Annotated in this window: 51 protein-coding genes (1 of these 51 running past the window's edge); 4 read left to right on the plus strand and 47 right to left on the minus strand. The window is 49.2% G+C overall.

Translation table 11 applies throughout. From position 1 onward, the window contains the following. Positions 1-122: 122 nt before the first annotated feature. From ACFVS2_RS31520 to ACFVS2_RS31535, 4 genes are all read right to left on the minus strand, one after another. Positions 123-737 (minus strand): PH domain-containing protein, encoded by a 615-nt coding sequence (locus ACFVS2_RS31520; RefSeq protein ID WP_390240443.1) that lies wholly within the window; start codon positions 735-737, stop codon positions 123-125. Positions 738-815: 78 nt separating this feature from the next. Continuing rightward, positions 816-1163, minus strand: a complete 348-nt coding sequence (locus ACFVS2_RS31525; RefSeq protein WP_390240445.1) for a DUF1801 domain-containing protein — start codon at positions 1161-1163, stop codon at positions 816-818. A 97-nt stretch (positions 1164-1260) separates the two neighbouring features. Continuing rightward, on the minus strand, positions 1261-1818 hold the full coding sequence (locus tag ACFVS2_RS31530; RefSeq protein WP_390240447.1) for a nitroreductase family protein: 558 nt from the start codon (positions 1816-1818) through the stop codon (positions 1261-1263). 81 nt (positions 1819-1899) lie between these two features. After that, a complete protein-coding gene (locus ACFVS2_RS31535; protein WP_390240449.1) occupies positions 1900-2157 on the minus strand; it encodes a hypothetical protein in 258 nt (85 codons plus the stop codon). A 70-nt stretch (positions 2158-2227) separates the two neighbouring features. Between ACFVS2_RS31535 and ACFVS2_RS31540 the strand changes: the two genes are divergently transcribed. Continuing rightward, entirely contained in the window at positions 2228-2608 is a 381-nt protein-coding gene (locus ACFVS2_RS31540; RefSeq protein ID WP_390240451.1) for a RidA family protein, read from the plus strand. Positions 2609-2669: 61 nt separating this feature from the next. Here the strand turns inward: ACFVS2_RS31540 and ACFVS2_RS31545 are convergent, their stop codons facing one another. The 12 genes from ACFVS2_RS31545 to ACFVS2_RS31600 all read right to left on the minus strand — a co-directional run bounded on the left by ACFVS2_RS31545 (position 2670) and on the right by ACFVS2_RS31600 (position 20794). Further along, on the minus strand, positions 2670-5195 hold the full coding sequence (locus tag ACFVS2_RS31545; protein ID WP_390240453.1) for an SEL1-like repeat protein: 2526 nt from the start codon (positions 5193-5195) through the stop codon (positions 2670-2672). 142 nt (positions 5196-5337) lie between these two features. Continuing rightward, positions 5338-6075 (minus strand): PIG-L deacetylase family protein, encoded by a 738-nt coding sequence (locus ACFVS2_RS31550; RefSeq protein WP_390240455.1) that lies wholly within the window; start codon positions 6073-6075, stop codon positions 5338-5340. 10 nt (positions 6076-6085) lie between these two features. Next, positions 6086-7102: an N-acetylglucosamine kinase gene (locus ACFVS2_RS31555; RefSeq protein WP_390240457.1), complete on the minus strand. Its 1017-nt coding sequence runs from the start codon at positions 7100-7102 to the stop codon at positions 6086-6088. Then, a complete protein-coding gene (gene argH, locus ACFVS2_RS31560) occupies positions 7102-8610 on the minus strand; it encodes an argininosuccinate lyase (protein WP_390240459.1) in 1509 nt (502 codons plus the stop codon). The genes ACFVS2_RS31555 and argH overlap by 1 nt, the downstream gene beginning before the upstream one ends. 110 nt (positions 8611-8720) lie before the next feature. Next, a complete protein-coding gene (locus ACFVS2_RS31565) occupies positions 8721-11252 on the minus strand; it encodes an NEW3 domain-containing protein (RefSeq protein ID WP_390240461.1) in 2532 nt (843 codons plus the stop codon). Between the two features lie 120 nt (positions 11253-11372). Further along, on the minus strand, positions 11373-13892 hold the full coding sequence (locus ACFVS2_RS31570) for an NEW3 domain-containing protein (protein ID WP_390240547.1): 2520 nt from the start codon (positions 13890-13892) through the stop codon (positions 11373-11375). A gap of 53 nt (positions 13893-13945) precedes the next feature. Beyond that, entirely contained in the window at positions 13946-15673 is a 1728-nt protein-coding gene (locus ACFVS2_RS31575) for an ABC transporter permease (protein WP_173618794.1), read from the minus strand. 14 nt (positions 15674-15687) lie between these two features. Beyond that, positions 15688-16764: an ABC transporter ATP-binding protein gene (locus tag ACFVS2_RS31580; protein WP_390240463.1), complete on the minus strand. Its 1077-nt coding sequence runs from the start codon at positions 16762-16764 to the stop codon at positions 15688-15690. A gap of 123 nt (positions 16765-16887) precedes the next feature. Continuing rightward, positions 16888-18012, minus strand: a complete 1125-nt coding sequence (locus tag ACFVS2_RS31585; RefSeq protein ID WP_173618795.1) for an extracellular solute-binding protein — start codon at positions 18010-18012, stop codon at positions 16888-16890. A 24-nt stretch (positions 18013-18036) separates the two neighbouring features. Beyond that, positions 18037-19215, minus strand: a complete 1179-nt coding sequence (locus ACFVS2_RS31590) for an ROK family protein (RefSeq protein WP_390240465.1) — start codon at positions 19213-19215, stop codon at positions 18037-18039. A 735-nt stretch (positions 19216-19950) separates the two neighbouring features. Then, on the minus strand, positions 19951-20229 hold the full coding sequence (locus ACFVS2_RS31595) for a hypothetical protein (protein WP_007726550.1): 279 nt from the start codon (positions 20227-20229) through the stop codon (positions 19951-19953). 355 nt (positions 20230-20584) lie between these two features. Continuing rightward, on the minus strand, positions 20585-20794 hold the full coding sequence (locus ACFVS2_RS31600) for a hypothetical protein (RefSeq protein ID WP_390240467.1): 210 nt from the start codon (positions 20792-20794) through the stop codon (positions 20585-20587). A 556-nt stretch (positions 20795-21350) separates the two neighbouring features. On the opposite strand from ACFVS2_RS31600, the gene ACFVS2_RS31605 reads away from it, so the two are divergent. After that, positions 21351-22421, plus strand: coding sequence for an SDR family oxidoreductase (locus ACFVS2_RS31605; protein WP_390240469.1), 1071 nt, complete (start codon positions 21351-21353; stop codon positions 22419-22421). 66 nt (positions 22422-22487) lie between these two features. Here ACFVS2_RS31605 and ACFVS2_RS31610 read toward each other — a convergent pair whose 3' ends face one another. The 11 genes from ACFVS2_RS31610 to ACFVS2_RS31660 form a co-directional block, all read right to left on the minus strand. Beyond that, on the minus strand, positions 22488-22859 hold the full coding sequence (locus ACFVS2_RS31610) for a winged helix-turn-helix transcriptional regulator (RefSeq protein ID WP_173618799.1): 372 nt from the start codon (positions 22857-22859) through the stop codon (positions 22488-22490). Between the two features lie 176 nt (positions 22860-23035). Further along, positions 23036-23917 (minus strand): LysR family transcriptional regulator, encoded by an 882-nt coding sequence (locus tag ACFVS2_RS31615; RefSeq protein ID WP_390240472.1) that lies wholly within the window; start codon positions 23915-23917, stop codon positions 23036-23038. Positions 23918-24047: 130 nt separating this feature from the next. Next, the gene (locus ACFVS2_RS31620; RefSeq protein ID WP_390240474.1) at positions 24048-25016 is read right to left on the minus strand and encodes a threonine ammonia-lyase; all 969 of its coding nucleotides are present in this window, start codon (positions 25014-25016) and stop codon (positions 24048-24050) included. Between the two features lie 16 nt (positions 25017-25032). Then, a complete protein-coding gene (locus tag ACFVS2_RS31625) occupies positions 25033-26178 on the minus strand; it encodes a M20 metallopeptidase family protein (protein ID WP_390240476.1) in 1146 nt (381 codons plus the stop codon). A 16-nt stretch (positions 26179-26194) separates the two neighbouring features. After that, complete coding sequence (locus ACFVS2_RS31630; RefSeq protein ID WP_390240478.1) at positions 26195-27610, minus strand: YfcC family protein; 1416 nt, start codon at positions 27608-27610, stop codon at positions 26195-26197. A 111-nt stretch (positions 27611-27721) separates the two neighbouring features. Further along, positions 27722-28843, minus strand: coding sequence for an aminotransferase (locus tag ACFVS2_RS31635; protein ID WP_390240480.1), 1122 nt, complete (start codon positions 28841-28843; stop codon positions 27722-27724). A 35-nt stretch (positions 28844-28878) separates the two neighbouring features. After that, positions 28879-29928: an ornithine cyclodeaminase family protein gene (locus ACFVS2_RS31640; RefSeq protein WP_390240482.1), complete on the minus strand. Its 1050-nt coding sequence runs from the start codon at positions 29926-29928 to the stop codon at positions 28879-28881. A gap of 130 nt (positions 29929-30058) precedes the next feature. Then, a complete protein-coding gene (locus ACFVS2_RS31645; protein ID WP_390240484.1) occupies positions 30059-30790 on the minus strand; it encodes an IclR family transcriptional regulator in 732 nt (243 codons plus the stop codon). A gap of 27 nt (positions 30791-30817) precedes the next feature. After that, positions 30818-31507 (minus strand): amino acid ABC transporter permease, encoded by a 690-nt coding sequence (locus tag ACFVS2_RS31650; RefSeq protein ID WP_173618807.1) that lies wholly within the window; start codon positions 31505-31507, stop codon positions 30818-30820. A gap of 64 nt (positions 31508-31571) precedes the next feature. Then, positions 31572-32384: an ABC transporter substrate-binding protein gene (locus ACFVS2_RS31655; RefSeq protein WP_390240486.1), complete on the minus strand. Its 813-nt coding sequence runs from the start codon at positions 32382-32384 to the stop codon at positions 31572-31574. A gap of 41 nt (positions 32385-32425) precedes the next feature. Beyond that, a complete protein-coding gene (locus tag ACFVS2_RS31660; protein ID WP_390240488.1) occupies positions 32426-33148 on the minus strand; it encodes an amino acid ABC transporter ATP-binding protein in 723 nt (240 codons plus the stop codon). Positions 33149-33361: 213 nt separating this feature from the next. Here ACFVS2_RS31660 and ACFVS2_RS31665 point away from each other — a divergent pair, with 213 nt between their 5' ends. Next, positions 33362-33961, plus strand: a complete 600-nt coding sequence (locus ACFVS2_RS31665; RefSeq protein ID WP_173618810.1) for a hypothetical protein — start codon at positions 33362-33364, stop codon at positions 33959-33961. Positions 33962-34100: 139 nt separating this feature from the next. Here ACFVS2_RS31665 and ACFVS2_RS31670 read toward each other — a convergent pair whose 3' ends face one another. From ACFVS2_RS31670 to ACFVS2_RS31695, 6 genes are all read right to left on the minus strand, one after another. Then, positions 34101-34652 carry a riboflavin biosynthesis intermediates N-glycosidase gene (locus ACFVS2_RS31670; protein WP_390240490.1) on the minus strand — a complete coding sequence of 184 codons (552 nt, stop codon included), beginning with the start codon at positions 34650-34652 and terminating at the stop codon, positions 34101-34103. Positions 34653-34673: 21 nt separating this feature from the next. Next, on the minus strand, positions 34674-35417 hold the full coding sequence (locus ACFVS2_RS31675) for a YwqG family protein (RefSeq protein ID WP_390240492.1): 744 nt from the start codon (positions 35415-35417) through the stop codon (positions 34674-34676). Positions 35418-35502: 85 nt separating this feature from the next. Then, a complete protein-coding gene (locus tag ACFVS2_RS31680) occupies positions 35503-35853 on the minus strand; it encodes a DUF6463 family protein (protein WP_390240494.1) in 351 nt (116 codons plus the stop codon). A gap of 25 nt (positions 35854-35878) precedes the next feature. After that, positions 35879-36073: a hypothetical protein gene (locus tag ACFVS2_RS31685; protein WP_390240496.1), complete on the minus strand. Its 195-nt coding sequence runs from the start codon at positions 36071-36073 to the stop codon at positions 35879-35881. Beyond that, complete coding sequence (locus ACFVS2_RS31690) at positions 36070-37254, minus strand: ArsA family ATPase (RefSeq protein WP_390240498.1); 1185 nt, start codon at positions 37252-37254, stop codon at positions 36070-36072. Before ACFVS2_RS31690 ends, ACFVS2_RS31685 begins: the two co-directional genes overlap by 4 nt. 76 nt (positions 37255-37330) lie before the next feature. Continuing rightward, positions 37331-37807 (minus strand): MarR family winged helix-turn-helix transcriptional regulator, encoded by a 477-nt coding sequence (locus tag ACFVS2_RS31695; RefSeq protein ID WP_390240500.1) that lies wholly within the window; start codon positions 37805-37807, stop codon positions 37331-37333. A gap of 145 nt (positions 37808-37952) precedes the next feature. On the opposite strand from ACFVS2_RS31695, the gene ACFVS2_RS31700 reads away from it, so the two are divergent. After that, positions 37953-38141 (plus strand): H-type small acid-soluble spore protein, encoded by a 189-nt coding sequence (locus tag ACFVS2_RS31700; RefSeq protein ID WP_017252179.1) that lies wholly within the window; start codon positions 37953-37955, stop codon positions 38139-38141. Between the two features lie 62 nt (positions 38142-38203). On the opposite strand, the gene ACFVS2_RS31705 is transcribed toward ACFVS2_RS31700, so the two are convergent. The 14 genes from ACFVS2_RS31705 to ACFVS2_RS31770 form a co-directional block, all read right to left on the minus strand. After that, positions 38204-40387, minus strand: coding sequence for a polysaccharide pyruvyl transferase family protein (locus ACFVS2_RS31705; RefSeq protein ID WP_390240502.1), 2184 nt, complete (start codon positions 40385-40387; stop codon positions 38204-38206). Positions 40388-40391: 4 nt separating this feature from the next. Next, complete coding sequence (locus ACFVS2_RS31710; RefSeq protein WP_390240504.1) at positions 40392-41099, minus strand: glycosyltransferase family 2 protein; 708 nt, start codon at positions 41097-41099, stop codon at positions 40392-40394. A 46-nt stretch (positions 41100-41145) separates the two neighbouring features. Next, positions 41146-42624: a glycosyltransferase gene (locus ACFVS2_RS31715; protein WP_390240506.1), complete on the minus strand. Its 1479-nt coding sequence runs from the start codon at positions 42622-42624 to the stop codon at positions 41146-41148. 29 nt (positions 42625-42653) lie between these two features. Further along, positions 42654-42851 (minus strand): hypothetical protein, encoded by a 198-nt coding sequence (locus ACFVS2_RS31720; protein WP_007715825.1) that lies wholly within the window; start codon positions 42849-42851, stop codon positions 42654-42656. Between the two features lie 14 nt (positions 42852-42865). Next, complete coding sequence (locus ACFVS2_RS31725; protein WP_390240508.1) at positions 42866-43240, minus strand: DUF2642 domain-containing protein; 375 nt, start codon at positions 43238-43240, stop codon at positions 42866-42868. A gap of 226 nt (positions 43241-43466) precedes the next feature. After that, entirely contained in the window at positions 43467-44456 is a 990-nt protein-coding gene (locus ACFVS2_RS31730) for an aromatic acid exporter family protein (RefSeq protein WP_390240548.1), read from the minus strand. Between the two features lie 152 nt (positions 44457-44608). Further along, on the minus strand, positions 44609-46270 hold the full coding sequence (locus ACFVS2_RS31735; protein ID WP_390240510.1) for a YcdB/YcdC domain-containing protein: 1662 nt from the start codon (positions 46268-46270) through the stop codon (positions 44609-44611). Positions 46271-46390: 120 nt separating this feature from the next. Further along, on the minus strand, positions 46391-47143 hold the full coding sequence (hemQ, locus tag ACFVS2_RS31740) for a hydrogen peroxide-dependent heme synthase (RefSeq protein WP_173618821.1): 753 nt from the start codon (positions 47141-47143) through the stop codon (positions 46391-46393). Positions 47144-47264: 121 nt separating this feature from the next. Then, positions 47265-48029, minus strand: coding sequence for a glucosamine-6-phosphate deaminase (nagB, locus tag ACFVS2_RS31745; RefSeq protein WP_390240513.1), 765 nt, complete (start codon positions 48027-48029; stop codon positions 47265-47267). Between the two features lie 38 nt (positions 48030-48067). Beyond that, on the minus strand, positions 48068-48961 hold the full coding sequence (locus ACFVS2_RS31750; RefSeq protein WP_069848228.1) for a MurR/RpiR family transcriptional regulator: 894 nt from the start codon (positions 48959-48961) through the stop codon (positions 48068-48070). A gap of 144 nt (positions 48962-49105) precedes the next feature. Next, positions 49106-55660: a carboxypeptidase regulatory-like domain-containing protein gene (locus tag ACFVS2_RS31755; protein WP_390240515.1), complete on the minus strand. Its 6555-nt coding sequence runs from the start codon at positions 55658-55660 to the stop codon at positions 49106-49108. Between the two features lie 159 nt (positions 55661-55819). Further along, on the minus strand, positions 55820-56185 hold the full coding sequence (locus tag ACFVS2_RS31760) for a YisL family protein (RefSeq protein WP_007715853.1): 366 nt from the start codon (positions 56183-56185) through the stop codon (positions 55820-55822). Positions 56186-56339: 154 nt separating this feature from the next. After that, on the minus strand, positions 56340-57344 hold the full coding sequence (locus ACFVS2_RS31765; protein ID WP_390240517.1) for a proline racemase family protein: 1005 nt from the start codon (positions 57342-57344) through the stop codon (positions 56340-56342). Between the two features lie 43 nt (positions 57345-57387). Beyond that, positions 57388-57671, minus strand: partial view of an aldehyde dehydrogenase family protein gene (locus ACFVS2_RS31770; RefSeq protein ID WP_390240519.1) — the 3' portion only. It continues 1156 nt past the right edge of the window; 284 of the gene's 1440 nt are visible here — the last part of the coding sequence; its start codon lies off the right edge, out of view — the gene reads right to left on this strand; it ends in the stop codon at positions 57388-57390.

Genomic DNA, 57671 nt, shown 5'->3' on the forward strand with positions numbered 1-57671 from the left:
CCGGAAACGCTATCTTATTTTTGTCCTTCGGACCTAACTCCACACAAGTCTAATTTTGTCTTGAAACAAAAAGTAGTGTTTATCTACAACCTGAAGAGCCTCTTTTATGAGGCTCTTATTTTTTAGTTATGAATATATTTTTCAAAGACTTTCCCAAAGTCTTTCACGACATACTTGTATCGAACGTCTTCCAGCCAATCGAAGGTGTATTGGTTGATGGACTTGAATTGTGAAGCTACGTCTGCTTGCTGGCCTGTTACGCGGCCGAGTGTGCTTTGGGCGACGTGGAGGCTTTCTTTTGCATGCTGAAGCGCAAGTTCGTTATCGTGCATAATCGATGCGATCTTCACAAGTGCTTTGTAGAGGTCTTTTAGCTCCTCCAAATGCTTTTTGTTGACATCGATCGAATAGTGCTCATTGCCCATGGTGAACTTGATTTCTACATCCAAATCGACGGTTCCGGCTGTTTCCAGATACACGTCAGAGATCGGGTGTGTATGGTAGGAATAGCGGCGCAGCATGCGTTTTTTGCTGGTGGCACTCGTTCCATCCAAATGAACCAGCCCCAGATTGGTGAAGCAGTACTCATCGGACTTTGATTTGATCAAAAAATAAATTTTCTCATGGTCCTCGTGCATGATGTAATCATCAGCGTCCACCTTATCGTAATCCGCTGGTTTTACCACGATTCCCACATTGCTCAAACCAAGTGCATCTGCCGCAAGCTTTCCAAACATAATGAAACAGCTCCCCTCGATATGTACGGTCTAACCTTACCCATTTATACGTGGATGGAGGGACTTAGTTGCAAACAACTACTGTGCTTCACCCAATTTTTTGAATAGGCCTGCAAGAACTTCAAAATCAAATTCTTTTCCGTTCCGTATTTTGATGGACTTCCGGTCAGCATGATCAGACTTCTCAAAAAAACCAGCTGGAGCATCCAAATTCGCCGCTTGAAACAGCGTCACGTTAATCCAGTCCTTTGCCGGAAAATACACACATGCCTGCTTGCCCTGAATGGAATAAAAAGCTTGTTTATACTTCACCTGCTCTTCTACATTCGGGATGTTTTCATGGATGAGCTGACGAATCCGATTGCACACTTCTACCTGAGATCCATTGGTTATGTTTTGGATATAATCCGTTACTTGCTGATTCATCAATAGTCCTCCACTTCCAAAAAGTGATGGTGCTTCTTGACTTTATGATAATGGACAGATGTAATAGGAGGCTTCTTCTGGATTGCTATTCTATCGATTACAACCAGGTCGTCTTTTCTTCCGTTGCTACCCGACTCGTCTCAGGAGCATCTGCCTCGGGATAGCCAATGAATAGTGTACCCACGACCTTTTTATTTTCAGGCGATCCGAGGAATTGCAGCAAGCGCTCGTCGCGAACCAAGCCGATTCCTCTCGTGCGCCATACCATGCCCAGTCCCAGTTCCTTCGCTGCCAGCCACATAGAGTGAATCGCGCAGCAAACCGCGTATTCGTTATCCTCTGAGGATGCTTCATCCCCTGGAATCACATCAGCAGTCGCGACAATGACGAGTGGTGTTTTTTCTAGGACAGCTAAGGAATCCTGCACAAGATTCGGCTTGGTCGGAAAACGCTCCAGCAAAAATTCCTTCGCGATTTCCTCGAACCGCAGCTTTGCTTCTCCTCTGATCACATAAAAATGCCACGGCTGACGCAAGCGGTCGTTCGGGGCTAGCACTGCGCAATCTAACAGCGCCTGGATCTTCTCTGTTTCTACTTCTTTTGGAATATAGTTACGCACGGCTCTTCTGCTTTTGAGTGCCTCTCTTACGGACATGCTGGTTCCTCCTCGGTTGTACCATTTTCTTACTAATCCCAATCATTATATAAGAGGTTGTCATGATCGTATAGGTATCCATCAACGGGAATGAATCACCAAATGTGCTTGGTGTTCATCTTCTTTTGCCACGTAGATGTCATATTGCTTATTGTCTTCTTCTTGGGGAATCATCCCCATATCTCCCCCTAAATGACGAAGCGCATGAGAGTGAATACGTGTCCGAAAACGAATACCATGAGCCTCCAGTTTATATGCCGCACGCACGTATTCTTGATGACCAATCGCAGTGTGGATCAAGCACTTGTACTTGGAAAAAAGAGTGAGAAAAAAATTCATAAACCGCTCCACTCCCCTTCTTTTTTGTAGTATATTCCAATTATTGCGGAGATGAGAGGAGCTTTCTATTATGAATCGAAAGAAAATATTCACAGGTTCACCTTGGGAGCCTGTCGTGGGCTATTGCCGTGCAATCCGAATAGGAGACCGGATTGAAGTGGCTGGCACCACTGCTATGAAGGACGGAGAAGTCGTTGGTGAAGGCGATGCCTATGAACAAACAAGGTTTATCCTTGAGACGATTGAAAAAGCATTGCGAGAATTAGATGCTGATTTGTCTCATGTGGTCAGAACGCGGATGTTTGTAACGGATATCAGCAAGTGGGAAGAGATCGGAAAAGCACATGGGGAGTTTTTCCGCGAGATTCAGCCTGTCGCTACGATGGTTGAGGTCAAGGCACTGATTGACCCGCGTCTTCTCGTTGAAATTGAAGTGGAAGCTATTGTTTAGCATGCTGGTTAGTTGGAAGCGGACCGACGACTTTTTCTGTCGATCCGCTTTTTTGCTTTTTCTACGATTGTGTAAGCTCCTCAGGGATATCAAGACCTGCCTTTTCCGCTTCTTCGATGTGCTTTTTCGCCAGGAGCTCGTCCGCAAATTGTGCTTCGTTCCTATAAATCCTTGCCAGCTCGAGATGCGCATGCGGGTAGTCTCTTTCCAAAGCAGCGTGAAAATAAGTGATGGCGGCGTCGATATTTTTGGCTGTGCCGTAGCCATTATAGTAGAAGATCCCTAAATTATAGGCACTGATATCGCCGCCTGCTACATAATCTTGGTGATAATAATGCAGCGCCTTTTCGTAGTTTCCTTTTGAATCGTGCAGGTAGCCAAGCCAATCATAAACCGGCGAGCCCAATAACTCCCCCTGTTCATAATGCCAGAGAGCCTTGTCCAAATCTTGCGGCACCAGTTCCCCGTTATAATAGATGGCACCAAGATTGTTGTGAGCCAGCGCATGACCGTGTTCTGCCGCCTTGCCCATCCAGTACATTGCCTGATCGGCATCAGGCTCCGTGCCTATCCCGTGTCGATAGCAGCAGCCCAAACCGTTCATAGCGTGGTGGTTGCCTGCCGTCGCCCCTACTTCGTACCAGTAAAAAGCTTTATCAGCATCCTCGAATCCTTCTAGACTGTAATACATATGGGCAAGGTTGTTCATGGATGGGGGATAGCCCTTTTTAGCAGCAAGCGTATCGTACAGAATGGCTTTCTCATAATCCCCTGCTTCATATGCTTCCATGCCCAGGTTGTACAACGTTTCTACTGGCATGTACTGATCTACGCTGTCAACATCGGATTGCTCCCCTTTGGCATAGGCCAGCAGTCGCTTGCGAACCTCGGCATCAAAATAATAGCTGTAATAACGATCTTCTACATCCTCCAGAACGAGCGTTTTCTCTGCCCTCGACAGCCCGTACTCGCTTACTAAATAAACGTCGTGACCCTTGAAGGCATAAGCAAAACCCCCGACAAATGCCTTTTTCACCACCAGATCGAATTCAAAATCACTCCATCGCTTTTCCGGAGATAAGGCAATGCTCCATAATCCATTTTTCTTCAAAGCATGCGCATCCTTATGCAGCCGAAAAATATTCTCATAATCGTCTAAGGGGAATAACCATGCTGGCTGATCGGCATCTCCATAAAAAACGCCTAGCTTTCCATCTTTTTTCGCCAGCACCTGATTTCCCTGCCTTGCCTCCGTATAAACCTGCAAATCAATCAGTTCATCGTATTCGTACGGCAACAGAAGGCTCTCCTGCTGTTTGCCATAAGCAGCGTACTTCTTCCCCTTGCGTAGGACGAGCAAATTCGGAAAATGGGTTTGCCGATTCAGTTTATCGAAGCCGGATGCGCCGACAGTACCATCTTTTTTGTACAAGGTGCTATGACTTGTATCCTTGTGTGGTTTGATGAGGATAAGCCCTGCGTCAATCTGTTCTACCGCCGTCAGAGGGAATTCTCCGACGTATTTCCAATATTCGTTAAAGATTTTCTGATTTTTCCTGCCTTTGACCGCCGTATGGTAAAAGCCGTCCCCACACTTGAAAGCTTCTTCATGCTCAAAATCTATCGTTACTGAACCAGCTTCCCCCAGCACGCCCCATTTTCCGTCTTTCTTTGCCGTATAAAACCCTTGGTAATCGAGCGGTTCCAATTCTTCATAGTGGGTAGGGACAATTATTTTGCCTTCCAGATTGATCAGACCATATCGACCGTTTCGTTTGACAATGGCACCAACAGAGCCGTATTCAAAATCGTAGGCATCTTCCCACTCCAACGGAATGACGATTCTCCCGGATTTATGTACATAGCCATATTTGCCATCTCTAGAGACTACGGCGAGATCTTCGGAAGCGAAATCGTAAAAGGCATCGTACTGAGGGGCGAGCAATACGTTTCCCTCTGCATCCTTGAGACCAAGCAAGCCAGCTTCCTCAAAAATCTCCACGTCGGGATGTTCTTCATAAGGCTGCCAGATGTGTCCCCAGCCGTATTGGTAGTCCTCATAATTGAGCAGCTCGGCAAATGAACGAAAGCCCGGGTTCACGTCCATCAATTCGGAGTAGTTCAGCAGCAAGATGTCATCGTTGTCCATTGCCTTGGTTATGATCTCGTTGTTATGGGCAATATTGGCGCGCAAAGTTTCCGCCTGCTCGTCATGAGGAATATCATCCATATTGAATACGTCCCAGGCATCGATGTGAAAATACGGAAGCTTTCGTTTTTCCAGATAGCTGAGAAGCTGATTTCTCGCTTCCAAAAATGCTTCTTTGTTTTGGATTAACCCTTCCTGTCTCTCTAGGAAATCGTAAAATCGCTTCACATTTTCGATGCCTGACTGCGCATCGTAATAGAGTCCGGAATTGTCCGGTTCGGTATGGTTGTTGTAATTGTTGCCGGCGATCGAACCACCTTCTATGAAAAGCGGTTGCAAGAGTAGAGGGACCTCATAGCCCCATTCCACCATCATCGTGTCATTGTCTTGTGCTTGAGAAGGTTCACTGACGTTATATACATAGACTCTGTGTGACATGTCTTCTCTCCCTTTGATTTCCAATTGCACTTGATCACATTGTAAGCAAATCTAGTAGGACAAAACAATCCGACTGATGGGCTATCCAATGAAAAAGGCTGACCAGCAAAAATATGCTGGTCAGCCCTTTCTACTTTATATCCTACAACTCAATGACAGGAATACTCCCACCCACACTAACGGGCTCGATTGCCTTGCCCGCTGACCGCACCAAAGTATAGTACTCATAGCAGCCAATGACACCAAAGTCCCCATCGATAACACCCGGATAAGCGCGATTCACGGAATACTCCTGACTTAAGTGAGCCTTCAGCGCCTCTCCTTTTTGCATCCGATAGCCCGATATATCGATCTTGCCTGTAATCGGAACCGCTGGCTTTGGACCATGATCGGGGCAATGATCGTAGTAGTGCGGGATCGAAACATAGTATAGATCAGGATATTCTGCCGGAGTCATGCTCGCTTCCGCTTGTTCGACCGCTCGCGTCGTTGCCTCGCACGTGACGATATGATCGGGATGACCCGTTACCCCGTCCGGCGGAAACGTAACGACGACATTGGGCTTCCATTCTTCTATCGCTTCCCGAATCTTACCCACTAGCTCATCCAGATCGGCATTTTGCAAGGAACCATCCGCGTACCGGAACAAGTCGAGACGACTGATTCCGAGCACTTCCGCTGCTGTTTTCAGCTCTATTTCTCGATGTTTTGCCAGCTTTTCTCGACAATCGATATCGAATGGACCGCTGCGTCCTTTGCAGCCGGAGGTAATGCACAAATAACACGTTTCATGTCCGGCGTCCTTGCACTTTGCCAACGTTCCCCCGCAGGCAAAAGACTCATCGTCCGGATGGGGAAAGACAACCATTACTTTTTTCATTACTGGCACCTCACTTGCCGCTCGATTGGCGTTCTAAATAAGCCAATCCTTTTGCTATGACACCGTAAATCGGATCGTTTTGCGCATTTTCGATGACGACTTGCGATGCGTACTCTCGGACGCGCTCTACGACAATTTCTCGCACGCGATCATCGTTTTGCAAAACGCCTCCCTGCATGATCATCTGAAACGGCTTGGCTTTCATTTGCAACGTATCTATGACAGCCCGAGCAGCATCGAAGAGCTCTTCGCCTGCGACCTGCAAAATAGCTACTGCCACTTTATCTCCGGCAAGTGCCGCCTGGCTGACCAACGGCGACAGCTCTCCTACCTTCTCTACGGAATAATGCTCACTGTACGTCCAGTTAAACAATTCATCTACGCGTCCCAGTCCAACGTGCGGGAGGAGCAGCTCCTTCAATATGGTCGGCTCGCCGCGGCCATCCGCTGCTTTTAATACAGCCATAATCGCTTGCTTGCCGATCCAGTAGCCACTGCCCTCGTCACCGACCCGATGCCCCCAGCCTCCTGCTCGCGCCGTTTCCTGTTCATCGTTTACACCAAAGGCAATCGAGCCTGTGCCTGCGATGACCAAAATGCCGGGGTTGCCTCCGGTCGCACCGAGCAATGCCGCAAACCCGTCGTTTTCCACAATCAGCTGCTGGACGCGAATACCAAGCTGGTGCAGTACCTTGCTCACCATACGCGAGATTACCTGTCGATCATACTCCGTGTCCAGGCCAGCGATCCCGAACACCGCGCACTCAATTTCCCATTCGATTGGTCCAGCCAGTGTCGAAGTGCCGCTCATAAAGGGGGCAACTGTTTGACGAGCGATCGCATCGTCCAGAGCTTGGCTGATCGCTGCAACCAACTCACGAGCTGCCGCTTCCTCCCCGATCCCTTGATAATTGCATGAACCGGAGCGTCCTGCACCGATTTCATTTCTGGAGCGGTCCACCAGTACCGCCAGACACTTGGTGCCCCCTCCGTCCACTGCCAGAAGAGGTATTCGCACCACTGCCATTACCCCACACTCCATTCAGCTGTCATCTGATCAAGCCCTTTCATCACATTCGCAATCTCCTGCTTTTTCTGTGCCAGCCATTCTGTTTCCTGCTGGAGAACAGCTTGGCGAACAGCGATCATGCGCTTCATTTCCTCTGGATTTGGTCCACCAGGAAGCTTGCGGATCATTACGAAATGAACAGGGTCAAGCGCCAGTCTGAGCTCTTCTGCTGTGAGCGACAGCTCTCTCCCGATTACTTCCATGGCTGCACGGTTTACCAGCTCCAAGCTGATTTGGTTCGCAGCGAGTTGCTCGCTCATCGCTTCTTTTACCACACGACTCACGATGTGATGAGATTTGCGGAACGAAAGCTGATCCGTGCGCACCAAAGTATCCGCCAGCTCTGTAACGGTCGCAAAGCTGCCCTTTGCCCGCTCCAAGAGGACATCCTTGTTCACTTCCATCGTACCCACAACACTCGCCATCAAGCGATACATCTGCTCGAGTACGCCCATACTCCGCCAGGCGTATGGCTGCATGTCATCCTCGGTATCCACGATATCGCCAAAAGGCGTATTGTGCATCATCGTAAGCACTGTCGTCGCATTTCCTGCTGCACTGGACAACAGAGAGCGCATATGTTCAAAGGAAACCGGATTGCGCTTTTGCGGCATGATGGAGCTAATCTGCACGTACGGACTCGCGACTTTTAACCCCGCGAACTCTTGTGTGCACCACAGCAGCATATCTTGAACCGTACGCCCCAAATTAATGGCTGCCAATTGTACAGATGTCGCTACTTCCCCCAAATAATCCGCGCCGCAGACTGCATCATAGGAATTTTCCACCAGCTCATCAAATCCGAGCAATTCGCGCATCCGCTCCCGGCTGATCGCAAAACCAGAAGTCGTCAAGGCCGCTGCCCCCATCGGTGAGCGATTGACTGTGTGATAGGCTTGGATCAGTCGCTTGATATCACGGCTGAGCATGTCAGTAGCCGCCATGATGTAATGCGCCATTGTCGTCGGCTGTGCCTGCTGGGTGTGCGTGTAGCCAATCATAATCGTATCCACATGCTCATTTGCAAAGAGGAGCAAATGCTCTTTCAGATAGAGGGCAGAAGCCAAGGTCACCAATAATTTTTCACGCAGCACCATGCGGTATATGGTAATCCCCATGTCGTTGCGGCTGCGAGCCAGATGCAGATTTCCTGCCACATCAGGAGCCAGTTCCAGCAAACGGCTCTCTACCTGAAAGAACAAATCTTCAAACTGCCCGGTGTAATGCGATTGGCGCAGCTCTTCCATTTCGATCCCACACAGTGCACCAGCAATTCTTTTGGCCTCATCGTCTGTGAGCAATTCTTGTTCACGAAGCATGATCAAATGTGCCTTGTTGATCGCCATCATTGGATGCAGCAGATGGTGCTTCGCTTCGTTAAATGCAGGCTCCAAAACCGCCTCCACGTATGTCTTGCCAGGGAAACTGGCTCCCTCCTGTTGAAAAATCCGATCTCTGTAATTCATCTTTCTTGCATCTCCTTCCCTACCCATTCGTAAACTGCTTCTATTTTTGCGTCTGATCTTCTTTTAGGAGGGAGGCGACCGCCGAACGATCGCCTTCCCTTCTATTATGATTACTGCTGTGGGCTGATCATGTTGACAAACAATCGGATCGCACCCGGTACGAGTGACGGAATTTCGCGATACCACACGAGCGAGCTGTAGGTGTACGTTCCTTTTCCATACTTGGCAGTGAGGTACGTACCCGTAAATTCCTTCTCGCCTTCGTCTCCATTGGAGATTAGCTCTGTGTATTCCTTGCCCCACTCGGATGGATTGTAAGCGGAACGATCCTGAATCCAGTTGTCCCAATCTTCCTCCGTGATTTTGTTTGGCGAATGGAATAATGCATGATCAGGCGCCAGTACTGTTACTTTGGAGTTTTCGTCTGTGACACGCCATTGAATCAGCGGAGCACCGATTTTGATCGGATAAGGAGCCAGCTCTGGCTTCCATTTATCCTCTGGCTTGTGGTATTGCACGACCAGATTTCCGCCGTTTTCTACGTATTTCAGTAAGCGGGCATTTGAAGGAATCAACTCAGGTCGGAAACCATAAGCGCGAATGCCCAGCACGATCGTATCGTATTGATCCAGATCGCCAGACTCGATGTCTTTTGCCGACAGATTGGTCACATTGACTCCCAATTGGGACAAATACTGATCGATATTGTCAAAGCCACTGGATACGTAACCGACCTTCAAGCCTTCCGGGACCTTCAGGTCAAAAGCCTGGATCGTAAGCGTTGCTGGTTGGACAAAGTAAGTCGTGCCAATATGCGGATAACGGATGACTTGGGCTCCATGTCGGCTCTCTTTACCACTGCCAGACGCTACTGCTGTCACCGTATACTTATCCGGTTGGACCGAAGCATCTGCTTTGACCGTAAAGGCAACCGACTTCGTTTCTCCCTTGGCCTCAAAGGCGAGCGCTGTTGCTTGTGGTTCTACGCTCCAGCCTTTTGGTACATCGAGAGAGATGTTGGTTTTCGCTGCACCTGGATTGTAGTTTTTCACCGTAACCTTGACCGGGATTGGCTCCTCTGGCTTCTGCGTATTCAAAACCGTCGCATTTGGACTCAGCACCATAGAAAAAGATGGAAGAACTGCAATGGCATCTGCTGGTGTCACATGGCTATTCGCCGTCGAGCCTGCAAAGTTGTAGCTGACGTCTGCCGTAATGGCTGGAGCGGCATACGGTTGGAACAGAGCGGCATCAGAAGGAACTGTGACAACAAATGTCGTTTTCACCGTCTGATTGTAGCCGAGCGATGAGAAGCTGGTGGTCGATTGCGGCTTGGCTTGCCAGCCTTTTGGTACATTCAGCGCGAGATTGATCTTCCCGACTTTTGCTTGGCCGCCGTTGTAAGCCGTAACCGTTACTTTCGTTGTTTGGCCAGCTACCAGCTCAGTTGTCTCAGGCTTTACTTTGGTTACGAGCGAGAGCGCTTCGGCACTCGCTTTGTTCAGCTGAGATTTCTTCACTCCCAAACGATGGCGCAAGTCTGTTTTCGTGTCAGCGGGCAAGGAGGATGATTCAACTGCTGCCGTCGTTTTTTCCACATCCGCCAGCATTTCATGCGCTTCCTTGGCTACTGAGGCAAAGCTTGGGTACGCAGCAATGACCTCTGCGGCATCCTTTTGCAGCTTTTTCAGTTCACTCGCGACTTTTCCCCCGCCAGACTGGCTGGCCACTTCTTTGGCTAAATCGTCAAATGAATAGGCAATTCCCCCAAAAAAGTCTGCCTCTTTGTCTTTTGTCTCTACGATGGCTTGATCGAGCTTGTAATAATTGAAGCTTGGCCCTTCGTCATAGTGACGTCCCATGCCCTGGCTCTTGTGCATGAAACGGGATTCTTCGCCGAGTTGGACGTAAGAGGCACCATAAATTTCGTCATAGTCGCCAACAGGCACCTTGACCGAGTAATCCTGTTCCTTTGCAGGCAAATACAGCTTCTTCACCTGCCAAGGAGCCAATCCTTCCTTTGCATGCTGTGGAAAAACGTTTGGATCTGCGGCATCCTTGAATGCCCGTACCGTAATGACATTAATCGCGCGATGATGACCGTGAGTCGAAGGTTCGTTCAAAAATGCGGGAATCACGACATCGGGTCTCAGTGTCCGGATACGGCGGATGAGCTTTTCATACGCGACATCCTCGCCCCATTTTTGCAGGGTTTCATCCGGGCTTTTGGAAAAGCCGAAGTCAAAAATAGGGTCATCGATTTTTTCACTGAGGTTCTCCAGATGGATGTTCGTGATTTTGGAAGCTTCCTGCAATTCGCGGGTACGAATGATCCCCAGCGCATTACCTAGCTCGCTGCCTATCTCGTTCTGTCCTCCCTCGCCTCGGTTCGCAATGACACTGGATGTGTCCACCCCTTTGCCTAGCGACAAATACGCGAGCATTGAACTGTGCTCATCGTCCGGATGTGCTCCGGTGTTCATCGCACTGGCAATCGTGGTGAGCGGCTTGATGGCCTTCCACAGGTCGACAACCCCGCGGTCAGCATGGGCCGTCTCGGGTGCTACCGGCATAATCAGACTCGTGGCCAGCACCGCTGCAGTCGTAATCGTGTACAGCTTGGCAAGTTTCCCCTTACTCAATGAACGTTCCTCCATTCCATTTTCAGATTGATGTCTATATCAATCATGGCGGTCTGTACGTCTGCATTTCATTGATGTAGCCATGGATCGACCCACGGTTGGCCCGGAGTGGATGGGGCATTACTGCTTCTGACTGATCATGTTGACGAACAAGCGAAAAGCGCCAGGGACTAGCTGTGGAATCTCGCGGAACCAGGCAAGCGAGCTGTATGTGTACGTCCCTTTTCCATAGTGCGCCGTGAGGAAAATGCCGCGGAACTCCGGTTCTCCCGGATCACTTGTCGCAATCAGCTCGGTATACTCGCTCCCCCAGCGAGAAGGATTATAAATGGAGCGCTCCTGCACCCATCCATCCCAGTCTGCTTGGGTAATCACGTTTGGCTCCTGGAACATCGGATGGTCAGGGGCCAGCATACGGACGTCTGATTGCTCATTGGTCACCCGCCAATCGATCAGCGATTCGCCGATAAAAATAGGGTAAGGTGCCAAGTGCGGCTTCCATTTGTCCTCCGGCTTGTGATATTGAACGACGAGATTTCCGCCGTTTTCTACATAATGCAAAAGACGCTGGTTGCTCTCAATTAATTCGCGGCGGAATCCGTATGCGCGAATACCGAGAACAATCGTGTCGTAGCGGGACAAATCGCCCGATTGTATTTCGTTTGCGTCCAGATTGAGGCAATTCACCCCAACCGCGCGTAAGTATTTATCCATATTGTCAAAGCCGCTGGATACGTAGCCGATCCGTTGATTTTTCGGGATGGCCAAGTCAAAGGCTTGAACAGTCAGCGTAGCGGGCCGGATGAAATACGTGCGACCGACATGCGGATATTCTATGACCTGCACATCTTGCGCGATCTCTGTCACACCGTCTGTCCCCGTTACCGTAGCGCTAATCTGATATTTGCCATTCGTCACCTGCGGCGTGGTATGAACAGTAAAAGCGATCGTTTTCGTCTCGCTGCGGAAAGAAAACGGAACATCGACAAAGGCTGGCTCCGCTGTCCAGCCTGCCGGGACAACGAGAGCGACCTTGGCTGTAGAGCTTCCCGGACGGTATTGTTTCAGTGTTACCTTAACCGGGATCGTCTCATCCGTATGCAGCGTGTTTCGCACCACATCTGACGGGGTTAGCGTCACGGCATACGGCGGAAGCACAGCTACACGGCTATCCGGCTCGACGCGAATCGTACTGGCTGTCTCGAAGGCGAAATAGAGCACCTCGACATCGAGCACGGGCGGCTTGTAAGGATGAAACAGCTCCGTCTGTGCAGGAATCGATACTTCAAATACAGTGCACACCGTCTGATTGTAAGCAAGTCGCGGAAACGCAGTTGGCGTGAGCGGTTTCGCCGTCCATCCAGCGGGAACACGCATACGCAGCTGCACATGCTCAACCTCAAGCGAGCCGCCGTTGTAAGCCGTTACGGTAACGGTTGTCGTCTGGCCTGCCACCCACTCGCCCGTCTCCGGCTTGATTTTCACCACCAAAGACAGAGCCTCCGCACTGGCACGGTTGAGCTGCGCTTCCTTGAGTCCTAGCCGATACATCAAATCAATCTTTGTTTCTTCATCGAGTGGGGCCTTGCGTACTTCTTGTTGTGCAATCGCAAGCAAAGCCTTCATGCGGTTAACCCTTTGTGCCACCTCAGCAAAACGCGGGTAGGCATTCAATACATCTGTAGCCGCATCGTGCATACGGTGAAGCCCTTCGGCGAGTTCTTGCCCGCCTTTTGCAGCGATGCTCTGCGCCAGATCAGCAAAACTGACGGGCAGTCCGGAAAAAAAGTCGCGCTCTTTTTCCGGTGCCGGAGAAACAGAAGCATCCAATCGGTAGTAATTGTAGGTCGGGCCTTCGTCGTAATGAACACCCATGCCCTGTGTCTTATGCATAAACCTCGATCGCTCACCAAGCTGAACATAGGATGAGCCGTAGATTTGGTCATATTCCCCCACGGGTACAGCAACGTGATAATCATCGTTGTCCATGATAGGCAAATACAGCTTTTTCATTTGCCACGGCAAAAGTCCAGCCTGCCTATGCTCCGGAAAGATCTGTGGATCGGCTGCTTCGTGGAAAGCTCGCTGTGTCAGTAATGTAATCGCCCGGTGATGTCCGTGTGTCGTCGGTTCATTTTCAAAGCAAGCAATGACGACATCGGGGCGCAGCTCCCTGATTTTTCGAATCAATCGCTCGTACACGACCTCTTCGCCCCATTTGCGGAAGGTTTCTTCGGCGCATTTGGAGAACCCGAAATCATGGATGGGATCATCCAGCTCTTCGCTTAAGATGCCAAGCGTCACATTGCCAAGAGATGATGCTTCTTCCAGCTCACGCGTGCGGATAATCCCAAGCGCGGTACCTTGCTCGCAGCCGATTTCGTTTTGGCCGCCTTCCCCTCTCGTCGCGATCACACTCGTGGTATACACGCCTCTCCCCAGCGCCAAGTAAGCGAGCATAGCACTGTGCTCATCGTCTGGATGGGCACCTGTGTTCATGGCACTGGCAATGGTAGCGAGCGGCTTAATCGCTTTCCATAGATCGAGCAGTCCGTGTTCCCCCTGCATGGTGCGAACAGATACAGGAATTGGCGGGCAGGGCAGTTTAGTCGGCTGTACCATCGGTGATTTCTTGTCCATCGATTCACTGACATCCACGAGAAGCTCCTCCTTTTTCAGCAAGGCATCCAGCTTTACACGGCAGTTCCCGCTTTATCTCCGGTCAGTTTTCTGGAGATGAACAACACGATGATGATGACCACGATTTGCAAGACTCCATAGGCGCAAGCGGTGCCAAATTCATTACTGTACATGCGTTGGAATACAGCGACAGACAATGGTGTTGTCTTCGGTGTGAAGATCAGAATCGAAGCTACGAACTCCCCGATACACTGAACGAATGCCAAAAGCGTACCTGCGAGAATTCCACCCCAAGCCATCGGGAACACGACACGTCTGAAGCTGTACCACCAAGAAGCACCAAGATTCCGCGCAGCCTCCTCGACAGATGGGTCCATCTGCATCAAAGTCGCATTGGTAGAGCGAAACACAAGTGGTAGATGTCGGACAAAATACGCCAACGGGATAATCCAGAATGTTCCGATCAAAACCTGACCAAAGCTGAATGCATTCGGCTCACTGAACGCTGCAATCAGGTTGATCGCCACAACTGTCCCTGGCAAGGCCCATGGCAGCATGATCAACACATCAAGAAGCGTTTTCCCGCGAAACTTGAGGCGAACCATGGCATATGCCGCAGCTACACCGAAAATGACGATCCCGATTACCGCGATAGCAGACAACTGCAAGCTGTTGAGAATCGGACGCCATGTCTTGCTATCTGTGAACAAATCCATGTAATGCGAAAGGGTATACTCCGGAGGTAATATTTGCACCGTCCAGGTACCATCCACCGAGAAGGAGATGAGTACCAATACGAGAATTGGCAGCATCAGAATGACTGTACCGATAAAAGACAGCACAATCGTGGTGTAGCGTCCTGCTTTGCTCTTGATCTCGGTACGATGCACGCTGACCCCTTTGCTCAAGTTCTGGTAATTGCGCGCACCTTGGTACCAACGCATGATCAAAAGAAAAGCCACGGAAACAATCGAAAGAATCGTAGACTGCGTCGCAGCCATGTCCAAATCTCCATTGGTGCGAGACAGATAGATTTGCATCGTCATCGTCCGGTCAATTCCGAAAATGAGTGGCGCCGTATAAGAAGCCATCGAAATCATGAAAACCAACAGAGAAGACGCGACCATGGCTGGCGTGAGCATCGGCAAAATAATGCGCCGCCAAACGGTAAAGCGATTCGCTCCAAGACTGGCTGCCGCCTCTTCCAAGGACGGGTCGAGTCCCTTGATTGCTGCTGTTGCGGTCATGAAGAAATAGGTGTACATCGTAAACGTATGAACGACGACCACACCCCAAATTCCTTTTAACGAGAAAGGAACCTGGGCAAGCCCGAACAGCTCTTTGATCGCTCGTGGAATGATTCCGCTTTCTCCGTACAAAAAGGTAAACGAGAGAACACCAATGAGTGGAGGCAACGCCATCGGAACCAAAGCCAGCACAGAAAGTATTTTTCGTCCAGGAAAATCATAGCGTTCCAATAAAAACGCCATCGCGACGCCAACAATTCCGCACGTAATAACACTCAAAACCGATATGTAGACACTGTTCCACAACGCTTCCAGGTTGGCGGTATGCTCTAGGCTGAAGAAGCGAATGTAGTTTTTCCACGTAATTTCCTCATCGATCTTGATACTCGCAACGAATGTTTCGAACAATGGATAAACGACATAAGCCAACAATATTAAAAAGAGTGGCGATACCAGCACGTAGACGAAGGCGGGTGAAGCGGTGATGGACTTTCGTCTGGCTGCTGTCGGCGCTTGCTGCAACTCTGCTCTCAAAAGCTTCTTCCCCCTTATCCGGCAAAATAAATGCTCTCTTTCGGTATATGTAGGCCGATGGCATCGCCGCGCTGTTTAATCGGTCGTCCCAGGTTGATGGACATGCTGCGCAGGCTCTCCGTTCCTACTTCCGTGACGTAATTGACACACGCCCCTGTAAATTCAGACATGACAACAGAGCCTGTCACTACATTTTGTCCCTCATTGCCTGTACTCTCCAGAACGGATTCAGGACGAATGGACATGGTTACTTTCTCCCCAATTGACAGCTGTGCACGTGGTGAGGCATTTTTCTTAAATCCGCTGAGCATTTGTCCAGAAGCCGTGCGAACCAGCACTTCATCGCCATCAAACCCTGCAACTGTCCCTTCCCACAGATTCGTCTCGCCGATAAAAGAAGCGACAAAACGGTTTACAGGACGATGGTAAATCTCATGCGGTGTGCCGATCTGCTGCACTTCACCGCTCTGCATAACCATGATCCGATCTGACATGGACATCGCTTCTGCCTGATCGTGTGTAACGTAAATCGTCGTAATCCCCAACTCCAACTGGAGTCTCTTGATCTCGAAGCGTGTCTCTTCTCGAAGCTTCGCATCCAGATTGGACAGCGGCTCATCCAACAGCAGAATCTGCGGCTCGATGACCAGCGCCCGTGCCAGTGCTACCCGTTGCTGTTGTCCCCCGGAAAGCTGATCAATGCGGCGTTCGCCATAGCCTTCCAGACGCACCAGCTTCATGATCCGTTCTACGCGCTCTTTGGCATCGGTTTTGTTCACTTTCCGAACCTGCAAGCCAAACGCGATATTTTCAAAAACAGTCATGTGCGGGAACAACGCGTAATTTTGGAATACCATCCCGGTATTGCGCTTATGGGGAGGAAGAGATGTAACCTCCTGTGATCCAAAGCGGATATGGCCATCCGTTGGATAATAAAAGCCGGCAATCATGCGCAGGGTAGTCGTTTTGCCGCAGCCACTCGGACCGAGAAAAGTAAAAAACTCTCCTGATTCGATATGAATGTGAACATCTTCGACCCCTTTTGCTTGGCCAAACCTTTTGTGAACGTGATCAAGTGTTACGCTGCTCATCGGGTTGTGTTTCCTCCTTCATCGCAAGTCATTTCAAGCTGCGTCCGTTTCCAAACAACTTCTATAAGTGACTAGACGGAAAGGACAACGCCTTCCCGCCTAGCTGCTTGGAAAAAACCTTCCTTACTTCTTGCCTTTCCCCTTGATGTTTTCATCCCAATGCTGCATCCACTCTTTTTCTTTTGCAGCCATGACAGCCCAATCGAGTTCCATTGGCTTCAGCTCGAGATTTTTCATGAAGTCTGGCAATTCGTCCTTGCTGATGTCTGTACGAGATGGGAACTGGAAGCGCTCCTTCGCCAATTGGGCAGCCATTTCAGGACTCATCAAGAATTCCATGAACTTTTTCGCTGCCTCTAGGTTTTTCGCGCCTTTTACCAGAGCTACGCCGTCTACGAGAATCGGTGCCCCGCTTTTCGGATAAATGAAGTCATACGGATGGTTGTTCTTTTTGCTTTGGATCAGAACGTCTTGGAGGTTCCACAAGGAGATGACGCCCTCTTGACGATCCAGCTTCAGATACAGATTTGTCGGGTCTTGCGTGTACTCTTTTGTATTAGCATCGAGCTTGGTCAGCCATTCAAAACCTTTTTCAGGAGTATCCGCCCCTTGACGGAAGATCATTGCGGAATAAATGGTACGCATCGTGCCGGATGGCAGTACGTTTCGGATCACGATCTTGTCTTTGAATTTCGGATCGATCAATTCGTCCCAATCTTGCGGTGCTTCTTCTGGCTTCAGCACCTGCGAGTTGTACATGATGACCTCTGGCAAAAGCATTTCGCCGTACCAGCGATCTTGCGGATCTTTGTACAAATCTGGAACCTTGTCTGCAAAAGTTGGCTTGTAAGGCTCCAGCAGATCTTCATTGGCTGCTGTCGCTAGAGCAGATTGAGTACCGCCCCACCAAAAGTCAGCCTGCGGGTTTGCCTTCTCTGCACGAACGCGCTCCAAAATTTGTTGGGCACCCATTTCGAGTGTTTCCACTTCAATGTTCGGGTACTTTTCTTTGAATTTTGGCAACACGATTTCAAAAATGTTTTTGTCCCGTCCGGTGTAAATCACCAGTCTTTGTGGGTCACCCGATGAATCAGCAGGTTGAGCAGCAGGTTGCGTGCCTGATTGGCCTCCGTTGTCGGCAGGCTTTGCTTCCTGTCCTCCACTGCCGCACGCAGCCACAGTCAGAGCCAAGGAGCTGACAAATACGCCCTTCATCCATGTTTTCAGCTTGCTAGTTGTCTTCTTCAAAACGAACTCCCCCTCTTGTTCTTCTCACTCTTTGTCAAGCAGTCGTATGAAAGGAAACGCTTCCAAAACACTATGGACAGCACCAATTAAACCAGCTCGCTCCCCCAGACTCGCTTTTTCGAGATTAGGCACCTCGGGCACCCATTCTCTCAGCCATTCGTGAATTTGCTTCACCCCTTCACCATCGACGTGGACCATCTCCCCGCTCAGGATCAATATTTCCGGGTTCAAAATACTGATGATGTTCGCCATTCCGTACGCCCAATGTCGATACACATCTGCAAGAAGCTCCTTTGCTTCTGCATTTTGTTTGGCGTGCCGGATCAGCTCTTCTATGACACTCGACCCTTCCTGAAGGTCAGAGAGAAATCCCTTAGCCTGCTCTTGGATGCCCGGAATCGAATAATGCGTCTCAAACACCCCTGACGCGCCATTCGGGCGATTATGTACCGGGCCGATCATCATGAAGCCGATCTCTCCTGCTGCCTCACGACTCCCCCGATAAAACTGTCCATCCAAAATGATCCCGGCCCCAATCCCCGTTCCTACGTACATGTAGACGACGTTGGTATGGCCGACCCCTGCTCCACGAACGTACTCACCCAGTGTCATCATATTCACGTCATTGTCGATAATGACGGGCAGTCCGAGTCGCGCTTCGATTGTCTGCTGAATCGGTGAACCCATCCACCCCGTGCTGGGTGAAAAGCTGACGGTTCCACTGCCACGCTGTGTGACGCCTTGCAAACCGACGCCCATGCCGAGCAGGCGCTCTCGCGGGATGCCGCTTTCACGCAACAAGCGATCCAGTCCGGCTGCTAAATCTTCAATGACGGTTTCGCCATTCGCTGGTTGTGCCAGCCGTTTGCGATAGCGAGCTAAGAACTCGCCTTTCATATCTGCGATGGCCATGTCCAGTGTAGATCCTTCAAAAATCGCTCCGGCAATGGCGTAGGCCTGGTAGTTGTACTCCAACAAAATCGGCTTGCGGCCGCCTTTGGAATCGCCCATTCCTACTTCTTGCAGGAGTCCTTCCTGGATCATTTCATCTACGAGGGCGGAAACACACGGACGGCTGAGCTGTGTCTGTTTGGAGATATCCGCGCGTGAAATTTGCCCGTGCTGGACGACCTGTTGCAATACTTCTTCTTTATTCAGTTTTTTCACGAGTTTGCTATTACCTGTTTTTTTGGGAGCTTGCACGCTTCATCGATCACCGCCACACAGTTAGTTAACATTACTAACAAAGATAACCAAATTATAGACACGGCGACCGCTAATAGTCAAACAATTTACATTTGTCTTTCAGATATTTTTTGGATTTTTTAGTATAAATATCTATTGTTAAAAAATACTAAAAATTTAGTCGTCACGCTGTTGTGGTGGAGAGGAAACAGGAGAAAACGCTCAGCTTCTTGTCCCACCCGCTGGGGGATTCACTGCCCGTCTCCATGCAAAAAGCGAAACCGCGTCCAAAGTGGTCCTTTCAAGATGTGTTTCAGAGGTGGACGCTTAAGATCGTGTTTCGCTTTTTGCATTCCGTCTCGGTCGGTGTACCAAAGATCTTCGCTTATTTCTCCTGTTTCCTCTACGAGCTTTTCGTGTTACTCAGGTTTTAAAAGCCTTAAAAGAACGAAGAACGTATTCAGCAACGCCAGAGAAGAATATTTCCAGACGTAGCAACTTGTGGAGTCCTACCGAGCGGAGAAGGGATGAGCGGGCAGTCAAAGCTTCCCCGAGGGACGGAGCCTGGAGCCTAGACTGGAAATATTCTTCTCCCCACCGAAGCTACCGTCTTTCAGATGGCTTTTAGATTTTTTACCATGATTACCCTTTTGTATTGTGGTTTTCAAATACAATAAAAAAGCACATCACCCTCTACAAGGGAAATGTGCTTGGAACACTACTCTTCTTTTCCTGATAACCAGACGTCCTATATTAGTCTATGTATCCAGCGATTCCTTTTTTTATCAAGTATTCCATCTCTACATCCAGAATCTTCTCGACGGTGATCTCATCCAGCTTCACATCTGACTTACCCATGATGTAATCTACGAGATCATCAAAATCAACGTCGACATCACCTTTTGCATCTGCCTTCGCACTGTTCATGTACGCTTGCTCATGCTTGAGTACGATCATGATTTTTTGCGGGTCTACTTTTGTTTTGGTAGCTAAATGCAAAACGAGTTCGGTTTCGTTTACTTGCTTACTCATTTGTTGTCATCTCCTATTTCTCTTACCTTCTGTCATTTTACAATATCATTGCCGTTCCACACAAAAATGAAAGAAATAAAAATTATATCACGCAAACAACCCTCGCTCTAGAGGTGCAAGAAGAAAATATTGTTTCCAAGAGACAATTTGCCCCTACATTCAGTTCTTATATTTTCCAACTTGCTATTGGGAATATCATGTTTATGCAAAGTAAATAATTATCCTGACTTTATGGGCAACCACCAACATTTTAACGAAAAATATACGCTAAGCACGTTCAGGCGCATTAATCCTACTCTAAGCCGAATGTCCACTAATGCTAAGCGTATCAAACAGTTACATGTTGGATCTACCCCTATATAAAGGAGATGAATTCATTGGAAAATAACAACAACAGCAATAACAGCGGCTCTGGGAAATCGGATCCAAAGTCAGAGCCTTCGACAGGGTCCACGACACCTACGACATCTACGACACCTCCGTCATCGGAGCCTGGAGGAGGTAAAATACCGAAACCTGGCCCAGGAGGAGGTACAATACCGACACCGCCTCGATAATAGTCCACAGATGAACAAAACACGCTTTTTGTTCATTTGTAACCGTTCTAAGCATGAAAGGAGCCTCTGGGGGCTCCTTTCATTATTTAATCCATATTCTTCCGACTGGCGAACATCAAAGCGTTCGTAAATGTAGTCTTTAATGAATTGATCTCGCTTATCCTTATCTATTTCTTTTCGAAATAGCCTCAATTTGGTCTTACCCCTGTCCAGTAGACAGTTTGAAACAAACCATCCTCTAGGTGTTCGTTGAAAAATAAGTTTTAGACTAAGCCTAATACATGAAACAGCGACGACTTAAGACCTGAAAATAAAGTCTTAGACTCGCCGCTGTTTTTATGTTTAGTCGCCGTAAAACTTACCATTACTGATCTACTGTTCTCCTCGCTGTCTGTAACGGCAAGCTTTAGAGGTGAATTCGGCAGGAATCGCTTTTGGCCCACCATGTCTTAATTTCAAGTCCTATGTTACTTTCAAGTGCGTATATGAGTTCAAAGTGCGTACTTCTTAATTCCCCTCTTCTATCTCATAATAATCGTCAGAGGAAGAGGAGGAGAAAGCCCTATGAAACCAGATAAAACCGAAGCAATAAAAACCGCTCTTGTCGTTGGAGCCAATGGTGTGATCGGACGGAATCTCATCGATTATCTGATGACGCTCCCTGAGTGGAATATCATTGGAGTGTCAAGACGTGGCGGAGAAGACTCCCACAAGTTGCGATATGTAGCGGTCGATTTGCTTAATGAAAAGGAAACCCACGAGAAACTGGGCAATCTAACCGAAGTCACCCATATTTTCTACGCTGCATATCAAGACCGCCCTACGTGGGCAGAACTGGTTACTCCCAACCTGTCCATGCTCGTAAACGTGGTCAATGCGATCGAAACGGCCGCACCAAACCTGCAACATGTCAGTCTTATGCAAGGCTACAAAGTGTACGGCGCGCATCTTGGTCCTTTCAAGACGCCCGCACGGGAAACCGACGCCAATCATATGCCTCCCGAGTTCAACATTGACCAACAGCAGTTCCTCGAACGTCGACAACCGGGAAGCAGTTGGACTTGGTCGGCCCTACGTCCGTCGGTCGTTTGCGGGTTTGCTTTGGGCAATCCAATGAATCTGGCGATGGTTATTGCCATTTATGCTTCCATGTCTAAGGAACTCGGCTTGCCACTCCGCTTTCCCGGGAAACCGGGAGCTTACCATAGCCTGCTGGAAATGACTGATGCAAGCTTGCTAGCTCGTGCGACGGTCTGGGCGGCAACTGACGCACGCTGCGCGAATCAGGCTTTTAATATCACGAACGGTGACCTTTTCCGATGGAACGAGCTTTGGCCGAAGATCGCCGCTTTTTTTGAAATTGAGACTGCCCCGCCATTACCGATGTCATTAGAAGTCGTCATGGCAGACAAGGAAGCGCTGTGGTGTTCCATGGTGGAGAAATATGACTTGGTGAATAACAGCTATAAGGACGTTTCTTCTTGGCGGTTCGGGGATTTCGTGTTCGCTTGGGATTACGACTTTTTTGCCGACGGCTCGAAAGCACGCCGTTTCGGCTTCCATGACTTCGTTGATACGGAGAAGATGTTTATGGACATCTTTGAAGACTTCCGCCAGCGCAAGGTGATTCCTTAATAATTTCAGGACGATACCCATACCCAACATGCCGGTTCCTCATATGCAGGGATCGGTTTTTTTACCTTATGTGTCCGATTGCGGCGGCTTGAAAAGGACCATGCCCTTATCGCCGTATACCCTTTCAATATGCGTATCGCCCCATCTGCACATGAGATGAAGGATGTCTTTCAGGCTCCAGCCATAGTCCGTCAACTCATACTCGACCTTCGGCGGCACCTGGTTATAAGAAATACGGGCCACGATTCCATCCTCCACTAGTTCCCCTAACTGCTGGGTCAGCACTTTTTGCGTTACGGCAGGAATTAGGTGCATCAACTCACCATTACGCTTCTTACCGAACGTGAGGTGAAACAAAATGACTGGCTTCCACTTGCCTCCAATCACTTCAAGAATCGCTTCAACCGCGGTGTTGTAGATTTTAATCGGTTCTTGCATGGCCTCGGACCCGCCTCCCTATGGTTCACTGTGCTTGATGTTAAACGAAATTGCCCGTTACTTCAACGGAAAACGACAGCCGATCGTCTTGCGGCTGCCGTCATTTGGAAAAAACGAAACCGTCTTTCCCAGCTTCTTTACTTTTGAGGGACTTCTTAGACAGTCCCTTGTCATGACTACTCTTCTCTTACCGATAACCAAACGTCTTTGACGAGCTCCATGAAGGTCTGGATCGCAGGCTCTTCTCTTCGGCGTTCCAAACAGACTAGCGATGTTTCTGCTTTCTTGGAAAAGCGGAACAACTCGATCAGTTCGCCTGTTCGCAGTTCTTTTTCCACGAGAACCTTACTGAGCAGGGCTATGCCTGTTTGATTCAGGACTGATCGTTTGATGGTTTCTTCACTGCTGCATTTAATGACAGAGGGTGGGATGTAGTTTAATTCCAACAGGCATTGGGTAATAAATTCATCGAGATTGCACCCCTCCTGATAGGACAAAAAGGGGAAGGTCACAAGTGCGTCTGCCAATGTTTTGTCCTTCATCAAATCAGGAGAAGCAATCAGGGTGAATTGTTCTAAGTCTACCATGCTCGAGTGGATACCCGGTTGCAAAGTGGTGCCCGCAATGATCCCAATATCTGCCTCGTGGTCCTGAATTTTCTTCAACGTCTCCTGACTGGTACAAGAAATTACCTGCAGATTTACCTGTGGGTGTGTTTCCACATACGCCTTCAGAATTTGGGGCATGTATTGGATGCAATAAAATTCTGGGGCCGCCACGACCAGCGGTCCTACAGGCATGTCTAAGTGATTAAGTCCCTCCGCCATGTGCTGGAGAACGTAGAACAGCTGATCCGTATGCTGCTTCACAATTTTTCCGGCCGGTGTCAAAAACGTGCGCTTGCCTACCCGATTGAGCAAAGGATGACCCAGCTCACGCTCCAACGCTTGAATCTGGAGCGTAATCGTAGGCTGGCTGTATCCGAGTTGCTCTGCAGCTTTCGTCAAGTTCAAATGCTCGGCAACGACCTGAAATGTCTTCAGATTGCGTAACTCCATAATTGATTTTCCACTCCCTCACCGAACGACACCGTTTCCTCGTGTATGTGCATGTTCAAAAAGACGACTTATTGAACAAACTCTGTTAGAAAAAGTGTAGCCGAGAGTGGCTCTATGTTCAACCGATTCCCTATGCGTGCTTCCCTATGATCCCCGCCAGCTTGCCAGCATCTACATTACTGCCGCTCACAATCGTCAGCACCTTTTTCCCTGCCAGATCGGGTACCGTTCCCTGCATGAGTGCAGCGATACCTACCGCCCCTGAGCCTTCCACCATCAGGTGATGCTCTTTTGCCAGCCAGCTCATCGCTTGGGCAACATGTTCTTCCTCCACGAGCAGGAAGTCATCGACGATTTGCAGAGCCAAGTCCAGGTTACCTTGGGTGATTCCCCCATGAAGACCGTCCGCAAGCGAATCACTGTATACCACATCCGCCAAGCGCTTTTCGCGGAACGAATAATACCATGGTGGAGACGCATGTGTCTGAATCCCAATCACCATCACATCCGGATTGATTGCCTTTGCTGCGAGCGCGACTCCACAAATTAACCCTCCGCCGCCAGCAGGTACGAGAATGACGTCAAAATCCGGCTCTTCCAAAAGAGCTTCCAGGGCTGCCGTTCCTTGCCCTGCTATGATCGCATTGTCTTCAAAGGCGTGAACGAACGTGCGCCCTGTTTCTTTCGCCAGCTCATAGGCATGGCTTTCTGCGTCATCATAGCTGTCTCCATACACGACCAACTCCGCACCGTAGCGCTTGATGCCCGCTTTTTTGGTCTCGGGAGCTGTTTTTGGCACGACGATCAGGGCCGACGCGCCTTTTAACGAAGCCGCATACGCGACACCTTGTGCATGATTTCCTGCTGAAGCGGTAATAACGCCCCGAGCCAGCTCCTCTTCCGTCAAAGATGCGATTTTGTTAAGCGCACCGCGCGCCTTGAATGATCCTGTTTTCTGCTGGCATTCCAGCTTCATCCATACATCAGCATCTGCGATGGCAGACAGCGCGGGTGATGAAATTAACGGGGTATGGATAACCTGTCCCTTGAGATTCTTGTGAGCTTTTACAATATCGAGAAAGGATACAGACAACGACATGAACTACTCCCCCTTGTTAAAATCTTTTCACTAATTGAATCAATAGTTCAACAGCAGTCGGAATAACATCCTCATCAATGTCAAACCGCGGATGATGGTGGGGATAGCTGCTCTTTTCTCCACGCATTCCTATAAAAATAAAACTGCCAGGCTTGCGCTCCAAATAGTAAGAAAAGTCCTCACCACCCATAACCGGCTCCACATCAGCAAGACTGCTCTCGCCAAATTGCTCGGCTACGACGTCAGCAACGAATCGGCTCATCCGCTCATCGTTGACAACAGGCGGCGTCCCCCAATCTACCATGACTTCGGCAGCTGCGCCCCATGCCGAACACAATGCTCCAATCGTCTGCTTCAGCTCGCGAGCCAAGAGTTGCCTCGTCTTTTCTGACTGCGCCCGCAGTGTTCCATATAAAACGGCCTGATTCGGGATGATATTATAGGTAGAGCCAGCTTCCATCCGGCAGATGGAAATCACCGCAGGTTCGATCGGATTGACACAGCGCGCTATGATTCCTTGTACCGCGTTAATCACCTGACTGGCCACATAGATCGGATCGACTGTTTCGTGCGGCATCGAGCCGTGTCCTCCACGTCCGGTTATGACAATGCGCAGGTCATCAGCTGACGCCATCATCGCGCCCATACTGATTCCGATCTTTCCTTTCTCAAGAGGCTGCCATAGATGCAGCCCAAAGACAGCGTCCACATCATCAATCGTACCTTGACGGACGATAGCTTGCGCTCCACTAGGGAGCATTTCTTCTGAGGATTGAAATAGAAAAAGCACATTTGGTGCTACGTCCGCGCGGTTTTCCGAGAGCCATTTGGCTGCTGCTAGCAAAATGGCCGTATGTCCATCATGACCGCATACATGAGCGACACCTTCATTTTTCGAGAGATACGGCTTCTCTCCCTCTTCAACGATCGGTAGTGCATCCATATCCGCCCTTAACGCAATGGTTTTCTTTCCATCCGTCCCCCGCAAAATGCCGACCACATTCGGCGGCTCACATGGGATCAGTTCAATTTTCCATTCCTGTAAATACTTCCGAACATAGGCCGCTGTCTGATACTCCTGACCAGACAGCTCTGGATATTGATGCAAGTATCGCCGTTCACTGATGGCCCATTTTGCAAGAATTGGTGTGCAAAGTGCCATTCATGATCTCCTCCCGTCAATATGGTCCATAACCAATCAGATGCGCAACTACGACAGCGACTGTCGCAATCCCGTATTGCATCACAATCAGCGGCATAATCCATTTCATCCAACGCAACCACGGGATACCAGCCAAGGCCAAACCAGCCATGAAATAGCCTGATGTCGGAATAAAAATATTGGATATGCCATCTCCGAACTGATAGGCAAGAACCGCGGTTTGACGCGTAACGCCAACTAATTCTGCCAAAGGCGCCATGATCGGCATGGTCAAAGCAGCCATTCCACTGCCGGACGGAACAATAAAGCTGATCACGGTTTGGAGGATGAGCATGCCAAACGCTGTAAGTGCACTAGGCAATTGATTCAAGACACCAGCAGAATAGTAAAGAATCGTATCTAGTATGTGACCGTCATTAAGCACCACAACAACTGCCCGTGCAACTCCAATGACCAAGGCCCCGGCTATCAGGCCAGCAGCACCTTTCATGAAGTTGTCTACCATTTCGTTGATGCCGAGTCTTCCCACGATTCCGATGATGATGCCCAGCAATAGAAAGATTCCGGATAGCTCGGTGAGATACCAGCCATATTGAATGACACCAAAGACCAACACGACAAAGTTGAGAACAAAGCAAGCCAAGATTCCTTTATGTCTGGCCGTCAACTTCAAATCTTCACGCAAGAGCTCCGCCGTGTTTTTCCCTTCAAACAATCCGAAGAAGCCCTGCGAACGGTCTTTTTTGATTTTCAACGCATACCGCAGGACGAATGCAGTCGATACGAAGTACATCACGACAAAAACAGTAATTCGATAACCCATTCCCGAAAAAGTGGGCAGCTCGGCGATGCCTTGGGCAACCCCCACCGTAAACGGATTCATTAGTGCAGATGTAAAACCGACCGACGCTCCTACCAGTACAATGGCAGCACCAGTCATTGCATCAAAACCAAGAGCAATCGCCAGCGGAATCATGATCGCAATGTAGGGTAATGTTTCTTCAGCCATTCCCATGAGCGAGCCTCCTGCCGCAAAAAACAGCATCATGATTGGAATCAGCCACTTCTCTTGATTCCTGAGTAGACGCGATAGTGTGACTATGAGAGCTTCAATCGCGCCAGTAGCCATTAAAACACCGAATGTTCCGCCAATTATTAATACAAAAAAGATAATGCCTGAGGCTTCCACCAAACCGGTATGCACGCTGTTTACCAGTCCGAGTGGCTTGACTGGAGATGATTCGATCCACTGAAACGACTGTGGATCAATGACACTCCTGCCGTTTACCTCGACTCGTCCGTATTCTCCAGCAGGCAAAATGTACGTCAGGATGACCGCAATCGCAATCACAGCAAAAAGTAACGCGAACACATTGACTTCCCACAGCTTCCTCTGTTTTTTCGACTGCAAATCCACATTAAGCTGACTCATGATATCCCCCCAGTTAGGTATCGTGATCAGAAATGCCAGAATGCTAGAATACTAGGATAAGAGTGTCTCTTTTCTTCCACCGAAGAGACACTCCCTCTCCCACTTTATCCCTTATTTGCGTGACTCCAAAAACTCCGATACTTTTGATAGTCCTACTTGAAGCACTTCCGTCGAGCAGGCGTACCCGATTCGTAACCACCCTTCCATGTCGAAGCAACTGCCTGGTGTCAAAAACGCCCCTGTCGTTTTAAACAGGTCAATGCAAAACGCTTCCGAAGGGATATCCAGCTCGTACTTCAGCATTGCGGTTGTTCCTGCCTGCGGCTTGACGTAAGAGACCAACGGCTCCTTCGCTACCCACTCATCGAGAATCTGTAGATTGTCCCGCACGATCTTTAGGTTGCGCTCCATAATCTTGTCGCGGTTTTTCAGTGCATGGACAGCCAGCATGTCATCCAGCATTCCGCAGCTGATGGTGGTGTAATCGCGGTGCTGGAAGCAGCTCTTGATCACATCCTGAGGCGCTGCAATCCATCCCAGACGCAAGCCCGCCAATGAAAACACTTTGGACATGCTGCTTGTCGCAATCCCTTTTTCGTACAAGTCGACGATAGATGGCACCACAACCTCCGGGTCTTGGTGCAAATTTCGATACACCTCGTCACACAGCAGGTAGGCATCAACGGAGCGGGCGATTTCTACGATTTCTCGCAGCAACCCTTCACCCATCAAAGCTCCGGATGGATTGTTCGGATTGTTGATACAGATCAGCTTGGTCTTGTCTGTAACGAGCGAGCGCAGCTCATCCAGATCAGGCAGAAAATCATTTTCTGGTAAAAGTCTGAGCAGCTTGACATGCGCTCCGAACGACTCCGGTACCGAATAAATTTGCTGATACGTCGGATGAACGGTAATTACTTCGTCACCCGGCGCAACGAGCGAGAACAAGGTAAGAAAATTCGCTCCGATTGCCCCGTTCATCGCCAAAATATTGTCCGGCTTCATCGTCTGATACATACTCGCGACGAGGCTACGGAATTCCGGCGAACCCTCGATATGACCGTACGTCAGCTTCTTCTGGGCCATCTCGCGGAAAAAATCTTCCGGCTCATCGGAAAGGCGAATCAACTCTTCTACCGTCAGCGAATCGACGCATGTTTCGGCAATGTTGTAAACGGCCTCCATCTCGTAGGCATTCATCCATTCTTCTACTTTAAAGGGTGCAATTCTCATAGGTCGTTCCTCTCCTTATGTTCTAGCTTTCTTTTCTACAGATCGACAATCGTACCTACGCCTCGCTTATCCGCTACTTTCAAAATGTGGTTAGCCGTCAGCAAATCCTGGAGCGCGATACCCGTGCTATCAAAAATCGTGATCTCTTCTGTGCTCTGTCTTCCGCCTGCAAGTCCGAGGATCACATTGCCGATCTCCGCTTCAATATCGCTCTCTGCTATCAACCCTTTTTTTACTGCTACCTTCGTCTCTCCCACACGGACTGCCTGCCCGATATCATCCACAAAGACGCGCGCTTTTGTAAAAAGCCGTTCATCGATCTCCTGTTTTCCTTCCATATCTGCCCCGATGCAGGTGATATGCGTCCCCGGCTTCACCCACTCCTCTTGGATCATTGGTTCACGTGAAGGGGTTGCCGTAATAATGATGTCTGCTTGCCTTGTCGCTTCTTCGAGGTTGTCCACCGAGATAAACTTCACGTCACAACGGCTTGCATACCCCTCGTACTCTTCTCCCGTATATTTGGAGAGGAATTTGGTTATCAACTTATCTTTGATTTTGGCGGCAAAGCTTTGCGCCTTTTCTGGTGATCGCGGATTGCAAATGTACACCCGCTTGATCTGCTTCATCGTCATCAAGGTCGCCATGATTTGAAAAGGAGCCTGGTGCCCCGTCCCTACTATCAACAGGTTCTCTGATTCAGGGCGTGCCAAATATTTTGCACCGATACCACCTGCGGCTCCCGTGCGCATGCAAGTAATGTGCTCTCCACTCAAAATCCCCTGCGGTACGCCAGTTTGGCTGTCCAATACCATCACCGTACCAACTAATTGTGGCAGGCCTTTCTTGTCATTGTCACCGAACCACGAGACGAGCTTGAGTCCAAATATATCGGCTTGTGGCAAATGACCGGATTTGATATCCATGTCGGCTCTACCTTCTACGAACTCATGAAAAATGAGCGGAAACAACGTCGCCTGCTGACTCGATTTCATTTGATAGGCTTGCTCGACCACTTCAATCACGCTGGCCATATCCAGCACATCTTCCGTGGTTTCCTGATTTATGACGCGAAATGGAAACATGTCTATCTCCCCTCCCCACTGTTTCTTTCACACTAACACAGTTCTTCAGGGCGAAAAAATTGAAAGATCCAATGGTTACTATTAAAAAAAGCAAACCCTCCACCAACAAATGCTGGAATGGAGGGTTTGCTTATGCTCCGCCGATTCTTGCCGAAATCGTCGCAGCTTGGCGTTTCACTTTTTCGATAAGTAGGGGCAATCGATCTTCTGTCACCCGAAAGCATGGGGCGTTGATCGAGAGCGCTCCGACGAGTTGATTTCCGTAGCCGATGATCGGAGCAGCGACTGCCATGGTGCCTTCCGTCTTCTCCTCGTAGCTGATCGCATAGCCACTTTTCTTGGCTTCGCTCAGCTGCTCCAAAAATGACGGCAGCTTGTCTGACGCAAGCTGGGCGGAAACGACTCTTGTAATCGCATCCTGCTTTAAATACGCGAGAATGATTTTGCTAGGGGCACCGATTGTGAGAGGAATCCGCTCCCCTAGGTTCTCGTCTATGCGTATTTTCAGTGGACTTTCTACTTTTTCGATCGGCATCGAATCCGCTCCCGCCAATACGTTGAGGAAGATACTCTCCTCGACTTCATTTGCCAGCTCTTCCATGAAAGGTCTCGCTACAGCCCGCAGGTTCAGCTTTTCATGTAGGATAAATCCGATTTCCATCCACGTATATCCCGGCTTGTAATGCTTGGTGACTGGGTCCTGCTCAACCAATCCGAACTGGATCATGGATTCGAGAAAACGGTGGAGCGTACTGATTGGTAGACCCGTTGCGCTCGCCAGCTCCGAAATCGGCCAAGCATGTTTTTCGTCTGAAATCAGTACCCGAATAATTTTCATCGCCCGTTCGACTGATTGAACCATCCTTCTTTCGTCCTCCATGACAAAAAGTTACGCTGCCACGCTACTATTGTCTTTCGTTTGTTTTTTGGGGGCTTTTCCTGTAGCCAGCCGCGCTTCCAGCTTGTTAACAAAATACGAGAAGATCATGATCAGTACGAGATAGTACAAACCGACAACCATGTACGTCTCAAGCTGCTTGTAGTTGGAAGCTGCTTCACCGAGACCGGTTCCCCATAAATCTTGCATCCCTACGTAGGCGACCAGCGATGAATCCTTCAATCCGATAATAAATTGATTGCCAAGCGATGGGATCGCCCGACGGAACGCCTGCGGTAAAATGATTCTGCGCATCGCCAACGGGTACGACATTCCGAGTGACCTAGACGCTTCCATTTGCCCGCGGTCGATTGACTGGATGGAGCCGCGGAAGATTTCCGCAATATACGCACCGTTATGAACGGCCAGCGCGATGGCCCCTGCCCAAAACTGCGACAGCGTGACCATATTCGCCAAGCCAAAGTACAGAATACAAATTTGTACGATCAATGGCGTTCCGCGAATGACGGTAATGTAGGTGTGCGCGATGTAGTTCAATGCTTTGGAATCGGATATCCGGAAAAAGGCGATGACAAGACCTACCACACAACCGAGCATCAAGGCAACTGCCGTTAACTGAACCGTGAGCCATGTCGCTTTAAGAAAAAGGGGATAACTGGATAGGAAAATATCAATGATCACGTTCAATCCTCCTCACATGAAGCGTTAAAAGGGGGGCGTCCATCACGGACACCCCGTTGCCCACTTACTGTTTTTGCAGGATATTGCGACCAAACCATTTTTGGCTGATCTTCTCATAGGTGCCGTCTTTGACAATCTCATCCATCGCTTTGTTAATCCGATCCACTGCCTCCTGGTCACCCAAGCGCACAGCAATCGCTTGCTCGTCAAAGCTGAGCGGTTCGCCTACATCAATCACTTTGCCCCCGCCTTCTTTAATGAATCGCAAGCCAACTACCTGGTCCGTAATAACCGCATCGAGACGTCCTGTCGGCAGATCGAGCAAAGCGGTGATATCGCTATCATATTGAGTGATTTTGTCTTCATCGGTCAGCTTTTTCGCCCAATCCAAGTAGTTGGATGCTTTCACGACGCCGATCTTTTTGCCCTTCAAATCCTCTTTGCCCTTGATCGTTGTATTACCATCTTGCACGAAAATTTGTGAACCGGAACGATAGTATGGATTGGTGAACAGAACGGCTTTTTGACGTTCTGGTGTGACGGTCAAGCTCCCAATGACAGCGTCGTATTTTTTCGCGTCCAGACCAGGGATGATCGTTTCGAATGGATTGGTGATCGGCATTGCGTTCATGCCCATTTTCTCTGCCAGCGCTTGTCCGATCTCTACATCAAAGCCAGTCAGTTGCCCGTTTTCCTTGAAGCTAAACGGCTTGTACACCCCACTCATCGCGTACGTAAAATCTTTCTTTCCCCCGTCTCCAGAAGCTTGTCCACCTGCTGCCGGTGCACTTTCCTGTGATCCACAAGCAGAGAGCAACAACGAGCCTACTAGAACAGTGGACAACAAAATTCCGGACCATTTTGCACGTTTTTTCATTGGTGATTCCCCCTGTTTTTCATCTCTATATTTAGCGGATTTTACCGGATGCTGCCTAAAAACTGCTTGGTACGATCATGCTGCGGGTTTTCAAAGAATTCTCTCGGCGGTCCTTGCTCCAGGATTTGCCCATCGTGCATGAACACTGCCCGATCTGCTACTTCACGAGCGAACCCCATTTCATGCGTCACGACGATCATCGTCATTCCTTCTTTGGCGAGCTGCTTCATGACCTGTAGCACTTCACCAACAAGCTCGGGATCGAGTGCGGAGGTAGGCTCATCAAACAGCATGATTTTCGGTTTCATTGCCAGTGCCCGGGCGATGGCAACCCGCTGCTTTTGTCCACCGGAGAGCATGTCCGGGTAGACATCGGCCTTATCCTGCATATTCACTTTTTTCAGGAGCTCGTACGCTAATTGTTTGGCTTCTGCTGCATTCATCCCTTTGACGTGAACAGGTGCCTCGATCAAGTTTTCCAAAACGGTCTTGTGCGGAAACAGATTGAAGTGCTGAAAAACCATGCCGACCTCGGCGCGGAACTGATTCAGATTCGTCTTGTGTGGATCAATCTGCTGACCACCGATTCGAATCTCTCCGCTGTCATGAAATTCCAGAAAATTCAAACATCGGAGCAAAGTACTTTTGCCTGAACCACTGGCTCCAAGCAAGACGACAACTTCCTTTTCTTCCACCGTGAGCGTAACGCCCTTCAACACGGTTAACGGGCCAAAAGATTTGACAAGCTGCTTAACCTCAATCATCCTGCTATCCCCCATTTATCTCCCGGATGAATTGCGTATTAGTTTTTCCGAATACCGGAAATGATTTCTGATTTAAATTATAATTATATATTTTCTGATATTCAAGAAAAATATGTTTTATTGAATAAATATTCATGATAGGAATATGGAATAGTTTTCCTTCCCGCGTGGAATGAATAAACGGGAGTGTTTTATACATCAAGGAGGACCGTGATGAAAGTAGCAACATACTTCTATGTAGGTCTCATCATTATTTTTCTGCTCTCCGCCTGTTCGCTGCCAGGTCCACAAGCAGCACCACTACCACAGCAAGCGGCTCCATCTGACCCTGAGCCGGAAGTGAAAAGACCGACAACCGATGAGATCAAAGGTCGAACCATAAACAATCAGTTCAAGGTGCCGATCCCGATCACCGAGACATTTTCGTTTACCATTCCTCCCTCTTGGACAGGAAATTACATCGTGGAGGAGTTCTCATCGACGACGAAGCGTCCCCCTCGCCAACAGCCACTGGAGGGCAAGCTGGATGTGCCGACGAAATACGAAGCGCATTTTATGTTCGCTCCTAATCAGCGAAAGGAAGGGCAATCCTCAATCCTCACCATTTTTGTCATGACGGTACCACATTGGAATCACCTGTCCAAAATGGAAGGACCTCCGCTGGGTGATGTACTAGCACAAACACATGGGCTCGTCTACGCTGTCTCCTTGCCCCAGTCCAATCCGTATGACCCCGCAACTCCAGACGGCAAGCTGTATGGGCAAATGGTCATGTCGCTTGATCAGGTAAAAAAGGCATTTTCCGTTCAGTAATAAAAAAAGTGGTTAGCAGCGCAATGTCTGCTCAACCACTTTTTCGCGTAAAGACAAATATCTTCCCATCCGCGTTCAGCACTTGTGTCCCTTTAGGGAACCTGCTCGACGGGTTCTTCTCCGATTTTGGTAATCTGGATCACGAACGCAGCTTCTCCCTGACTGCCATCAATGCAAAACCAAGCAAGTTTTCTCCCCGCCACTTTTCGGGCTGTTCTGCATGCGGATGATCTTGGGCCATCCCGATCCCCCATACCCGATCATAAGGACTCGCTTCGACAAGAATGCGGTCACCTGTGTCCACGAGGTAAGCTTTCAAATCGGCATGCTGGCTGAATTTTAATAGGTTTGCCTGGCGTACAATCGCCGTCTTGTTCGCATTCCACACAGTATCGTCAAAGGAATGAACCTTTCGTCCCAATTCCTTCGCTTGTTTTGGATGGTTCTTTCTGAGTATTTCATCACGGATGGCAAGATCACCGAACAGTTCAGCCTTTTTCGCCATCATGTAATGCTCAGCGGTCAAGTACGTGATGCCATCCTCTACAAAAGCAGCCGGATACCATTGGCTGAAGCATGATTTGTCGATAGTGCCTGTCTCCTTCTGTGAATGTCCCCAAAAGAACAAGTATTTCACTCTGGTCTTTTGCGATTCTTTGAGTAAGCTTTGGACGTCATGTATGTGCTCCATCGTTGTATCCCCATCTTTCTTTTATAGACAATCCCATGTATATGAAACCTTTGAAAAATCCAGACGAAGTAGATCCTCTGTGCGAATGAAGAAGTTGCCCACTCCGCTATCTCCCCACGAGACATAGTAATCGTAATTGTCGCCTTCCATATCCAGTTGAAGGAGCAGCTCCCAGCCATTCTGATTCACTTTTCCTTGGGTAAAGTAGGGATATCCTCCGATCCGAGACCCGCTTGCATCGGCGAGGTCCCAATATTTCGAGTAGGCCACTTCATCCTCGTCGGTAGGTAGCTGAAAATTCACCGCCTGTGGATCTCGATGAGGGACGTACTGCGACTCTAGCTTTCCTGTCAGTTTGTATGGCCCACCTAGTACCGGACTGTACACGTCAGGGTCCTCTGGTTGAAATGGGTCTATTTCCTGCGTGTCAATGACCTCTTCAAAATGAAGCACTTGAAAGGATTGGTCCATCAATCCGAACGTGTCATCCTCCTTGACAAAAAAACTGGTCAATCCACTAGCGGGGTAGCCATCGAGTCGTGGCATTTGCGCCCAGTTGATTTGTGCGATAAACAAGTAGTCGTTCCCATCTTCATCCTGTGGGTATGGCATTTGTGGCGGCAGCCAAGGCTTTCCGCCTACCTTGCTATCCGTTAAGGAAGCCCCTTCTTTCGTCAGTGTGAGCTTGATGGATGATTTTGCGGATGTTTGGATGTGTTCCAAAAACTCTGGGGTCCATTGGTTATTTGCATCTAAGAAGTTCATGAAAATCACCTCGGATATTGAAACATATGGAAAATGGTTACATTCATTTTATCTGAACCATCTACCTATCCGCAAATTTCTTACATCACTTGCGCAGAAGGATGCCTGCCTGTGGTAAGGCTAGCCAGAAGCCCGATACAGGCATGGCAATCACCCCGACCACGCATATGCCAAGAATCGTCCACCCGAAGGTAGCCGGCGGCTCCATTCCCTTCTTTTTCATCAGCCAATCCGCCATATATCCGAGCAAAATCAACAAAAAGCCAAACATCATAAACCAGAAAGCAGCATCTTCCTCTCGCCCTACCGCATTCCAAAAGCCGTTTGCGACGATCTGCTGAAGTGGCTCCGCGTAGAAAAAGAGGCCGACAACCGTATGCAGCAGTCCTGTCAGGATAAGAGTGAAACCCATTTGGCGCTTGATCCCACTTACCATTTCATTTCTCTCCTCTCAAGTTGGCTTATTCTTTAGAAATGTTGATTTTATGAGCTCTCGGACGGTCTTGTTCATCCTGTAACGCATCGATCACGCTGTCGATCACTGACCGCGATGCGAGTAACCATTCTTTGCAGGCGTTTTTCACATGTCGCTCGGTTCCATGCTGCTCCATGTTCCCGAGAATCGTCAGCACCTTATTCAATCCAGTACGTCTCAATGCTGGGTAGCTCCTTCCCTTGCGCTAAAACGAATGATCAGCCGATCTTCCGCATACTTCGCTCCCGTAACCTGTCGTCCCATTAATACTCGTGGCAAGATGACTTTTCGCTTGTAGGCACCCGCATTTACGGTCAATTCATCCCCTGTTTGTGTTAAATCCAAGGCATCTTTATCCACAAAAGGAATCATCAGCTCCAAATGTAGCTCGCCGTCCACTTCTCGAATCAGTTCCGTTCTGCCCTGATAAAGCATGGCGGATGGGTCTTCTGTTCCAAAAACGATATCAGCCAATTCTTCTAGAATGGCTAGCCCAATCACTTCTTTTGGCATCATCGGTGCTTTCAAAATCGGCAGCGGCTGAAAGTTTTCCACGATTTCGTTCTCATACTTTCGTTGCAGCTCTCGCCAGTGGGCAAAAAATCCCTCTCCCGCTTCATCCGGAAGCACCCGATTCACGATGATGGCATCGGTATTAAACCCGAACAGATTCAAGTACGTAAATGAGCGCTTTGCTTCCGCAAGCACCATTTTTTCTGGGTTTACTACGATCCTCACTGATGTAATCTCCGGGTCCAAAACAATTCGTTGCATTTCCTCTAGCCCTCGAGCGAGCTGCTCGACACTGTCTAGTACATCATCAGAAGGAAGTTCTACTTTGTTGACGATCTTGGCCACTGGGCGAACGAGTTTGATCAGCTTGCGCTCCGTCGGAAAAATTTTCTCCAACCACCAATTCAATACGTTCGGATAACTGAGCAGACGCAGTGTTTCCCCAGTGGGGGCACAATCCACTACCAGGACGTCGAACTGCCCGCTCATGGCGTGTTCCTTGATCTGCAGCAAACTGAACAATTCCTCCATGCCAGGAAAAACGAGCATTTCCTCCGTTGTTATATCAGTCAGCTGTGCTTTGTCGAGCAGTGTTGTCAGCCATCCCTGTACTGCCCCCCAGTTGCGCTCGGTTTCCCGCAAGCTGTTTACTTCTTGGCCCCATAAATTTTCGCTGATTGATACCGGGTCTGGTCCGATCACAGTCCCCAATGAATCAGCCAAACTGTGTGCGGCATCCGTACTGAGTACGAGCGTCCTCTTTCCCTGCTTTGCCAGCTTAACAGCCGTTGCTGCTGCAACACTCGTCTTCCCAACCCCACCTTTGCCGGTGTAGATGATGATTCTCATCTCGACTCTCTCCTTCACGATCCATTTAATACGATTTCGTAGTAATTAGACAAAAAAAGAAGCAGGCTCGAACGGACTATTCCTCAATGTTGATCTTGATGGAACGAGCCTTTGTTTCACGAGGCTTGACAGGGTCTCCCTCCTGAAATACCTTGGCTGCCTTGAGTAATAGGGTAGTGAATTGCTCCATTTCTTCCGGTGTAAATGCTTCCTGAAGCCTGCCCAGCATCGTCAGCATCATTTGCTCCGATTCTTTTGCGAGCTGTTTGCCTGGTTGTGTCAGTGTGACGAGCTTCACCCGTTGATCCTCTACAGAGGTAGCCCTCGCGATGTATCCTTTACGTTCAAGCCGTTTCGCGATGCTGGTCATCGAACTAAGCGGCGCCCCCATCTCTGCAGCCAGCTCTGACATGGTCAAATCTCCGCGGAACAGCAATATGAGGAGTGTCGACAAATCAGAGCGAGTCAGTTTTTCTTCCAGCTGCATCGTATCAGACATAAAGGCAAACGGGCGCAAACCGGTTTTCAGAAAGAGGTCGTATAGTTGCTGCATACCGGTGACTCCTTTTAGTACGATTTCGTAGTAATTTCCCCTTCAATTTATTACATATTTTAGGGAATGTCAACAGGCGCAAAAAGTATACCTTGCTGGGTTGACGTACATATTAATGCTGTTACGAATGACAGGAGGAATTAAAATGAATAAACAGCGCGCGAAAGAAATCGCCGCTTCACCCGTTATGGCGAATGTTACCTGCGATGGAATACCTGTATACATCCAGCACATCGATGATGACAACGACATGGCGAGGATTTACCCGCTCAACCAGCCGGATCAGGAGATGAGTGTGCCTGTAGCCAGCTTGCGGGAGCACGGTGAGTACTGATTTTCATCCCTTTTCATGAATGAAGGAGGGGACCTGTAGCGAATCACAGGTCCCCTTTTGATTTACAGCAGACCTTGGATAAACGGCTGCTCCAAATTCTCCATCATCTTTTTTTGACTGGCTGTTATTTTTGCTGCGATCTGCTCCCTGCGTGCGATTGCTTCCCAGGTACAGATGAGAATTCGGTCGCCTAATTGTGGTTCGTCTGTTGAGACGAGGAGCTCTGGTAGATCCAAGGAGTAAGCGAAGTCGATACTTTTGATGCGATACGCTAAGCAGACGAACGGAACTCCGGCAGCGGCACTCAGCACATTGGCATGCAGCTTAAAGTTAATCGTCGCCTGAAAACCTTTCATCAGCTCCAGCATTTTTGAATGGTCGTGCAGCTCCAAGTCGAGGATCGTATGCGTCGGATCGCCGATTTTTTTGTGCAGTCTTTTTATGGCCTCCCGATCCGGTCCCCACATCGTCAGCAAATGAATATCGTAGCCTAACTTGATGAGCCTCTTGGCTGCATGCACCAGCGCATCCTCTACGGCGTTCTCGTTTTTCCCATAGATGCGATTATAGGATGTCCCCCAGTTGATACCAATGGTTAATCGCTTGCTTTTGTCTGCCTCTGCTGCTGATGATGCAGGGAGAAGCAGCATCCCCGGGTCTCCGCTGATCCATGCTTTGTCGCCTACTCCCGCTTGCTGAAGGTATTGAAGAGTAACCGGTCCTCGTACACCAAAGAACGTAGCGTGTTCGGCGATTTTTTTCAGCATCTGGCTCATCTTTTCGTTGCCTGTCATGAGCTTGGTAGTCAATGTGCCAGAGGAATCGAGCTGCACCTTATCCTGTGAGTCGAATCCGCTCCCCCAGATCCATAGCCGCTTTTTCTGTTCAACAGCACGATAAGCTACATCCACATAACCAGGAACGAGAAGCGAGCCTCCCCCCAAAACGACGGTGTCATATTCGCTTAAATCGTTGAGGTCAACCCCTGGCAGCGAAGGAATCACCTTGTATTTTGCTGGGTCGAGATATTTGCGGGACAAATCGTGAAATGCATCCCACATCAGTTCGTCACCCAAATTTTTGAACCCTAGCCAACCTACATACAAAACTTTTTTCATACTCGTCTGACCTCCCCCACTCTTCACTTGAGCGTAGATGGTAAGCAAGGAGGCACATTTCTGCGTGATATGAAAATTGGATTGGACCCACGCTCTTCCTAGACCTCCTATTTCCTTCAGTTGACTCCGGTCGCGGCATGCTTGACGCAGAGCACTGTCGATCAACTGAGGAGACGGCTTCTGCACAGAGGAATGGTCGCCGAAGTAACAGTCCCAAGCCAAATCGTAAGACGAAGGCGCGACCAACCCAACGTAGCCATGATTTCCGATCGCAAGCACAGGCTTTTCGCACGCCATCGCTTCGAGTGCGACCCTGCCTGTTCCAATCACCAAATCACTGATTGTGTAATACGGTCGGACATCGGTCTGCTCCCCCACAATGTGGATATAGGGCTGCCCTGCTGCTTTATTCAACGCTTTTGCCAGCTCATGTACATGAATGGACTGAGCACCCGAGCCCACCACCACGATATGCAAATTGGGGATTTCATTGCGCAACGTTTTGGTTGCTCGCAATACCATGTTGCACACCGTCGCTTTTTGCCAAGCCAGCCTGCTGACATACGTAACCACTGTGGCATCAGACGGCAAGGAAGGCAGCTTCACCATTTTTGCAGAATCAGGCCGGAATTCATCCACATCAATCCCATTGGAAATGAGTGTGGTTTTCACCCCTAGCTTTTCCCAGAATAGTTGGACAGGTTTGCTCACACTGATGACAGCGGAACAGAGCTGCGCCACTTTTATCGCTTCATCCTTTGGATAGTACGTGCCATGCAAGGTAAATACGACGGGTATGCCCAACTCACTAGCGGCAGTAGCGGCGAGTAAACCTGAAGGAGTCTGATGCACATGGACGATGCTAATGCCATGCTTCTTTATAACCCCCTGGTAACTCTCGATCAAATGCTGCCTGCCTACCGAGAGGGGTTCCCGTGCGGATTCGATTCGTTCAACCAAAAAACCTGCATCGACAAACTCTTGATAGAGGGGGCCGTTCCCGCCAGCATAAAACAGTTGGGCGCCCTTTTTTTGCAACGCTTTGCCTATGCTGAGAACATGTGTCTCGGTTCCGCCTGTCCCCAAATTATCCAGCACCATCAAAATGCGATCATTACTGCTATTCAAATTTTCACACCCCCTTTTTCCGATAATATTGCGCCGAACGCTGCTCAGCGTGGATTCGGTAATAGTACAACGCTTCTTCGATATTGTTGACGCCTGCTCTCGCATTCAAGGCTTTGGCGATAAATTCGTAGTCTTCTGCACCATCGATCCGACGAGTTGGGCCACCAACCTGATCAAACAAGCGCCCCCGAAACATACAGGTTCCGTGACAGACACAGTGTCCGCCGCTCCCATATACCTTGCGAATGTCATCGCCGTACCTGATCCATGTTGCAAGCTCCTTTTGTTCCGGGTGATCGGACGAAAATGCGTAATAATTCGTACCAACCAAATCAATCTGGGGATGACTTTTTAAATACTCAACCTGCCGCGAAAGGCGCAGGACATGAGAGAAATCATCCGAGTCCTGATTCGCGATGAACTCACCTCGGCTCATGTAGTGTCCGATGTTGATGGCACCCGCAAAGCCAACATTACGAGGGAGCGCATGAATCAGCACCCGATTGTCTTCTGGAAAATACCTTTCATTTTGTTCTAGCCACTCTCTGGCGATTTCTACCGATTGATCCGTCGAAGCATCATCAATCAGGACAATTTCCCAATTTTCATAGGTTTGCTGAAGGATGCTGTTCAGACACTCTCGTATATAAGCAGCCCTGTTGAAATTGGTAATGACGACACTAACGAGACCCTCTATTCGCTGTTTTGCCACTTTCATTCCCTCCTTCCAGTCTTCTTGTTTTCACATCGCATCCTCGCTACCGTCCTTTCGCCAGAAATTGCAAGGCTTCCACGTGGTCACCCACAATCTGTTCGACGGCAGGGGGCATTCCGGAGCTAGCGAAGTGTTTTTCTGGCCGGAGTCGGTTGGAGGTGAAGCTGTTCACCTGATGAACCAATTCCATCTTTACACCTGCCTGTGCGTATGCTGCTTGTGCTTTTGGCGGGCAAAGCAGTATGTGCCACCCGTGCGGAGCAACCGCTTCCCTGCGTAAGGCAAAGGGGACGGTCACCATAGACCCGATCCCCAAATCCTTACGATTCAAAGCCAAGTTGAGAGCTTGGCGACAAGCCACAAAGACGTTGTCTGGGCAAGGGTGATTCAAAAATGCGGAAACATCATTCAGGGCCACATCCACGCCGCACTCGCACGCGAGAACAAATGGGTACAGATCATTGGCGGTCATGATCATATCCGCATCGACAAACAGCAGAATGTCGCCTTTCGACAGACTTGCCCCAATTGCTCGTCCTGTGTCAACGCCCAATGCATATGGGAACTCTACGGTCGTCGCGCCACATTCACGGGCAAGCTGTGCTGTTTGATCAACCGAGCCATTGACGACCACGATAATTTCAACTGGCTCCAGTCGAAGAACTTCACGGATCACTTGCTGGATCGTCGCTGCCTCGTTAAGGGCTGGAATGATCACGGATACCGTTTTCCCACCGTAAAGAGTTGTTTGTCGCAAGGGCCTTTTCCCTACCTGCGTAACAGGCATACCACTGTTTTTACCGCTCACATTCTCTGCTATATCTCTTCGCCTGCCTCCATCGGACAGTCCGCCGCGAAAAGGAAGACGCAAGACGAGATCAAGCTGTTCGGCAATCACCAGCTTTTCATACAAAGAGAGCTCTTTGAGCAACGAACCGTGAAGCTGGGGCAAAAACAACCGATCTTCCGTTCCCATTCCAATCGTTTGTGTTGTAATGGATAGCCCGCTCACAACCGCCCGCTTGTGCGCTTGGACAGGCTGTGCCAACTGTTCCACTCCGATTTTGGAAAGTGCCTCTCTGGTCATCGCGTGAGGTGTGTCCAGCAAGGAAGCTTCACGCAGGTCAGAGCGACCGAAGAGGTTATTTACCAGCAGGGAAAAACTGTGGATGGGCCGTGGTTTTGTCATCCTCCTGTTCCGAGTATCATGCTGTGACAAAACGACCTGTGCATTTCCATATAAAACCGGGAACAAGAAGCGCTGCAATCCAGACAGCGAATCGATTTGCTCTTCGCCGAGAAAAAGTAGGACACTCCCTCTTGCATGCTTGGCAGCCTCTCTCCGCCATGCGAACAGATTCTCATCTGCTTCTGCAAGAACGACGCGCACACCTGAGCCAAGTTCCAGGGTCCTTTTCGAAATTACGATGATCTCCAGAGGTGCAAGCTGTTTACATGCGGCAATCAGCTTTGGCAGATGAGCTGTCCCAAGCATGGCAGGAATGAGAATGGATAGGGGCACTTGGCCCCTACTCCCATGCCGCCCCACCATTAGACGACGCGCACATACGTGATACGGTCCAGTTGAAATACCACTGTTTGACCACCGCCATAGCCTGGCTCACTTGCTGCACGCACGGTTAATGTCGAATTGGTCACGCCAAGCAACTCACCGGAGATCACATCGAATCCAATTACGACTTGTACACTATCGCCTATAAACGTTCTCAATTTCTGTACATAGTTCATTTGTCTTCTCCTCCTTACACCGCATGAACATAATTAATTTGTGTGAAACGAATCAGCACACGTGTGCCGCTTGACTCTATGATTTCGGCATAGTCCCGGCCAACCTCATCCAGGACCCCTGTAACACTCCCTGCATCTGTTCCCAGCTCGACTGTTTCATGCAAATAGCGCAGCAGCACTTTACGAAAAGAATCGCTTTGCAAATTACTGTGGTTTTCTTGCAGAAATGCGGCGAATTCCTCTGTGTACAGTTCTTTCCGTAGCGAACTCCGAATGGCATCTTCCTTGTCATGTCCGCATCCTTCGTCTGTTTGCTCCTTGCCCCAGACGAGACGCCGTAGTCCTTGAAAATACTCTTTCAACTCTTTTTCATTCACAATTAATTTCATCTGGTCACTCTCATCTCCTTGATCCTACTCTTTTGATTTATTTTTCGCCGCTTGTACACGGTATACAAGTAAGTTGAAAAACGTACTAGGACAACGGTGCAATTTTTTGATTTTAATGAAAAGTTCACGTGATTTTTACCGAAAAGCAAAAAAAGACTGCGAAAAGTATTCGCAGCCCTTCCTTCGATATTCTACAACTCTTTCATTGTTACGTACTGTTGCTTGTCTAACTCTTCGCCCCCTGAGCATTTTCGTCCCTGTTTTTGCCTAGCTCATGCTTGATGAACAAATAGCTCTCAATCTCTCGAAGGAGATAGAACAGCGAGGCACGCGTCTCGAATTCCTCTCGCGTTCGCGGCAAATCTGCTGCCTTGATCTCCTCTTGCATCACACGCAGTTGGTCGATAAAGCGGTAGGCGGTATTACCCGGATGTACCGAGTCGCTGATTCGCGCAAGAAAATCTGCGATCCGATGGCTCTCTGCCACCTGATTGTCCAAAGAAGAGACAATCGGCATCATGCGTTCCAATAACTCGAACTGCTTTTGCCGCATCACAAAATACTCGTAGTACGAATCGTTACGACGGCCCAATCGATTGCCAACATCTCGTGAGGCTAAGCGAATCGCCGTTTCCAAGACACCAGCTGTTTCGATCAATTCTTTCCCGTCCCAATCACTTTCCCCGTGACGCAAGTAGTAACAGAACTCCCGTAAGATTTTGCTGAACAGCTTCTCTACCTTTACTTGCATCCCTTTTAGCTCTTTATCGAGACTCGGCATGTACAGATTGACCAGTAGGGCTACGCCCACACCGATGACGAGCAATGCGACCTCATTTAGCAAAAGCATCCCGTCGATTCTCTTTGAAGAATACAGGTGCAAAAGCACAACCATGCTGTTGACGAAGCCTTCCTGAATGCCAAAACGAACCGCGAGCGGCAAGAAAAGCAAAATGAAAAGGAGAATGGCAATCGGCGTATAGCCCATAAGGGAAAACAGGCAGACACCCATTCCTAGACCCAATAAACTGGCCAGAATCCGATTCCACGCTGTCTGAAACGATTGCTTCACTGTTACCTGAATACACAAGATCGTAATGATCCCCGCAGAAGAAGCATACATCAAGCCTAACTGCTGGGCGATCAAAATAGCGATAGCCGTTCCAATGGCTGTTTTTAACGTACGATAACCAATTTTAAACTTGAGAAAGCCCAGTCTTGTTCCCCTCCGCTGTCAAAAATGCTTAGCTGTTTCATCTCACTATACTGTATCAAAAAGTACCGGGGAACCAAAGACAAGGTTTCGTTAATTTTCGCAGGAATGTCGGTGCGGGTACTCATGCGGTCTGGCTCGTGTCACCCACTGGGCTACTGCTTTCGTTCCCTGGTAAAACTGTGCCACTTGCCATCTGCTGTGACGAGTCCCTTCTCTCCAATATAACGATAGACGAGGAGCGGCTGTTCAAGCATCTTTTCTATTCCATAATTCCCATCAACTTTTGGTTGAAAGTAGGTGAGCATAAGCTTCTTGTTATCTTTGACCACTTTTTTCGCCGTATTCAGATCGATAACCTCTTCATTTTTTGGGGGAAGAGATGAATCACCCCAAGGTACATCGTTATACTCATAGTTATACAGATCCACTACTTCCCCTGACTCAGCGTCAACATCGACTTGAAAGATGGTATCATCTACCGGTATGCCGTTTATGAGATAGCCAAATTCGATTTCATACGGTTCATCGTTTTCCCAGATTTCTTTGATCCTTTTCTCTCGCGGAACGTAATCGACCGCATAAATTTTTCCTACCTGATCGGGGTAGAATGTTTGCACGAATTTTCGTGCACTCTCCTGTGCTTCTGACCAGGTAATACCCTTTTCAATTTTCTTGCTCGCTTCCTTGAATCTGATTTTTGCATTTAAACCGAAATAGACGAAACAGCCACTGTCGTCAATTATTATGTGTACAGTATCTGACTTTTTGCCATCCCCTGTTTGCAAAACATACTCGAAAAGCCAGCTCTTTTTATCCGATTCTGAACTTGATTCATTGATCTTGCCATTCAAATTGTATATTCCGGGGAGTTTTTTGATATGTTGCTCTGCTATTTTTTGCGCCTCGTCTTTCGTAATAAGCTTTCTTTCAGTGGTAGCTGGAGGAATCGTTTTCCCTAACGGCTCTATCTTCCTTTCTTTGGCAACCTGTCCGTACGAATCAAGCATTTTTCCTGTGATAGCATCGACAACTTGTGGGTCGATTCTCTGGAATTCATAAACGAGCTGGTATGATTCAGGTTCCTTACGAAAGTTGGACGCCATATTTTTGTACCAAAATGTTGGAAATGCCCCTTCATCCCATTTCTTTTCTGCTTCTGTTATCTCGATGACTTTCGAAGCATCTGGAAGTTTCCCCTCGGACCAGCGCCGCTCAAAATAGATCACTTCCCCATCATAGCCCACTATCAGTCGAAACCCATTTTCCAGAAAAGGAATCCCGTTTTCGATACGAGTAAAGTTGACATCTATTCCCGGTTTAGCACGCTTATAGAAAATGTCCGAATCTGGATATTCATTGGGCTTGGATAAACGGCTCCGTTCTTCTTCTGTCGCTACTTGCTTAAGAAATTGAGTCGCCACTTGGAACGCCTGATCTTCTGTAAGCTTTTTTTGATTTGCATCCAAGTCCCGTTCTTCCCCAATATACTCATATTTCCATATTTCCCCTGAAGTTGCATCCTGTTGCACACCAAAGCTTCTACCATTTTCTTTATTCCATCTGGTATACCATATTGATTTTCCCCATAACATTTCAATGCCGTCTACGAATTGGGCATCTCTCAGATTATACTCACCCAGAATCTTCAACTGCTTCTGGGCAAGTGCGATGGCTTCTTTTTCCGAAAGGGTCTTCTCAGCCGCATGTACAACTGGCGCCAGATTTCCTCCCCCTACTGGAGCAAATACAGTTGTCATCAAAAGGGTAGATGACACTCCTAGTGAAAGTCCCCACGATGTAGTACGTTTTATCACAAATCAACCTCTCCTCTCCATTCACAAACTACCTAATTTTACCATTTTTGAATAACAAAGGCTCAAATAAAAAATCCGCCAATGCGACTACCTCGCACAGCGGATTTTTGGGGATGTTGATTATACTTCCAGCTTTTTCGCCAGTGTTTCTACGTTCAAAACGTTTCCTACGAGGAAGTTGCCGAATTCACCGAAGCGCGCACTCACTTCATCAAAGCGCATTTCGTAAACGATATGCTTGAATTCCAGCGGATCGTTGGCAAACAGGGTAACGCCCCACTCCCAATCGTCGAAACCAACGGAGCCACCGATGATTTGCTTCACGCGGCCAGCGTAGGAGCGACCGATCAAGCCGTGGGAGCGCATCATTTCTTGGCGCTCCTGCATGGAGAGCATGTACCAGTTGTCTTGCAGATCACGCTTTTTGTTCATTGGATAGAAGCAAATGTGCTCCCATTTTGGCAGGATCGGATAGAGGCGATCGCGCACGTGTGGATTCGCTTTTGGATCTTCACCTGGGTTATGTACATAGTTGCTGAGCTCTACTACGGATACATACGAATAAGGAGCTTCTGTATAGGCAGCAAAGCGGGTTTTATTGAACGCTGTTTTGATCTCATCGAGTTCTTGCATGGTAGGACGCAGGAACATGAACACGAGGTCTGCTTTGTGTCCGAGGATGGAGTAGACAGCCGTGCTGCCTTGGTTCTCGCCCTCATTCGCTTCCCATGTGCGGATCAATGCATTCAGCTCGTCCAACGCTTCTTGGCGTTCTGTTGCGGACGCTGCTTTCCACTTTTCCCAATTGATGGTGCGGAAATTATGATACGTATACCAACCTTCTAATGTAAGCAACGCTTCGTTTGCGCTCATTCTAAATCAGCTCCTTTGAAAAATCTGGTGACCTTCTTGCAACATTCCCAGTATAGCATAAGGAACAAGTGCGTATTCGGAACAGATTGGTGAACAAGAAAAATGAAAACCAAGCGGTGCATTAGCTGCCGCTTGGTTTGGTTCCTGCCAGTACAGAGGTTGTCAGCTTGCTCGCTGCTTCCTGATCCACAATCACTGTTACATTTGGATGCAATTGCAATAAGGAAGCTGGTACATCTGCCGTAGACTCACCCTCCAGCATCAATCGCACTGCCTCTGCCTTTGCCTCTCCACTTGCGAGAAGTACGACTTTTTTAGCGCCAAGAATCGTCTTGATCCCCATGGAAACTGCCTGAGTCGGAACCAGGTCCACACTATCAAAATAGCGGGCATTTGCTTCGATCGTACTGTCAGTGAGCTGGACCACGCGTGTCAATGAGTCGGCAGGGGAGCCCGGCTCGTTGAAGCCAATGTGGCCGTTATTGCCGATCCCCAGCACCTGGATGTCGATCCCACCTGCCAAACGAATCGATTCCTCATAGCGTGCACACTCTGCCAAATGATCTGTCGTATTCCCAACTGGCACATGTGTTTTCTCCGCAGGAATGTTGATGTGATCGAACAAGTTTTCTTGCATATACGTGCGATAGCTTTGCGGATGAGATGAGGAAAGTCCGACGTATTCATCCAGATTGAAGCTGCTCGCTTGCGAAAAATCGATGCTCTCCGCTTGCGACAGCTTGATCAGCTCACGGTACATCCCTACTGGCGTGCCTCCGGTTGCAAGGCCAAAGACAGTCTTCGGATTTGCTTTTACTTCACTTACGAGCATTTCAGCAGCTTTTCTGCTGAGCTCTGTGTAATCTTTCACGATCACGAGCTTCATTTCCAACCACTCCTATTCAATATAAGTTCAGAATGCTTTTAGTATTTTCTCTCCAGTACAGCCTTCGCTGTTCTCTCTTTATATAAAAGGGCCTTTTCCTTGTTGCGCATCGTTATTGTCGTACTAATGACATCCAGTACATGCAGCTGTGCAATTTTTGCTGCGAGAGAGCCTCCCTGCAACGGTCCTTCTTGCGCTGCGGTCAGAAGCGTAATGTCCGCTACATTCGTAATCGGTGAGCGTCGATAGTGCGTCAGGCAAATGCAAGTTGCGCCTGCCTGCTTGGCGACTTTCAATGAATCGATAGTGTCTTTCGTACTGCCTGATACAGACAACCCGATCGCGACATCCCCCGGTCCCAGAGTCGCTGCAGCCATCGCTTGCAGATGCGATTCATTAAAAGCGTCCACTCGAAGCCCGATCCGCAAGAACGTGTACTTGGCATCCTGAGCTGTTACCGCTGACGTACCTACCCCATAAAAATGGATCGTGTTCGCTTTTTGCAAAAGGTCAACACAACGCTCCAGCTGTTCGATCTGAAACAGGGCCGAGGTATCCCCAATCGCCTGTTGATTGGTTGCGGTTACCTTGTGCGTGATGATGTCCAGCGAATCGTCTTCTCCTACTTCGCCATGCAAGTTTTTGACTGGATTGACCAATTCCTGCGCCAATGCCAGCTTGAATTCCTGATAACCATGAAAGCCTATTTTCCTGCAAAATCGCAAAACGGTCGTCTCGCCCACTCCCGCCTTTTCGGCAAGATCAATCACCGATGAATAAATCACGCTGTCTGTCTGCTGTAAAACGATATGGGCAACCTTTTGCTCCGATTTCGTAAAGGAGGGAAGGAGACTTTGAATATGCAAAAGCGTATTTGTCTTCGTGATGGTAGCTGTCAATGGATGGGACAGCTCCTCTTGCTGTTTCACCATATGGCTCGCTCCCCCTTGAATATAAGTCATGATTTCACAGTTGTTTTTACCCAAAACAAAATAGCTGCATTTCTACAGCTATTATATCAAAAAAGGAGTTCTCCGCCATATTTATTATTTTTAGTGGAGCGTTTCTCCAAACTGTCAGAATGGGGTAAACAAAATGGTCGGACATGTTGCGACCCGAAAAGATCCGCTCATTGCTGCTGGAAGCAGAGCCAGATCGAGCGTCACGATTTCCCCTGCACCCAGCGTCACTGTCCCTCTCGCTTCTCCACTCCCCATCGCATTGGCTACAACCAAGTAGGTGCCGGGAGCAAGACCAGTCACCTTGTACCTGCCGAAGCTGTCTGTTTGGACGACCACAGTCGTTCTGTTTGGTTGATTCACCGTTTGCACATACACGGTCGCTCCAGCAACTGGCAAACCTGTCAAACCGGATCGAACCGTTCCTTGTATCGTACCCGCTTGAGAAAGGCGGATGATGATAAAGGTTGTTTGGTTCGGCAAAACGACTGCTTCTGCCTGACCGGTACCAATTCCCGGGATGGTCCCGATAACGGTATACGTACCCGGAGCCACATTGACAAAATGGAATGTTCCATCCGGCTCAGCCAGGATATTTTGCAGGCGAATCTGGTTTGAATTGAATAGGGACAATTGAATATTGTTTCCGCTGGCTTGACTTCCGTCTGGCAAGAGGACAATCCCGGATATTGTTCCGACGAATGGCAATAGCTCAACTGTCGCCACGGTCGTCTGCCCGCTTGCGACCGTAACTGTACGGTAATGTGTACCGAAGCCATCTGCGCTTGCGATGACATTGTACTCTCCAGCCGTCAAGCCATTCACCTGGAATTGCCCACTCTGGTTCGTAACGGTGTTGGCAACAAACAAGCCGTTAGAAAACAGCTGAATCGCAACAGCCGCCCCTGTAATCGGGAGCCCCGTCAACTGATTGGTCACCTTCCCGAAGATGTTGCCTGGTAGAGGAGACATCGTCAGAATGACTCCACTAAGTGTCTGTCCAGCAGTCACGGTGATGCTTTGCGTTGCCGCTGCGTAGTTGTCTTCACTTGCGCTTATGAAATACGTTCCTGGCGGCAGATTGCCAACAGCGAAGTTGCCCAGGTCATCTGTAATCGCACTGCCGAACAATGTCCCGTGTGAATCCTTTACTTGTATCAATGCATTGGGAACAACTCCTCCACCAGCAGCCTGTACCTGACCTGTTACAGTAGCCGGAAAAGGAGGGAGCCCCACTTCAATCGTAGTGGTCTGTCCGGAAAAGATCGTCGCACCCACAGGCTGGGTGGTGTAGTCTTGAGCGCTAATTGCAAGTGTATAGGTTAAGGGAGCCAAGCCGTCGATTTTAAACTGACCGAGACCGTCCGTAATCGTCCGAGACAACAAGTTGTTTGTGCCTGGGAAAAAGATCAACACTTCCGCCCCTACCAGTGGCGTACCATCAAGCGCATCCCTGACAGTGCCCTGCAAAACACCAGGATTCGGGTCCAGTGGGATATTGACTGTAGCTGTTCCACCAGGTGCTACATCAAAGGAGACACTTTCCCGCTGATAGCTTTCGTTCCTTGCCAAAATGGTGTAATTTCCAGCCACAAATCCATCCATGAAGTATATCCCCTGAGCGTCTGTCTGGGTTGAAAAGAGGATCGTGTTATTGTTGCCTAGCAAGCGAACGAGCGTATTCGGCAAAGGATTGCTGAGAAGGGCGTCACTAATTTCGCCTGTGACACTTGCAGGCAGATTCGGCAAAGAAAAGTCAAGACCGGTAGTCGCGCCCAATCCGACCATAGCTGTTGAAGCCTCAGCAGCGAATCCCGTAGCACTTCCGATAAGTGTATAGGTCCCAGGAGTCAGTCCACTCACCATATACTGACCCTGCGCATTCGTCAGGACAATAGCCAGTATCGTTCCAGACGGACTTCCCTGTCGAACAGTAATGACCGCACCGGCAATCGGCAAGGCCGTACCTTCCTCTCGCACTGTACCAGCTATCCCACCAGGCAACTCGTTTAATGCAAAGCTTAATACGGACGCCGCCCCTGCTTGTATCTGTGCGCCAGCTACATCGCTTGCATATCCAGTTGCATTGACATTGACGGTGTACCCTCCAGGGGCCAGCCTATCAAGCGAAAAGTTACCAGTTGCATCTGTCAGTACGGAACCCACAGCGGCACGGGTGCTGTCGAAGACGATTACCGTCGCGCCAACGATCGGCAAGCCCGTCTCCAGATCAGTCACAACGCCGGATAAACTGCCGGGATTGGGAACTAATGCCTGCTGAAAGTTGGTGGTAATACCTCCTTGCAAAATAACGGCCTGCGAGACAGATACAAAATTCGGCGCAGAAACGGTTACATTTACGACACCCGACGGAAGCTTCTCAGCCAAAAAATTGCCTTGATCGTCTGTCAATAATTGAGTAAGCACAACACCATGGTTATCCGTAATGAGCACGGTGCTTCCTGGAATCCCGAATCCCGTCATCTGATTCGTCACCACACCCGAAATAGCCGCAGGCAAGTCAGGTAAAATGACAGTCGTTGAAGTTGCCGTATTGGCCGTCACGATCACACCAATACTTCCTACGGCATAGCCAGGCGCTGACGCGATAACGGTGTAAACGCCGGGAGAGACACTCCCAATGAAAAATACACCCGATTCATTCGCGAGCAAGCTCTGTATGACGGCTTGATTGCTATCCATCAGCTTGATGTTGATTTCGCTTCCTGTAACAGGAACACCCAAGCTGTTTATGACACTGCCCACGATGGACCCAGGCATTGGCAAGAGCGCCACACTTGCCCCCGTTGTTTCTCCACTGACTACATTGGCCCCTACTGATTGATCCGCATAGCTAGGCGCACTTACCGTGACGGTATAGGCACCCGGCAACAGATGTTGAATCAAATAGCTGCCCGTCTGGTCGGTACTTGCTGTAGCCACTACATTTCCGTTACTTATGGAACGAATCAGTACAACGGCGCCTGCAATGAATACCGCGGGATTCGTCGCGTCCGTCACCTGTCCACTAATCCCGCCTGCATTCGCCTCAAGAGTAAAGTCTACTCCGGTCTTATTTTCGCCGGGTCCAAGTGTAACACCAACCGAGCCTGTAACATATTCCGGGGCACTTGCCACCACGACAAATGATCCTACAGGCAGGTTGCCAATTGTATAGGCACCGTTTGAATCCGTATAGCCAAAGCCTATTGTCGTCTCATTCAAATCTAGAATACGGACCACGGCATTGACAATTGGCTGCATACCCGTGTCTTGCACCGTTCCAGAAATACTGCCCGGATTCGGGATAAGCGTAAATGAAACGTTGGCCGTCTGCCCAGGCTGTACGATCGCCCCAACAGATTGAACAGCGTAGCCAGGAGCGGTAGCTATAAGGATATAAGAGCCTGGTGCGACCCCTGAAAATGAAAATGCCCCGTTCCCATCTGCGATGACAGTACCGATCAACAAGTTATTGATATCAAACAATTGAATGGTAGTTCCCGGTACGACAGGTGCTACTGTACCACTAATAAAACCGAAATCCTGATTGAGCTGAAGCTGGACAGGAGTAGTTGTATTCGCGAATACAATGGCTCCGACATGATTGGACTGAAAGCCATCCGCTGAAGCACTGATAACGTATTGACCTTTCGCCAAGCCGGTGATAACAAAGCTACCTTGACTATCGCTGTATACTGAATGCACGACGGAGCCATTGAAATCGAGTGCATTTACTTGTGCACCAGCAATCGGCTGTAACGTCCCTGCAGCAAGCACCTGTCCTTGGATCTCGCCAGGACTCGCAAACACCGCCAAGCTGACAGGCGTATTTGTGTTGGCAAGTACAGTAGCGGAAGCACTGTTCGTTTCATAATTGGTTGCACGGGCGGTAATGGTATAAACTCCGGGTGTAAGCCCTGTGATCCCGTAATTTCCCGACAGATCGCTATTTGCATGGCCGACGATTGCCCCTGCTTGGTTCAACACGCTAACCTCTATCGAAGCACCTGTTATCGGCAGTCCCGAGATAGCATCAAAAATCGAACCTGATATGCTTCCAGGCAAGTCTGCCAGCTGTACATTCACCGTTGTTGTCGTCAATGAGGTGACCATTGCTCCTGTGATCACTGTCGTTTTATTCGGAGCAGATACGATGACAACATACGCCTGCGGTAGCAAATTAGGTACCACATACTGTCCGTTCCCATCAGTCAATACAGTAGCGACAACAGCACCTGCTGCCGTATTTTCCCTAATGATGACAGTGGCACCCTGAATCGGCTGATTGCCGCTGTCGACCACCTGTCCTGCGATTGATCCCGGAGAAGCTTGCAGGACAAAAGCAAGGGACGCTATTTCCTGAGGCTGCACAGTTGCCCCCAACACAACAGTGGAATAACCAGAAGCCGAAGCGGTTACGGTATACGTGCCTGGGGCCAAGTGCGGGAAGGAAAAGGTGCCAGCGCTGTCGGTAATGGTCTGCGCGACAGGAACAATTCCCTTCATAACAATGACAGCGGCATTACCAAGCGGATTGCTCCCTGTGTCCGAGACAGTCCCATTCAATACTCCTGCCAGTTTTTCCAATTGGAGGTCAACCGGTGTAGTTGCTCCAGCAATGATTTCTATCCCCACTGTTTGGCCCGCATACCCCTCTGCAGCAGCCGTAAGGATATAGGTTTCCGGCCCTAGCAAGGATAAAGAGTAGTCTCCATTCGCGTCGGTTAATGTCTCTCCTACAGCAATTCCTGAACGAGTTACCACCTTGATGCTCGCATTCGGGATTCCCTCACCCGTTTGCGCATCGGAAATGGTTCCACTTACCGTTCCAAATGCAGTCGTCAAAGAAAAATCAAGTACTTTGGCATCGCCCGCTTGCAGGCTGATTCCAGCTAATTGTGTGGAAAAGCCTGCGGCACTGACGCGGATTTGATAAACACCCTCTGCGAGCTTGGTCAGCAGATACGTGCCAGCTCCATTTGTTGTCGTTTCCGTCAGCGTAATACCTGTCTGGTTCAGCACTTCCACCAATGCCCCAGCAATCGGTATGCCACCCGGCCCTGTCACCAGACCAGATAGCTGAGCAACTGATGTTTGGAGCACTACATTTTGTGTAGTCGTCTGTGCTCGAATGACATTGATCGCGACTGTGGCTGGCTGGAATGTATCCGCACTGACTGCAAGCGTGTAGGCACCCGGCACGACATTGGTAAACTGATAGGTCCCCCCTCCCCCTGTCACTGTCTGGTTTACGGTCACGCCTGTCGTATTAATGAGCTTTACCACTGCCCCTGCTATGGGTGCCAATCCGGTATCTGTTATCGTCCCATTCACTTGACCCGGACTCGGAGGAAGCAAAATGTCTGCTCTTGTGGTCTGCCCTGCCAAAACGCTCACGAACTGGATTTTGGGGTCATAAGTTGGCGCGGTCACCGACACAGAATACAGACCAGGAGCCAATCCAGTAAACGAATAGGCACCATCTGTGTCCGTTGTCGTCGTACCGATTAGTACGGGAATCGAATCATACAGCTCGAGATGCGCACCTGCCACAGGCAAGTTCGTGGACTGGTCAAGCACTACGCCAGCAACACTTCCAGCCAAGTTAACCGTGATGACAATATTATCCTGAACAGGAGAAAGCATTCCGCCAGAAAAGCTGTCTACGCCCGTGACTGTCGCTGTGTTTAACCGCCGCGTTCCGCCTGGAGAGACCGCGAAAACCCCATTGACCGTAAATGACAAGCTGGCAGTAGAACCAGCAGCTAAATTGCCAATCGTCCAGCTGAGCACCTTGGTGAGGGGATTGTAGACGACAGAGCCGATATTTGTTGTGTTTACCGTAAAAGCCGTTACCTGATCCAGCTCGATCAAATCGTTGACAACGACTGTCGTTGCCTGGCTCTTCCCGGTATTGGTGACAGTGATCGATCCCGTCCATTGCGATAGTTGTCCTGTGGTAACGACTGCCGGTCCTGCTGTTAGCTGCTTGTCGATTGCGAGACTGGCCCGTACGTCTCCCGTCGCTATCGTAGTCGTATTGCTCAAGGAATTGACAAAGCTAAAGCCTTCACTGGTCCGCAGAGAGTCCTTGTTGTAATTGTTGTCATTGGTAGACGTAAACGGAAGGAAACGAAGGGAGGTAAGAGAGGTAACACCGATCGTTGAAAAAAACGTAGCAGCCGACATGACGAGATCAATGAAGTAATCAGGATTGCCGCTAAAATTTGAACCGTCATTCGTCAGCCGCACACGAGCGGTGTCAAAATTGATAATCGGCGCTTGCCAGTTGGGCGCTCCACTGCCGTTTGTGCCCTCTGCCGGATCGTTCCAGGAGTTAAATTCAACAACGGTGTTTTGAATCAAGGCAATACGGTTGCGCAAGCCTTGCACGCCCAACATCCATTGGTATGTGCCAGCCACTCCCGTTGTATTGATCAAATATCCCCAGGCAAAATTTTGAAACCCTGTTTTTTGCGAATTTCTTGGGTCTTCATTGACTCTCATCCGAAAGTAGAGATTCGTTCCATCATACGCCAAAAAGGCAACGGGAAACGTAGAGTTTCCTACCATGTCGGCAGAGCCGGGACTTTCATCGTTTGGGACGTCTCCGAATGGACTTCCGCCGAGTGTAAACGGGATGAATTGACTGTCAGAAGGATAGGCCATTTTTCCTCACCTCTCCCCTCTAACATATGTGCATAGAGTAATATGGCCCCGGCCCTCCCTTTGCTAATTGGCTTGTCCGTGCCCGTCCCAACAAAAAAAGGGCTTTCGCCCGCAAATATTTCTTGCGAGGAAACCCTCTTCCTTCCTGTATTGCCTATCTTACATAAATACGCGATAGCCAAGCAGAATAACCAGCACCAAAACGACAATACAGCCGATGAAAAAGCCGATGCTGCCTTCTTGTCGCTTTGCTTTGCCCAAGGACATTTCCATCAAACCAAAGGCGATAACCGCGATGATGCCCTTCACGTAGTAATAGAAATCTGTTGCGTGACCCACGAAAAGCATCCAAGCTCCCGATACAAGAATGATGACCATCATGAGTCTGAGCAGCATATGTACGATCTTGCCTGCTTTTGCTTTACCCACGCGATACAGGATGTAGGCAACGATCAAGAGCACGAATGCGACTTCCCAGCTACCCACATGCGCTTCAATTAACGCTTTGTACGGCAAAAAATTCAACCCCTTTACTCCTAAATTCAATCTTGTCCATTATACCAGAAGAAGGGGAAAAATGCTGATGCCCCAATGCGTGGCAGTATTGTGACCAGGCTTTTTTGGGGGATGAAAAAGAGGCTGCCTGTGATCGGCAACCTCTTTTTTCTAGCAAACGATCCTATCGCAGTAAAAATCCGTCTTTCAGCGGGTCCGTAGGGTCAACGACAAATTGATGCAGACCTGTGATGAACGCCTTGCCTTCTATGCTCGGAATGACAGCCGGATAACTCCCCACCTGTGTGGTTGCTACCACTTTGCCGATAAACTGGCTCCCAACAATTCCTTCATGGACAAACGATTCTCCAGCAGCCAGCTTGCCTCGCGCATGCAAGGTGGCTACGCGAGCCGCAGTCCCTGTACCGCATGGTGAGCGATCGATCTGCTTGTCGGCGAAAATCGTCACGTTGCGCAGGTCTGATCCTTCCACTCTCGGCTTATCCGAGATAATCACCCCGTAAATTCCTTTAAGCTCAGGCTCCAACGGATGAGCAACCTCCATTTTCGCCTCGATTTGTTCCTTGACTCGCTGGCCCCACTCTTGCAGCTCGGCCAATCGCTCAATTTCTACCTGAACCCCGATATCTTCTGCCTGTACAACTGCATAGAATGCTCCGCCAAAAGAAATGTCTACTGAAAAAGTACGTCCTCCCCACTCAATGGGAACGTCTTGTGCCAAAACAAAGGAGGGGACATTTTCAAACGAGACGGAATGGACCAGCGATTCTTCTACAGTGGCGTGTGCAATGATTCTTCCTGCCGGACTGTCAATCACAATCCGCTCTGTTGGATCTCCCAGCCGAAGTATTCCGGTCTCAATGGCAGCCGTCACAACCGCAATGATTCCATGCCCACACATGGTACTGTAGCCCTCGTTATGCATGAACAGCACGCCAAATGCCGCATCTGGGCTGACGGGCTCTGTCATGACACAGCCGTACATACCATGATGCCCGCGCGGTTCATACATGAGTACCCGCCGGATATGGTCCAGCTCCTCCCGAAAGTATCGTCGCTTCTCCAAAATCGTCTCGCCCACGAGCGGTGGGATCCCGCCTGTTATGATGCGGAGCGGCTCCCCTCCGGTATGGGCCTCGATCGTCGTAAACAACTGATTGATGTGCATGACATCCTCACCTTTTTATGCGATTGGCGAAAAGCTTGATCGATCACCACGCGTATTTGATCGCGCATGTTTTCGTCGTACTGTAGAAATCAAGCGCCGCCTGACCCTGCTCCCGTGTATGTGAACTGGACAGCTTCATGCCACCAAATGGAGCCTGGTATTCCACACCTGCCGTCTCCTGATTGACCCGAACCATCCCCGCCTGCGCCACATCCAAAAAGCGATGGGCACTCGTCAAGTCTCGGGTGAACAGTGAAGCACTCAGTCCGTACACAGACTGGTTGCACAGCTCCACAGCCTCGTCAAATCCGTCTGCTGTCAAAAGCA

Source organism: Brevibacillus sp. NPDC058079 (assembly GCF_042885155.1).
Lineage (GTDB): Bacteria > Bacillota > Bacilli > Brevibacillales > Brevibacillaceae > Brevibacillus.

Coding starts and splice junctions, on each gene's coding strand:
- ACFVS2_RS31520 (WP_390240443.1), bottom strand. CDS start 737: ATGTTTGGAAAGCTTGCGGCAGATGCACTTGGTTTGAGCAATGTGGGA.
- ACFVS2_RS31525 (WP_390240445.1), bottom strand. CDS start 1,163: ATGAATCAGCAAGTAACGGATTATATCCAAAACATAACCAATGGATCT.
- ACFVS2_RS31530 (WP_390240447.1), bottom strand. CDS start 1,818: ATGTCCGTAAGAGAGGCACTCAAAAGCAGAAGAGCCGTGCGTAACTAT.
- ACFVS2_RS31535 (WP_390240449.1), bottom strand. CDS start 2,157: ATGAATTTTTTTCTCACTCTTTTTTCCAAGTACAAGTGCTTGATCCAC.
- ACFVS2_RS31540 (WP_390240451.1), top strand. CDS start 2,228: ATGAATCGAAAGAAAATATTCACAGGTTCACCTTGGGAGCCTGTCGTG.
- ACFVS2_RS31545 (WP_390240453.1), bottom strand. CDS start 5,195: ATGTCACACAGAGTCTATGTATATAACGTCAGTGAACCTTCTCAAGCA.
- ACFVS2_RS31550 (WP_390240455.1), bottom strand. CDS start 6,075: ATGAAAAAAGTAATGGTTGTCTTTCCCCATCCGGACGATGAGTCTTTT.
- ACFVS2_RS31555 (WP_390240457.1), bottom strand. CDS start 7,102: ATGGCAGTGGTGCGAATACCTCTTCTGGCAGTGGACGGAGGGGGCACC.
- argH (WP_390240459.1), bottom strand. CDS start 8,610: ATGAATTACAGAGATCGGATTTTTCAACAGGAGGGAGCCAGTTTCCCT.
- ACFVS2_RS31570 (WP_390240547.1), bottom strand. CDS start 13,892: ATGGACAAGAAATCACCGATGGTACAGCCGACTAAACTGCCCTGCCCG.
- ACFVS2_RS31580 (WP_390240463.1), bottom strand. CDS start 16,764: ATGAGCAGCGTAACACTTGATCACGTTCACAAAAGGTTTGGCCAAGCA.
- ACFVS2_RS31595 (WP_007726550.1), bottom strand. CDS start 20,229: ATGAGTAAGCAAGTAAACGAAACCGAACTCGTTTTGCATTTAGCTACC.
- ACFVS2_RS31605 (WP_390240469.1), top strand. CDS start 21,351: ATGAAACCAGATAAAACCGAAGCAATAAAAACCGCTCTTGTCGTTGGA.
- ACFVS2_RS31610 (WP_173618799.1), bottom strand. CDS start 22,859: ATGCAAGAACCGATTAAAATCTACAACACCGCGGTTGAAGCGATTCTT.
- ACFVS2_RS31615 (WP_390240472.1), bottom strand. CDS start 23,917: ATGGAGTTACGCAATCTGAAGACATTTCAGGTCGTTGCCGAGCATTTG.
- ACFVS2_RS31620 (WP_390240474.1), bottom strand. CDS start 25,016: ATGTCGTTGTCTGTATCCTTTCTCGATATTGTAAAAGCTCACAAGAAT.
- ACFVS2_RS31625 (WP_390240476.1), bottom strand. CDS start 26,178: ATGGCACTTTGCACACCAATTCTTGCAAAATGGGCCATCAGTGAACGG.
- ACFVS2_RS31630 (WP_390240478.1), bottom strand. CDS start 27,610: ATGAGTCAGCTTAATGTGGATTTGCAGTCGAAAAAACAGAGGAAGCTG.
- ACFVS2_RS31635 (WP_390240480.1), bottom strand. CDS start 28,843: ATGAGAATTGCACCCTTTAAAGTAGAAGAATGGATGAATGCCTACGAG.
- ACFVS2_RS31640 (WP_390240482.1), bottom strand. CDS start 29,928: ATGTTTCCATTTCGCGTCATAAATCAGGAAACCACGGAAGATGTGCTG.
- ACFVS2_RS31645 (WP_390240484.1), bottom strand. CDS start 30,790: ATGGTTCAATCAGTCGAACGGGCGATGAAAATTATTCGGGTACTGATT.
- ACFVS2_RS31655 (WP_390240486.1), bottom strand. CDS start 32,384: ATGAAAAAACGTGCAAAATGGTCCGGAATTTTGTTGTCCACTGTTCTA.
- ACFVS2_RS31660 (WP_390240488.1), bottom strand. CDS start 33,148: ATGATTGAGGTTAAGCAGCTTGTCAAATCTTTTGGCCCGTTAACCGTG.
- ACFVS2_RS31665 (WP_173618810.1), top strand. CDS start 33,362: ATGAAAGTAGCAACATACTTCTATGTAGGTCTCATCATTATTTTTCTG.
- ACFVS2_RS31670 (WP_390240490.1), bottom strand. CDS start 34,652: ATGGAGCACATACATGACGTCCAAAGCTTACTCAAAGAATCGCAAAAG.
- ACFVS2_RS31675 (WP_390240492.1), bottom strand. CDS start 35,417: ATGAACTTCTTAGATGCAAATAACCAATGGACCCCAGAGTTTTTGGAA.
- ACFVS2_RS31680 (WP_390240494.1), bottom strand. CDS start 35,853: ATGGTAAGTGGGATCAAGCGCCAAATGGGTTTCACTCTTATCCTGACA.
- ACFVS2_RS31690 (WP_390240498.1), bottom strand. CDS start 37,254: ATGAGAATCATCATCTACACCGGCAAAGGTGGGGTTGGGAAGACGAGT.
- ACFVS2_RS31695 (WP_390240500.1), bottom strand. CDS start 37,807: ATGCAGCAACTATACGACCTCTTTCTGAAAACCGGTTTGCGCCCGTTT.
- ACFVS2_RS31700 (WP_017252179.1), top strand. CDS start 37,953: ATGAATAAACAGCGCGCGAAAGAAATCGCCGCTTCACCCGTTATGGCG.
- ACFVS2_RS31720 (WP_007715825.1), bottom strand. CDS start 42,851: ATGAACTATGTACAGAAATTGAGAACGTTTATAGGCGATAGTGTACAA.
- ACFVS2_RS31725 (WP_390240508.1), bottom strand. CDS start 43,240: ATGAAATTAATTGTGAATGAAAAAGAGTTGAAAGAGTATTTTCAAGGA.
- hemQ (WP_173618821.1), bottom strand. CDS start 47,143: ATGAGCGCAAACGAAGCGTTGCTTACATTAGAAGGTTGGTATACGTAT.
- nagB (WP_390240513.1), bottom strand. CDS start 48,029: ATGAAGCTCGTGATCGTGAAAGATTACACAGAGCTCAGCAGAAAAGCT.
- ACFVS2_RS31750 (WP_069848228.1), bottom strand. CDS start 48,961: ATGGTGAAACAGCAAGAGGAGCTGTCCCATCCATTGACAGCTACCATC.
- ACFVS2_RS31755 (WP_390240515.1), bottom strand. CDS start 55,660: ATGGCCTATCCTTCTGACAGTCAATTCATCCCGTTTACACTCGGCGGA.
- ACFVS2_RS31765 (WP_390240517.1), bottom strand. CDS start 57,344: ATGCACATCAATCAGTTGTTTACGACGATCGAGGCCCATACCGGAGGG.